At 72.9% G+C, this 57,671-nt stretch carries 38 protein-coding genes and 1 riboswitch (1 of these 39 running past the window's edge); of the genes, 28 read left to right on the top strand and 10 right to left on the bottom strand.

Annotated elements, in window-relative coordinates:
• Positions 1 to 2,034, bottom strand: the 5' portion of a protein-coding gene (cobN, locus tag ACZ4WZ_RS19595; RefSeq protein ID WP_467891922.1) for a cobaltochelatase subunit CobN. 1,587 nt of this gene lie to the left of the window's left edge; only the first 2,034 of its 3,621 coding nucleotides appear in the window; its start codon is at positions 2,032 to 2,034; the stop codon falls past the left edge of the window.
• 53 nt (positions 2,035 to 2,087) lie between these two features.
• Positions 2,088 to 2,187: riboswitch (cobalamin riboswitch) on the bottom strand.
• Positions 2,188 to 2,398: 211 nt separating this feature from the next.
• Between cobN and ACZ4WZ_RS19590 the strand changes: the two genes are divergently transcribed.
• Genes ACZ4WZ_RS19590 through ACZ4WZ_RS19580 form a run of 3 tightly spaced genes read left to right on the top strand, consistent with a single transcriptional unit; the run spans position 2,399 to position 5,932 of the window.
• Entirely contained in the window at positions 2,399 to 3,757 is a 1,359-nt protein-coding gene (locus ACZ4WZ_RS19590; RefSeq protein WP_467892093.1) for a cobalamin biosynthesis protein CobG, read from the top strand.
• Between the two features lie 4 nt (positions 3,758 to 3,761).
• Positions 3,762 to 4,409, top strand: coding sequence for a precorrin-8X methylmutase (locus tag ACZ4WZ_RS19585; RefSeq protein WP_467891919.1), 648 nt, complete (start codon positions 3,762 to 3,764; stop codon positions 4,407 to 4,409).
• Positions 4,406 to 5,932: a precorrin-2 C(20)-methyltransferase gene (locus tag ACZ4WZ_RS19580; RefSeq protein ID WP_467891917.1), complete on the top strand. Its 1,527-nt coding sequence runs from the start codon at positions 4,406 to 4,408 to the stop codon at positions 5,930 to 5,932. Before ACZ4WZ_RS19585 ends, ACZ4WZ_RS19580 begins: the two co-directional genes overlap by 4 nt.
• 110 nt (positions 5,933 to 6,042) lie before the next feature.
• Here the strand turns inward: ACZ4WZ_RS19580 and ACZ4WZ_RS19575 are convergent, their stop codons facing one another.
• Genes ACZ4WZ_RS19575 through ACZ4WZ_RS19560 form a run of 4 tightly spaced genes read right to left on the bottom strand, consistent with a single transcriptional unit; the run spans position 6,043 to position 10,172 of the window.
• Positions 6,043 to 6,801: a cobalt-precorrin-6A reductase gene (locus tag ACZ4WZ_RS19575; protein WP_467891915.1), complete on the bottom strand. Its 759-nt coding sequence runs from the start codon at positions 6,799 to 6,801 to the stop codon at positions 6,043 to 6,045.
• Positions 6,791 to 7,540, bottom strand: coding sequence for a precorrin-4 C(11)-methyltransferase (cobM, locus tag ACZ4WZ_RS19570; RefSeq protein WP_467891912.1), 750 nt, complete (start codon positions 7,538 to 7,540; stop codon positions 6,791 to 6,793). Before cobM ends, ACZ4WZ_RS19575 begins: the two co-directional genes overlap by 11 nt.
• The gene (gene cbiE / locus ACZ4WZ_RS19565) at positions 7,537 to 8,955 is read right to left on the bottom strand and encodes a precorrin-6y C5,15-methyltransferase (decarboxylating) subunit CbiE (RefSeq protein ID WP_467891910.1); all 1,419 of its coding nucleotides are present in this window, start codon (positions 8,953 to 8,955) and stop codon (positions 7,537 to 7,539) included. Before cbiE ends, cobM begins: the two co-directional genes overlap by 4 nt.
• On the bottom strand, positions 8,952 to 10,172 hold the full coding sequence (locus tag ACZ4WZ_RS19560) for an MFS transporter (RefSeq protein WP_467891908.1): 1,221 nt from the start codon (positions 10,170 to 10,172) through the stop codon (positions 8,952 to 8,954). The genes cbiE and ACZ4WZ_RS19560 overlap by 4 nt, the downstream gene beginning before the upstream one ends.
• Before the next feature lie 623 nt (positions 10,173 to 10,795).
• Here ACZ4WZ_RS19560 and ACZ4WZ_RS19555 point away from each other — a divergent pair.
• The 5 genes from ACZ4WZ_RS19555 to ACZ4WZ_RS19535 all read left to right on the top strand — a co-directional run bounded on the left by ACZ4WZ_RS19555 (position 10,796) and on the right by ACZ4WZ_RS19535 (position 16,559).
• Complete coding sequence (locus ACZ4WZ_RS19555; protein ID WP_467891905.1) at positions 10,796 to 11,590, top strand: hypothetical protein; 795 nt, start codon at positions 10,796 to 10,798, stop codon at positions 11,588 to 11,590.
• A gap of 199 nt (positions 11,591 to 11,789) precedes the next feature.
• Positions 11,790 to 12,599, top strand: coding sequence for an SMI1/KNR4 family protein (locus ACZ4WZ_RS19550; protein WP_467891903.1), 810 nt, complete (start codon positions 11,790 to 11,792; stop codon positions 12,597 to 12,599).
• A gap of 95 nt (positions 12,600 to 12,694) precedes the next feature.
• The gene (locus tag ACZ4WZ_RS19545; protein WP_467891901.1) at positions 12,695 to 13,819 is read left to right on the top strand and encodes a transcriptional regulator; all 1,125 of its coding nucleotides are present in this window, start codon (positions 12,695 to 12,697) and stop codon (positions 13,817 to 13,819) included.
• A 91-nt stretch (positions 13,820 to 13,910) separates the two neighbouring features.
• Positions 13,911 to 14,873, top strand: coding sequence for an oxidoreductase (locus ACZ4WZ_RS19540; RefSeq protein ID WP_467891899.1), 963 nt, complete (start codon positions 13,911 to 13,913; stop codon positions 14,871 to 14,873).
• A 276-nt stretch (positions 14,874 to 15,149) separates the two neighbouring features.
• Positions 15,150 to 16,559: an NAD(P)/FAD-dependent oxidoreductase gene (locus ACZ4WZ_RS19535; RefSeq protein ID WP_467891897.1), complete on the top strand. Its 1,410-nt coding sequence runs from the start codon at positions 15,150 to 15,152 to the stop codon at positions 16,557 to 16,559.
• On the opposite strand, the gene ACZ4WZ_RS19530 is transcribed toward ACZ4WZ_RS19535, so the two are convergent.
• The 3 genes from ACZ4WZ_RS19530 to ACZ4WZ_RS19520 form a co-directional block, all read right to left on the bottom strand.
• Positions 16,556 to 17,440 carry a trypsin-like serine peptidase gene (locus ACZ4WZ_RS19530; RefSeq protein ID WP_467891895.1) on the bottom strand — a complete coding sequence of 295 codons (885 nt, stop codon included), beginning with the start codon at positions 17,438 to 17,440 and terminating at the stop codon, positions 16,556 to 16,558. The genes ACZ4WZ_RS19535 and ACZ4WZ_RS19530 overlap by 4 nt on opposite strands.
• 725 nt (positions 17,441 to 18,165) lie before the next feature.
• On the bottom strand, positions 18,166 to 18,582 hold the full coding sequence (locus ACZ4WZ_RS19525) for a hypothetical protein (protein WP_467891893.1): 417 nt from the start codon (positions 18,580 to 18,582) through the stop codon (positions 18,166 to 18,168).
• 3 nt (positions 18,583 to 18,585) lie between these two features.
• Complete coding sequence (locus ACZ4WZ_RS19520; protein ID WP_467892092.1) at positions 18,586 to 25,944, bottom strand: polymorphic toxin-type HINT domain-containing protein; 7,359 nt, start codon at positions 25,942 to 25,944, stop codon at positions 18,586 to 18,588.
• Positions 25,945 to 26,613: 669 nt separating this feature from the next.
• On the opposite strand from ACZ4WZ_RS19520, the gene ACZ4WZ_RS19515 reads away from it, so the two are divergent.
• Entirely contained in the window at positions 26,614 to 29,742 is a 3,129-nt protein-coding gene (locus ACZ4WZ_RS19515; RefSeq protein ID WP_467891889.1) for a DNRLRE domain-containing protein, read from the top strand.
• A gap of 97 nt (positions 29,743 to 29,839) precedes the next feature.
• Here the strand turns inward: ACZ4WZ_RS19515 and ACZ4WZ_RS19510 are convergent, their stop codons facing one another.
• The gene (locus ACZ4WZ_RS19510) at positions 29,840 to 32,137 is read right to left on the bottom strand and encodes an immune inhibitor A domain-containing protein (protein ID WP_467891887.1); all 2,298 of its coding nucleotides are present in this window, start codon (positions 32,135 to 32,137) and stop codon (positions 29,840 to 29,842) included.
• A gap of 285 nt (positions 32,138 to 32,422) precedes the next feature.
• Here ACZ4WZ_RS19510 and ACZ4WZ_RS19505 point away from each other — a divergent pair, with 285 nt between their 5' ends.
• The gene (locus tag ACZ4WZ_RS19505; RefSeq protein WP_467891884.1) at positions 32,423 to 33,529 is read left to right on the top strand and encodes a class I adenylate-forming enzyme family protein; all 1,107 of its coding nucleotides are present in this window, start codon (positions 32,423 to 32,425) and stop codon (positions 33,527 to 33,529) included.
• 16 nt (positions 33,530 to 33,545) lie between these two features.
• Positions 33,546 to 34,214: an O-methyltransferase gene (locus ACZ4WZ_RS19500; protein WP_467891882.1), complete on the top strand. Its 669-nt coding sequence runs from the start codon at positions 33,546 to 33,548 to the stop codon at positions 34,212 to 34,214.
• A gap of 56 nt (positions 34,215 to 34,270) precedes the next feature.
• Here ACZ4WZ_RS19500 and ACZ4WZ_RS19495 read toward each other — a convergent pair whose 3' ends face one another.
• A complete protein-coding gene (locus ACZ4WZ_RS19495) occupies positions 34,271 to 34,795 on the bottom strand; it encodes a hypothetical protein (protein WP_467891880.1) in 525 nt (174 codons plus the stop codon).
• Between the two features lie 150 nt (positions 34,796 to 34,945).
• Between ACZ4WZ_RS19495 and ACZ4WZ_RS19490 the strand changes: the two genes are divergently transcribed.
• The 17 genes from ACZ4WZ_RS19490 to ACZ4WZ_RS19410 all read left to right on the top strand — a co-directional run.
• Entirely contained in the window at positions 34,946 to 36,190 is a 1,245-nt protein-coding gene (locus ACZ4WZ_RS19490) for a hypothetical protein (RefSeq protein WP_467891878.1), read from the top strand.
• Entirely contained in the window at positions 36,187 to 38,214 is a 2,028-nt protein-coding gene (locus ACZ4WZ_RS19485; RefSeq protein ID WP_467891876.1) for a VMAP-C domain-containing protein, read from the top strand. The genes ACZ4WZ_RS19490 and ACZ4WZ_RS19485 overlap by 4 nt, the downstream gene beginning before the upstream one ends.
• A gap of 79 nt (positions 38,215 to 38,293) precedes the next feature.
• A complete protein-coding gene (locus ACZ4WZ_RS19480; protein WP_467891874.1) occupies positions 38,294 to 39,358 on the top strand; it encodes an AAA family ATPase in 1,065 nt (354 codons plus the stop codon).
• Positions 39,355 to 43,308: an SAV_2336 N-terminal domain-related protein gene (locus tag ACZ4WZ_RS19475; protein WP_467891872.1), complete on the top strand. Its 3,954-nt coding sequence runs from the start codon at positions 39,355 to 39,357 to the stop codon at positions 43,306 to 43,308. Before ACZ4WZ_RS19480 ends, ACZ4WZ_RS19475 begins: the two co-directional genes overlap by 4 nt.
• A gap of 46 nt (positions 43,309 to 43,354) precedes the next feature.
• Positions 43,355 to 44,110 (top strand): tyrosine-protein phosphatase, encoded by a 756-nt coding sequence (locus ACZ4WZ_RS19470; RefSeq protein WP_467891870.1) that lies wholly within the window; start codon positions 43,355 to 43,357, stop codon positions 44,108 to 44,110.
• 357 nt (positions 44,111 to 44,467) lie between these two features.
• On the top strand, positions 44,468 to 46,525 hold the full coding sequence (fusA, locus tag ACZ4WZ_RS19465) for an elongation factor G (RefSeq protein WP_467891868.1): 2,058 nt from the start codon (positions 44,468 to 44,470) through the stop codon (positions 46,523 to 46,525).
• 165 nt (positions 46,526 to 46,690) lie between these two features.
• A complete protein-coding gene (locus ACZ4WZ_RS19460) occupies positions 46,691 to 48,139 on the top strand; it encodes an MFS transporter (protein ID WP_467891866.1) in 1,449 nt (482 codons plus the stop codon).
• A gap of 145 nt (positions 48,140 to 48,284) precedes the next feature.
• Positions 48,285 to 49,490 carry a trans-sulfuration enzyme family protein gene (locus tag ACZ4WZ_RS19455; RefSeq protein ID WP_467892089.1) on the top strand — a complete coding sequence of 402 codons (1,206 nt, stop codon included), beginning with the start codon at positions 48,285 to 48,287 and terminating at the stop codon, positions 49,488 to 49,490.
• Between the two features lie 64 nt (positions 49,491 to 49,554).
• Positions 49,555 to 50,061, top strand: a complete 507-nt coding sequence (locus ACZ4WZ_RS19450) for a MaoC family dehydratase (RefSeq protein ID WP_467891864.1) — start codon at positions 49,555 to 49,557, stop codon at positions 50,059 to 50,061.
• A gap of 39 nt (positions 50,062 to 50,100) precedes the next feature.
• The gene (locus ACZ4WZ_RS19445; protein ID WP_467891862.1) at positions 50,101 to 50,940 is read left to right on the top strand and encodes a class I SAM-dependent methyltransferase; all 840 of its coding nucleotides are present in this window, start codon (positions 50,101 to 50,103) and stop codon (positions 50,938 to 50,940) included.
• The gene (locus ACZ4WZ_RS19440) at positions 50,937 to 51,983 is read left to right on the top strand and encodes a methyltransferase domain-containing protein (protein ID WP_467891860.1); all 1,047 of its coding nucleotides are present in this window, start codon (positions 50,937 to 50,939) and stop codon (positions 51,981 to 51,983) included. The genes ACZ4WZ_RS19445 and ACZ4WZ_RS19440 overlap by 4 nt, the downstream gene beginning before the upstream one ends.
• A 70-nt stretch (positions 51,984 to 52,053) precedes the next feature.
• Positions 52,054 to 52,947, top strand: a complete 894-nt coding sequence (locus tag ACZ4WZ_RS19435) for a diiron oxygenase (RefSeq protein WP_388946376.1) — start codon at positions 52,054 to 52,056, stop codon at positions 52,945 to 52,947.
• 33 nt (positions 52,948 to 52,980) lie between these two features.
• On the top strand, positions 52,981 to 53,841 hold the full coding sequence (locus tag ACZ4WZ_RS19430; protein ID WP_467891857.1) for a class-II aminoacyl-tRNA synthetase family protein: 861 nt from the start codon (positions 52,981 to 52,983) through the stop codon (positions 53,839 to 53,841).
• A gap of 1 nt (position 53,842) precedes the next feature.
• Positions 53,843 to 54,613, top strand: a complete 771-nt coding sequence (acpS, locus tag ACZ4WZ_RS19425; RefSeq protein WP_467891855.1) for a holo-ACP synthase — start codon at positions 53,843 to 53,845, stop codon at positions 54,611 to 54,613.
• A complete protein-coding gene (gene metK / locus ACZ4WZ_RS19420; RefSeq protein WP_467891853.1) occupies positions 54,610 to 55,824 on the top strand; it encodes a methionine adenosyltransferase in 1,215 nt (404 codons plus the stop codon). Before acpS ends, metK begins: the two co-directional genes overlap by 4 nt.
• Position 55,825: 1 nt before the next feature.
• Entirely contained in the window at positions 55,826 to 56,809 is a 984-nt protein-coding gene (locus ACZ4WZ_RS19415; protein ID WP_467891851.1) for a carbohydrate kinase family protein, read from the top strand.
• A partial coding sequence (locus ACZ4WZ_RS19410) for a homocysteine S-methyltransferase family protein (RefSeq protein WP_467891849.1) occupies positions 56,806 to 57,671 on the top strand: 866 nt, incomplete at its 3' end. The genes ACZ4WZ_RS19415 and ACZ4WZ_RS19410, both read left to right, overlap by 4 nt.

Here is a 57,671-nt window from a genome sequence, read left to right as displayed (position 1 = left end):
GGCGCCGCCGAGGACGTGCAGGCCGTCGCGGATCTGGGCGTCCTTGACCTCGCACAGCCAGCCGTCGACGTGCAGCAGGAAGTCGTCGAAGCCGTCGTCGTCCGGGCGCTCGTCGAGGCCCAGGTCGTGGTCGAGCTTCGCGGCCTGGATCAGCGTCCAGATCTGGGCGCGGATCGCCGGGAGCTTGGACGGGTCCATGGAGCTGATCTGGGCGTACTCGTCCAGGTGCTGCTCCAGGCGCGCGATGTCGCCGTACGACTCCGCGCGGGCCATCGGCGGCACGAGGTGGTCGACCAGGGTGGCGTGCACGCGGCGCTTGGCCTGCGTGCCCTCGCCCGGGTCGTTCACCAGGAACGGGTAGACGAGCGGGAGGTCGCCGAGCGCCGCGTCCGGCGCGCAGGACGCGGAGAGGCCGGCGTTCTTGCCCGGCAGCCACTCCAGGTTGCCGTGCTTGCCCAGGTGGATCATCGCGTCGGCGCCGAAGCCGCCGTCCTCGGCGGCCGCCTGGATCCAGCGGTACGCCGCCAGATAGTGGTGCGAGGGCGGCAGGTCCGGGTCGTGGTAGATCGCGATCGGGTTCTCGCCGAAGCCGCGCGGCGGCTGGATGAGGATCAGCAGGTTCCCGCGGCGGAGCGCGGCGAGGACGATGTCGCCGTCCGGGTTCGAGGAGCGGTCCACGAACATGTTGCCGGGGGCCTCGCCCCAGTGCTCCTCGACGCTCTCGCGCAGCTCGGCCGGGAGTTCGGCGAACCAGCGCCGGTAGTCGGCCGCCGGGATGCGGACCGGGTTGCGGGCCAGCTGCTCCTCGGTCAGCCAGTCCTGGTCGTGGCCGCCGGCCTCGATCAGGGCCCGGATCAGCTCGTCGCCGTCGCCGGAGACCAGGCCGGGGATCTCCGCCTCGGGGCCGAAGTCGTAGCCGTGGGCGATCAGGGTGCGCAGGAGTTCGACGGCGCTGGCCGGGGTGTCCAGGCCGACCGCGTTGCCGATGCGGGAGTGCTTGGTGGGGTACGCGGACAGGACGAGCGCGATCCTCTTGTCCGCGGGCTCGATGTGGCGCAGCCGGGCGTGGCGGACGGCGATGCCGGCGACGCGGGCGGCCCGCTCCGGGTCGGCGACGTACGCGGGCAGGCCGTCCTCGTCGATCTCCTTGAAGGAGAACGGGACGGTGATCAGACGGCCGTCGAACTCGGGAACGGCGACCTGGGTGGCGGCGTCGAGCGGGGACAGGCCCTCGTCGTTCTCCTCCCAGGTGCCGCGCGAACCGGTCAGGCACAGCGCCTGGAGGATCGGCACACCGAGCCCGGCCAGCGCGCCCGCGTCCCAGGACTCGTCGTCCCCGCCGGCGGAGGCGGTGGCGGGGCGGGTGCCGCCGGCGGCGAGCACGGTGGTGATGATCGCGTCCGCCGGCTCCAGCGCCCGCAGCAGCTCCGGCTCCGGGGAGCGCAGGGAGGAGACGTAGAGGGGGACGGGCTGCCCGCCCTTGGCCTCGATGGCGTCGCAGAGGGCGTGCACGAAGGCGGTGTTGCCGCTCATCTGGTGGGCGCGGTAGTACAGCACCGCGACCCGCGGGCCGGTGGCCGTGCCGGCCGGCCGGTCCAGGGGACCCCAGGTGGGGGAGGCGGCGGCGGGCTCGAAACCGTGACCGGTGAGCAGCACCGTGTCGGAGAGGAAGCGCGCCAGCTGGCCGAGGTTGGCCGGGCCGCCGTGCGCGAGGTAGCGGTGCGCCTCGGCGGCGATGCCGATCGGGACCGTGGAGGCCTCCATCAGCTGGGCGTCGGGGGCCTGTTCGCCGGTCAGCACGACCACCGGGCGGGTCTGGCCGGGCGCGAGGAGCACGTCCAGGCCCTCCTGCCAGGCGCGCAGACCGCCGAGGAGGCGTACGACGACCAGCCCGACGCCGTCGAGCAGTCCGGGGAGATCGTCGAGGGGAAGGCGGGAGGGGTTCGCGAACCGGTACGGCACGGGGCCGCCGGCGACGTTCGCGGCGCGGGCGCTGAGCAGATCGGTGTCGGACGTCGACAGCAGCAGGATCATGCGGCGGCAGGCCTTCCTCGGGGTTTCCGCGCCCCGGGCAGTGAGGACAGCGGGAGTTCCTGACTCACCCGGCCGATCGCTCCGCGGGGTTCACAGTGGCGGGACCGCGCCGGAATCGCACCGGGCTTCCTCCCATGTCGCCGTCCTCGGCGATGACGGGCCGAGCGGCCCGTCGGAAGGTCATCTTAGGCGGCCTTTCCCCTGGCCGGGAGTGGGGGTGGGATCGGGGCCGTCCCGTCGCCGCGGCCCCGCCCCCGGCCCCGCGCCCCGGACGCGGGCGGCGCCGCGTCCCGGCCCGGCGCGGCGGGTGGCGGCCCGGGCCGGGGTGGCGACGGACACAGGCCGGGGGTGCGCAATCGTGGGTATGCTCGCGGCCATGCCCCAGCCCCCCTCCGCCGCGTCGCGGGACGAACCCGTCATACGCGACCGCGGCGACGCCTGCCCCGGCGCGCTGCGGCTGCACGCCGCCGACGACGGCCACCTGGCGCGCGTCCGGATCCCCGGGGGACTGCTCACCGCCGCCCAGGCGTTCGTTCTCGGGGCCGCCGCCGACCGGTTCGGGGACGGGCACCTGGAGCTCACCTCGCGCGGCAACGTCCAGCTGCGCGGCCTCACCGACGACTGCGGCGCCGGGCTCGCGCGGCTGCTGGACGGTGCCGGGCTGCTGCCCGCGCCGAGCCACGAGCGGGTGCGCAACATCGTGGCCTCCCCGATGGGCGGCCCCCGCGTCGCGCACCGGGTCCGGGAACTGGACGGGCTGCTCTGCGCGAGCACCCGGGCGACGGCCCTGTCCGGGCGGTTCCTCTTCGCCGTTGACGACGGGCGCGGGGACGTCGCCGCCCTCGACCCCGATGTCACGGTGCTGGGCGGCGGCGGTGGTTACGGCGGTGACGGCGGCAGCGGTGACGGCGGTGAGCGTGACAGCGGTGACGGCGGTAGCGGTGACGGCGCCGGCGGCCGCCGGGTGCTGGTGCGGCTCGGAGCCGCCGCCGACGCCGTCGGGGTGGCCCCGGCCGACGCGCCCCGGGCGGCGCTGCTGGCCGCCGAGTACTTCCTCGACGCCGCCGACGCCGCCGGCACCCGGGCCTGGCGGGTCGCCGAGCTGCCCGACGGACATGCCCTGGACGGCGGGGAGTTCGCCCTGCGACTGGCCGCCGCCGGAATCGACGCGGCCCGCGTCCCCGAGGTGGCGTGGCCCTACGCCGAACCGCCCCGGCCGCGGGGGCCCGGGGGCGCGCTGTGCGTCCTGCCCCCGCTCGGCCGGCTGAGCTCCGCCCAGTGGCGGATCCTCGCCGAGGTCGCCGAAGCCGGCGGCGGGGAGCTGCGCGTCACCCCGTGGCGCAGTGTCGTCCTGCCGGACGACGCGGGCACCCCCGTCCCCGCCGACGGCTGCGCACGGCTCGAGGCGGCCGGCCTGGTGACCGGCCCCGACAGCCCCTGGCAGTCCGTCACCGCCTGTACCGGAAAGCCCGGGTGCGCCAAGTCCCTGGCGGACGTACGCGCCGACGCGCGTGCCGTCGTAAAGGAAACGGAACCGGCGCCCGCGCTGCCCGTGCACTGGTCCGGCTGCGCCCGCCGGTGCGGCCACCCCCGCGGCACCGCCTGGGTGGACCTGGTCGCCACCCCCGACGGCTACGCGCTCGACGGGCGGCCCACCCCGTACGCACACCTGGCGGCCGCCCTCACGGCCGCACGCACCACCACAACACCCGCATCGCAGTGAAGAAATGAGCGAGTACACCGTGTTTGAGTACGAGAGGGACGGCGCCGCGATCTACCGCCAGTCCTTTGCCACGATCCGCGCCGAGGCGGACCTCTCCGGGCTGCCCGCCTCGGTCGCCCAGGTCGCGGTGCGCATGATTCACGCCTGCGGCATGACCGACCTCCCCCAGGACCTCGGCTACACCGCCGACGTCGTCCTGCGCGCCCGCGCCGCGCTGCACGCCGGCGCGCCGGTCCTGTGCGACGTACAGATGGTCGCCAGCGGAGTCACCCGCAAGCGTCTGCCCGCCGACAACGAGGTCATCTGCACCCTCTCCGACCCGGCCGTGCCCGCGCTCGCCGCGAAGATGGGCACCACGCGCAGCGCCGCCGCGCTCGAGGTCTGGCGGGACCGGGGCCTGTTGGAGAACTCCGTCATCGCCGTCGGCAACGCGCCGACCGCACTCTTCCGGCTGCTCGAGATGATCGAGGAAGGCGCCCCCCGCCCGGCCGCCGTCATCGGCGTGCCGGTCGGTTTCATCGGCGCCGCCGAGTCCAAGGACGCCCTCGCCGCCCACCCCTCGGCCCTCGACCACCTCATCGTGCGCGGCCGGCGCGGCGGCAGCGCCATCGCGGCCGCCGCGGTCAACGCGATCGCGAGCGAGGAAGAATGAGCGACCGTCAGAGCGCGGGGAACGGCGGCGCGGACGTGGCGAAGGGCAAGCTGTACGGTGTCGGCCTCGGCCCCGGCGACCCCTCCCTGATGACGCTGCGGGCCGTCGAGGTCATCGCGGAGGCTGACGTCGTCGCCTACCACAGCGCCCGCCACGGCCGTTCCATCGCCCGTTCCATCGCCGCGAAGCACCTGCGCTCCGACCACGTCGAGGAACCGCTGGTCTACCCGGTCACCACCGAGACCACCGACCACCCCGGCGGCTACCAGGGCGCCATGGAGGAGTTCTACGAGGCCTCCGCCGCCCGCCTCGCCGCGCACCTGGACGCGGGCCGCACCGTCGCCGTGCTCGCGGAGGGCGACCCCCTCTTCTACGGCTCGTACATGCACATGCACAAGCGCCTCGCGGACCGGTACGAGGCCGAGGTGATCCCCGGGGTCACCTCCGTCAGCGCCGCCGCCGCCCGCCTCGGCACCCCGCTCGTGGAGGGCGAGGAGGTGCTGACGATCCTGCCCGGCACCCTGCCCGAGGAGGAGCTCACCGCGCGCCTCGCCGCCACCGACTCGGCGGTCGTGATGAAGCTCGGCCGTACCTTCCCCGCCGTCCGGCGGGCGATGGAGGCCAGCGGCCGGCTCGCCGAGGCCCGTTACGTCGAGCGCGCGACGATGGAGGGGGAGCGGGTCGGGGTCCTGGCGGACACCGACCCGGACAGCGTCCCGTACTTCGCCGTCGCCGTCGTGCCCAGCCGGATCGGGAACCCGGGCAGTGTCCCCGGGGGCCCCGGCGAGGTCACGGTCGTCGGCACCGGCCCCGCCGGGCCGCTGTGGCTGACCCCGCAGACCAGGCGGGCGCTGGCCGACGCGGAGGTGCTCGTCGGGTACACGACCTACCTGGACCGGGTGCCGGTCAGGCCGGGCCAGATCCGGCACGGCTCCGACAACAAGGTGGAGTCCGAGCGGGCCGAGTTCGCCCTCGACCTCGCCCGGCGCGGCAAGCGCGTCGCCGTCGTCTCCGGCGGCGACCCCGGGGTCTTCGCCATGGCCACCGCCGTCCTGGAGGTGGCCGGGCAGGCCGAGTACGCGGACGTGCCCGTACGGGTGCTGCCGGGGGTGACCGCCGCCAACGCGGCCGCCGCCGCGGCCGGCGCCCCCCTCGGCCACGACTACGCGACCATCTCGCTCTCCGACCGGCTCAAGCCGTGGGAGGTCATCGCGGAGCGGCTGCGCGCGGCGGCCGCCGCCGACCTGGTCCTCGCGCTGTACAACCCGGGCTCGCGCAGCCGGACGTGGCAGGTGGCCCAGGCCCGCGAACTGCTGCTGGAGCTGCGCGCGCCGCAGACCCCGGTGGTGGTCGCGCGGGACGTGGGCGGACCGGAGCAGTCGGTGCGGGTCCTGACGCTGGCCGAACTGGAGCCGTCCGAGGTGGACATGCGCACGATCCTGCTGATCGGGTCCTCGCAGACGCAGGTCACGCAGCGGCCCGACGGCTCCCGGGTGACGTGGACGCCGCGCCGCTACCCGTGATCCGGTAGTAGCCGGGCCGCCCGCCGGTGCTTCGGCACCGGCGGCCGGGTCCGGCCCCGGCGGTGGCTCCGGCCTCACGGGCGGGTCCGGCCCCGGCGGCGGGTCCGGCTTCAGCCCTGGCGGAGCCAGTCCATGACCGCCTCCACCGAACCGGCCTGCTCCACGTGCTCCGGGACCGCCGGCCGGCGCACGACCAGCACCGGGATCCCCGCCTCGCGGGCGGCGGTGAGCTTGGGGGACGTCGCGTCGCCGCCGCTGTCCTTGGTGACCAGCAGGTCGATCCGGTGCCGGGCCAGCAGCTCACGCTCATCGGCCAGCCCGAACGGACCCCGCGCCAGCAGTACTTCCAGGCGCGGCGGCACCGGGGCGGCCGGGGGGTCCACCGAACGCACCAGGAACCAGGTGTCGGTGAGGTGCGCGAAGGCGTGCAGCCCCATCCGGCCCGTGGTCAGGAACACCCGCGCACCGAGCGGGGGCAGCACGGCGGCCGCGTCGGCGAGGGAGTCCGCGAACGTCCAGTCGTCCCCCGGCCCCGGCGTCCAGCCCGGACGGCGCAGCGCCAGCAGCGGGACACCCGTGAGCGCCTGCGCCTCGGACGCGTGGAAGCTCATCCGCTCCGCGAACGGGTGCGTCGCGTCGACGACGTGCGTGACGCCGTGCCCGGCGATCCAGCCGGCCAGCCCCGCGACCCCGCCGAAGCCGCCGATCCGGGTCTCGCCCGGCGGCAGCACCGGCGAGGAGACCCGGCCCGCGAGCGAGGTCGTCACCCGGTACGAGGTCTCGCGCGCCAGCGCCTCCGCCAGACGGCGGGCCTCCGTCGTACCGCCCAGGATCAGGACGTGCCGCGCCGGCGCCCGCTCAGCAGACATGCCGGTCGCGCTCGGGCGAGTACAGGTGGCTGTCGCGGAACTGCTCGGCGCCCAGCGTCCGGCCCACCACGATGACGGCGGTGCGCACCAGCCCCGCCGCCTTCACCTGTGCCGCGATGTCGGACAGGGTGCCGCGCAGGATCAGTTCGTCGGGGCGGCTGGCCATCGCCACCACCGCCACCGGGCACTCGGTCCCGTAGTGCGGCAGCAGTTCGTCCACGACCCGGTCCACGTACCGGGTGGCCAGGTGCAGTACCAGCAGCGCACCGCTGCGGCCGAGCGTCGCCAGGTCCTCGCCGGGCGGCATCGGCGTGGCCTGCTGGGCGATCCGGGTCAGGATCACGGTCTGGCCGACGGTGGGGACGGTCAGCTCCCGCTTCAGGGCGGCCGCCGCCGCGGCGAAGGCCGGCACGCCCGGGACGACCTCGTACGGGATGCCGGCCGCGTCGAGGCGCCGCATCTGTTCGGCGACCGCGCTGAAGATGGACGGGTCGCCCGAGTGCAGGCGCGCCACGTCGAGGCCGGCGGCGTGGGCCCGTACGCACTCGGCGATGATCTCGTCCAGGTTCAGCTGGGAGGTGTCGACCAGCCGGGCGTCCGGCGGGCATTCGGCGAGCAGTTCGCGCGGGACCAGGCTGCCCGCGTAGAGGCAGACGGGCGCGGCGGCCAGGGTCCGGGCACCGCGCACCGTGATCAGGTCGGCGGCGCCGGGGCCCGCGCCGATGAAGTACACGGTCATTGCGGATCTCCTTGTGTCTTCGCGGCGGACGGGGCCGTCGTCGAGGGCGCCTTCGGGGCAGGGGTCGCGGGCGGGGCGGTCGTGGGCGGGGCGGTCGTGGGCGGGGGCGTCGCGGGCGGGGGCGTCCCGGGACGGGGCGTCCCGGGCGTCTTCGGGGCGGAGGACGCCCGCTCGCCCGCGGCCGGCTTGGTGACCGACCACTGGGTGACCGGCATCGCCTGCCGCCAGCCCGTGAAACCGCCGACCGGCACGGCGTGCGACACGGCCAGCTTCACCAGCTCGCCGCCGTGGCGCCGGTGGCGTTCGGCGAGGACCGCCTCCGACTCCAGGGTGACCGTGTTGACCACCAGCCGGCCGCCGGGCGCCAGCGCCGCCCAGGCCGCGTCCAGCAGGCCCGGCGCGGTCAGCCCGCCGCCGATGAACACCGCGTCGGGCTCCGGGAGTCCGTCCAGGGCCGCCGGGGCCGCGCCGACGACCACGCGCAGGGCGGGGACGCCGAGCGCGGCGGCGTTGCGGGCGATGCGCCCGGCCCGCTCCGGCACGCGCTCGACCGCCACCGCGCGGCAGGACGGGTGCGTACGCATCCACTCGATGCCGATCGACCCGGAGCCGCCGCCGATGTCCCACAGCAGCTCGCCGGGGGCGGGGGCCAGGGCGCACAGGGTCGCGGCGCGCACGTGGCGCTTGGTCAGCTGGCCGTCGTGCTCGTACGCGGCGTCGGGCAGCCCGGGGGTCGCGCCGAGCCGGGGCACCCGGGCGCCGGGGTCCCGGCGGCAGTCCACGGCGACCACGTTCAGGGGGTCGCCGGGCGCGTGGTCCCAGCCGTCCGCGGTGCCCTCGTACGCGTCCTCGTGCTCGGAGCCGAGCTGTTCGAGGACCCGCATCCGGCTCGGGCCGAAGCCCCGCTCTCGGAGCAGAGCGGCGATCTCGTCCGGGGTCGCCGCTCCGGCGCTGAGCACCAGTACCCGCCGGCCCTCGTGCAGCGCGGCCGCCAGCCGGGCCACCGGGCGGCCGACGACGGTCACCACCTCGGTGTCCTCCACCGGCCAGCCCAGGCGGGCGCAGGCGTACGACACGGACGAGGGGTGCGGGTGGACGCGCAGGGCGTCCGGGCCCAGCTCCTCGGACAGTGCGCGGCCGATCCCGTAGAACATCGGGTCCCCGCTGGCCAGTACGGCGATGCGGTGCCCCGCGTGCTCGGCCATCAGCTTCGGCACGGCCGGCCGCAGCGGGCTCGGCCAGGGGACCCGCAGCCCGGCGCAGTCCGCCCGCGGCAGCAGGTCCAGCTGCCGGGGCCCGCCGATCAGCACCTCGGCCGAGGCCAGCGCGGACCGTGCGCCGGCGGTGAGCCCGGCCCAGCCGTCGGCGCCGAGGCCGACGACCGTCACCGGTACGGGGGGTGCTGCGGAGCTCACTGCGCGGTACCTCGGGGAACGGGAGAAGGGGAATGCGGCGGACGGACCCGCAGCTTAGCGGGGCGCAGGCCCGGCTCCAGTGCCAGGGTGACCGCGACGGACGCGGCCGCCAGCACGGTGATGGCGACCGCCGGCGAGGTGTACTGGGCGACCGCCCCGGCGAGCGCCGCGCATACCCCCTGCATCGTGAGCATCCCCGCCGAGTGCAGCCCGAGGGCCTGCCCCTGGGTCCCTTCGGGCAGCAGCGGCACGAGGCGCTCCTGCATCAGCAGCCCGGCCGCGTAACCGGTGGAGGCCAGGGTCACGGCGGCCGTCGCCACGAGGGGACCGGGCTCCAGGACGAAGACCAGGTACGGGAGCGCGAGCAGCAGGCGCAGCGGCGCCGCCAGCCGGATCCGCAGCCGCTCCGGCAGCCACCGGCCCGCGACGGTGTCGCCGAGGAGCATCCCGGCGGCGGCGCAGCCGAAGAGCAGCCCGGCGTGCGCGGGGTCGTACGGGACGAAGAGCGACTCGCATCCCACGATGAGCCCGTTGGGCACCCAGAGGGCGAGGTACAGCGTCCGGCGGGCCGGATCGGACAGCAACAGCCTGTTGACCCGCCGGGTTTCGGCGGGGGACGGCCTGCCCCCGGCCCGGGGCGCGCGCCGGCGCAGCCCGAAGCGGACCGTGAGCGCGGCGGCCAGCCCGAGCGCCGCCGACACCAGCAGCACCCCGCGCGGGGACAGCGCGCCGAGCAGCACCCCGCCGGCGGCGAAGCCGACGACCTGCGTGACACCGGCGGCGACGGCGAGGAGGGAACGGCCGAGGAGGTAATCGCCGGGCGGCAGGATCTCGGTGAGCAGCCCGTAGCGGACCCCGCCCGCGAGGGAGTCGGCGAGCCCCTGCCCCAGCAGCACCGCGAACACCGCCCACAGCGGCAGGCCGGGAGCGGCGAGCAGCCCGGTCCCGGCGGCGGCGAGGGCGGCGAGCCCCGCGAGCGCGGCCCGCGGGGGCAGCCGGTCGGCGGCGGCCATGAGCAGGGTCGCGCCGAGCACCTGGGCGAGGGAGGGCCCGAACATGGCGAGGGCGGAGAGCAGCGGGCTGCGGGTCCGGCCGTAGACCAGCACCCCGAGGGCGAGCCCGCCGGTGGTGGAGGCCCCGACGCGCAGGGCGGCGGCGAGGAAGAAGGGGATGAACTCGGGCGTACGCACGACGAGGGAGCGGTAGCTGCGTGGCATGCGGGCAGTCTCCGACCGGAACCCGGGATCACCCAGAGTTTCGCCCCGGCGCGAAAGCCCGCCGCGGTGGTCGCGGGTGTTGCCGCTGCCGTTGCTGCTGCCCGGGCGTCGGGCGGTCCGGGCAGGAGCTGGCCGTGCTTGCCGGGTACACCGTGGCGCGGAGCGGTCCCCACCCGCCCTTCCACCGTTTCCGCCTCGATCACCGGCGCGGCTCCGAAGAACCCGGGCCGCCCTCCGGTTCCGCGCTCACGGGCAGCGGGGCCGGCCTTTCCGCTCTCGCCGGCGATGAAGGCACCGTGCCGTGCCGTGGTGGCTGGGGCGTCAGCGGATCAGGTACTGCACGACCGCCTTTGTCAGGTCGTGCCGCCACTGCTGAACGCGGGAATTCCGGCGGGCGTTGACCTCGCCCTCGAAGGTCGAGCCGTTGCGCGGCGTGACGGTGACGTGCAGCCGGGATCGACCATCCGTCGAGGCTGTTCGGAGGGGGCTCGCGGCGCGCGTGTTCGCCGGCCCGTGGTGCGTCGCGCGCCGACCGCCCGGGTGGACTTGGGGCGTGCACGGGAGGCGCGATCGGGGACCGGGTAGCCAGCACTGTCGTCGTCCCCGAACAAGAGGAGCATCAGATGCGGTACACCCGGATCGCGGCCCTGGCAGCAGTCGGCATCGTTCTCTCCCTCGCCGTGCCCACCGCGTCGGCAGGGAACGCCGACGCGCCCGCGGCACCCGGAGTCGCCCGGGCGGAAGGCCCGTCCGTGACCCTCGCGGCGGGCGAGGCGCGTGACCTGCCGAGGGTGCTCTGTCCAAGCGGTCAGAGGTCCACCGGCGGCGGAGTCCGGCTCGCCCCCGACAACGGGGTGTTCATCCGCGAGTCGAGCCCCGGCGGGCCCGGCTGGGACCTCAGCGTCCACAACCTGAGCGACGGACCGCGCACGGTGACGCCCGTGGTGATGTGCACGCCGGACCAGACCGTCACCCACCACGTCGGGGACTTCGTCAGCGGCGACACGGCGGTCACCAACGCGGGCTGTCCGCAGGGGAAGGTGACGGCCGGCGGCGGCGCCACCGCCGAGCACCGCAACTTCCTCAGCCTGGGTGACCCGTCCGTCGCCTTCTGGAGCGCGCGAGCCAAGAACACGGGCTTCATCCGGTCCGGGGTGATCTCATTCATCCGGTGCTCCAACCGACCGCACTCCATCGCGGGAAGCACCCGCCTCACCACCTTGCCCGCCAGCCAGACCGGATCGGCGCATGCCGAGTGCCCGGCCGGCCAGGTGCCGACCGCAGGAGGGGGGATCGGGCACCCGAACGTCCTCCACAACGCGTCCTTCCCCACCGCGACCGGCTGGACGATCCGTGCCACGAACACCGACAACGTCCAGCGTTCACTGGGCGCCACGGTGGTGTGCACCAGCCCCTGACACTGCGCCGGGTGGCGGGTGGCCTGGCCGGCCAAGGACTCTTCGCCGGCTGGCCGCAGCCTTTGGAAGGCGCCCCGGGAGGGGACGGCGCCGGCTTCGTCGGTCACCGTGCCGACGCCAGCGTCGGAAGAAGGCGTGAGCGCGTCAGATACGTCTGCGCGCAGGCCGGCTGTCCGAGCGGTGCGCTTCACTTTCCGCCATGGACCTCACGCAATCGACGCTGAACGACCTGCTGGCCCGGTTCGCCGCCCCGGGCGGGTCTTTGCACCTGCCTCTGGACATCGACCCGCACAGACTGGTCGAGTTGATGGCCGATCGTCACGGAGCCCCGCGCACCCTCGTCCTGGACGGCTTCACGGACCCGACCGTGGACGAGTCCTGCGGTGGGGCTCTCCTCGCCCTGCTCGAAGGCCAGGGCGTGACGATACGGGCATGGGCGTACGGGGACCAGTGGATCGGCGCCGGGACCGCGCGGGACGCGGAAGGCGTCGTCCGGCCGGTGCTGGCGACGGCGCCGCGGCAGACGCGGGCGCCGCGCGCAAAGGCGCCTGCGGGGGCGCTCGACCAGGGCGAGGACTGGGTCGAGCGGCTCATCGGCATCACCGGCTGGACACTGCCCCCGCGACGGCCGGACATTGACTGGGCGCAGGCCGAGGCGCGCCTGGGCACGCGCCTTCCCGGGGACTACAAGCGCATGGTGGAGACGTTCGGGGAGGGCGCCTTCGACGCCTACCTGAACCTGAACCAGGAGCCGTGGTCCGACCTCAGGGAGGACGGCCTGCTCATCTGGGCGGGTACCGAGCACGAGGACCTGTACTGCTGGCGGGCCGACGACGGCGACCCCGACCGCTGGCCCGTCGCGGTCCAGACATTCGACGGCCAGGTCGTCCCCTTCGACTGTTCGGCCGCGGAGTTCGTCAGTCGCATCCTCCTCGACCCGCACCACCCGTTCACGATGGCCCGCTACTTCGACACCCACTGGTTCATGACCTACCGGGAGAGCGAGTAGCCGAACCCCGCCGCCAACGGCATCCGCAGCCCACTCGGCCGCGCCTGCCGGGGGCAAGGCGGCAACCCGATCCGGCACCGGACACGATGTCCCACGTGACGAACCGCCCGGCCTTCACCCCCACCCCCGGCCAGGGGTACGGCATGATCAGCCCAGCGCCGCCGGACGGACCCGCGGCCCGGGCGGGCGAGAGGGGGCGGGGCGGCGTGGGGTGGTGGCGGATCGACGCCGACGCGCTCGCCCGCAGCCGGTTCCTGGTGTCCCCCCTCGCCGAGACCACCGCCGCCCTCATGGCCCTGGAGCGCCGCACCCCCGCCCACCCCGCCGAGCGGGCCTGGCTCGCGGACCGGCTCCCGCACTACCGGGCCCACCTGGCCGCCGAGCCCCTCACCGCCGCCCTGGTGCGCGCCGCCCTCGGCCGGCTGTGGATCGCCGGGTACCTGACCCCGCCGGCCCACCAGGACGGCCGTGCCTTCGCCGAGGAGCTCGCTCCCGTCCGCGCCGCCCCGGACGCGGTCGTCCGTACCGACCTGCGCGCCGCCACCGGCCGGCTCCCCGAGGGCCTCGACCGGGCGCGCGGCCTCGGCCCCAGGACGGCCGAACTGCTGGAGTGGGTCTGGGAGGAGGCCGTACGCCCCGACTGGGAGCGGCGCCGCCGGATCGCGGAGGCGGACATCCTGGTGCGCACCGCCCAGCTCGGCCAGGGCGGCTGGGCGGCCGCCCTGTCGGGGATGCGGCCGGGCATGGCCTGGCTGGGCGGGGGGCGGCTGCGCGTCAACCTCCAGCAGCGGCGGCCGCGCGAGCTGTCGGGGGAGGCCGGGCTGGTCTTCGTACCGGTGACCCATGCCCACGGGTGGGTCGCCTGGACCGGTACGCACCGGCACGCGCTCGTGTACCCCTGCGCGGGCCAGCTCACCCAGCCGGGTCCCGGGCCCGCCGCGCCGCAGGCCCTCGTACGGCTGCTGGGCCCGGTACGGGCGCGGGTGCTGGTGCTGCTGGAGAGCCCGAAGTCCACGACGCAGCTGGTGGCGCTGACCGGGCTCAGCCTTGGCGCGGTGGCCGGGCAGCTGAAGGTGCTGCTGGCCGCGGGGCTGATCCTGCGCCGGCGCACGGGCCGCACGGTGCTCTACAGCCGGGTCGCGGCCGGGGACGTCCTCGTGTCGGCGGCGACGGGCCCGGCGGGCCCGGGCCCCGACCGGGGCGCCGGTCCGCTCCGCTGAGGGGGAAGGGGCGGGGGCGCCCACGGCGCGTGCCGCGGGCCTGAGTAGGGTGGCAGGGAAGGGGCGTGCGGGAACCGTCGAGGGAGTCGTCGTGACCGGCTGGGACGCTACGCGCATACCCGATCAGAGCGGCCGGAAAGCCGTCGTGACCGGGGCGAACAGCGGGATCGGGTACGTCACCGCCCGCGAACTCGCACGGCGCGGGGCGGTCGTGGTGCTGGCCTGCCGCAGTGCCGCGCGCGGACGCGGAGCGGCGGCCCGGATCCGCGCGGAGGTCCCGGGCGCCGAGGTCGAGCCGGCGGACCTGGACCTCGCGGACCTGGGCTCGGTGAAGGAGTTCGCGCGCGAGTACGCCCGGCGCCACGGCACCCTCGACCTCCTGGTCAACAACGCCGGGGTGATGGCCCTGCCGTACGGGCGCACCGCCGACGGCTTCGAGACGCAGTTCGGCGTCAACCACCTGGGGCACTTCGCCCTGACCGGCCTGCTGCTGCCGAGGCTGCGGGCGGCCGCGCCCGGAGCCCGCATCGTCAACGTCTCCAGCGGCTTCCACGCCCTGGCCGACATCGACCTCGACGACCTCGACGACCTCGGCGGTCCCGGCGGTCCCGGGGGAGAGGCCTCCTACCGCCGCTGGACCGCCTACGGCCGCTCCAAGACCGCCAACCTGCTGTTCACCCACGAACTGGCCCGCCGCTTCACCGCCGCCGGCGCGACGGTCACCGCGGTCGCCGCGCACCCCGGCTACGCCTCCACGAACCTCCACGCCGGAGCCTCCCGCCCCGCAGGCCGCCGCACCTTCGCCTCAAGCGTCATGGCCCTCGGCAACGCGGTCCTCGCGCAGCCCGCCTCCTCCGGAGCGCTGCCCACCCTCTACGCGGCCACCGAGCCCGGGGTGGAACAGGACGGGTTCTACGGTCCGAGGCTCGGCTGGCGCGGGGCGCCCGTACGCTCCTGGCGGGCCAAGTGGACCCTCGACGACGCCTCCGGCGAACGGCTGTGGGCGGTCTCCGAGAAGCTCACGGGGGTCTCGTACGCGTCCCTCCCGCGCTGACGACACGCCGTGCGCGCCGTGCGTGCCGCGCCCCGGGCGTAACCGGCGGCGCCCGCGCGGAGCCGTAGGCCGCAGCGTGCGCCCGTCCCCCTGACCCCCCGTACTCCCGCCGAAAGCCGTCCCGCCCCCGCGACGGGGTGACGTACGTACCGACCCGGACGCGCTCCGGGCGCGCCCCCGGCCGCCCCGTCCGCGCCCCCGCCACGCCCCGGTACGCAACCGTCCGCCCCGGCCCGGGCCTGACCCCCGCCGCCCCGGCGGTCGGACACTCGTCCCATGGACGACACTCCGGACAACCACTCAGAAGCCCCCGGGGACCATGCCGTGGTCCTCGGGGCCGGCCTGGCAGGGCTGCTGACGGCACGGGTCCTGGCGGGGCGGTTCGCCCGCGTCACCGTCGTCGAGCGGGACGAACCGTCGCCGCACGGGCCGGAGTTCCGCCCCGGCCTGCCGCAGTCCCGGCACGCGCACGTGCTGTGGGCGCGCGGCGTCGAGCTGATGGAGCAACTGCTGCCCGGCACCACCGCCGAGCTGATGGGGGCCGGCGCCGCGCTGCTGGAGTCGCCGCGCGACTTCCTGTGGCTGAGCCCCGCCGACTGGTTCCAGCCCGTGCCCGGGGCGGGGATGCTGATCGGCAGCCGCGAACTCCTCGACTGGACCCTGCGCCGCGCCGTGCTGCGCGACGGCCGGATCCGGATGCTGGGCGGCCGGCTCGCCACCGGACTGGTCGGCGGGGCGGACGGCCGCTCCGTGACCGGCGTGACCCTGCGCGACGGCGGCCGCCTCACCGCCGCGCTCGTGGTCGACGCCACCGGCCGCACCTCCAAGGCCCCCGCCTGGCTGGCCGCCCTCGGCTACCCCGCCCCGGCGGTCACCCGCTACGACTCCCACCTCGGCTACTCCAGCCGCCCGTACGCCATCCCGAAGGCCGCCCGGGACAGTCCGGAGCGCCGCTGGCACGGGATGTACGTACAGGGCCGCCCGGACAGCCCGCGCGGGGGAGTGCTGGTGCCGCTGGAAGGGGACCGCTGGCTGGTCACCCTGATCGGCAACGGCGAGCACGCCCCGCCCACGAAGGACCCCGAGTTCCTCGGCTTCGCCCGCAGCCTGCGCAGCCCCGCCCTCTACGACGCCATCCGCGACGCCGAGCCGCTGGGCCCGCCCGCGGGCTTCCGGGCCACCGCCAACGAATGGCGCCACTACGAGCGCATGGACCGCTGGCCCGACGGCCTCCTGGTCGTCGGCGACGCGGCCTGCCGCTTCAACCCGGTCTACGGGCACGGCATGACGGTCGCCGCCATCACCGCCCAGGCCCTGGGCGACGCCGTCAAGGGCCTCAGCGCCGCGCAGATCCGGGCGCAGGCCCGGCGCGTCCAGCGGCACACCGTCACCGCCGCCAACGTCGCCTGGCAGATCGCCACCAGCGAGGACCTGCGCTACCCCGGCACCGAGGGCCCGCCGTCCGACCGGGCGACCCGCGTCCTCCAGGCGTACATGTCCCGCGTCATGGCCGGCGCGAACACCGACCCGGCGATCTCGGCGCCCTTCTTCGGCGTACTCTCGCTCTCCGCCCCGCCGAACACCCTCCTCGCCCCGGGCACGATGCTCCGCGTCCTGTCGAAGTGGCGCCTGCCCACCTCACCCCGCACCACGGCGGACTACCCGCCGCACCACACGGAGGGCTAACCCCGCGCGGCCCGCTCGTACAGTTCCCGCACACCGTCCCCGAAGTAACTGCTGTACGAAGTCACCTCGTCCCCGCCTCCGTCGCGACCGCCGATCACCCCGATCAGGGTGTCCGCTCCGGTCAGGACGGGGCCGCCACTGGTGCCGTTGGGCACGTCCGCGCAGTCCAGCCGCAGCTGCGCGGACCCGGCGGCCACGGCCGTGTTGGCGCACCCCAGCGGCTGCTCGGCGTCATTGGGGTAGCCCACCAGCCGGGCGGGGGCGGGCAGCTGCTGCCCGAAGCGGACGGCGTGCGCCCCCGTGACGTCCTCCAGCCGCTGCCCGGGATGCCCGGGCCGGCGCACCCGGATGAACGCCACGTCGTAATCGGGGTCCGCGGACCGCACCCACCGCGGATCGACGTCGATCCGCGTCGGCACCCACACCCCGAACGGCGCCTTCCCCTCCGCGTACCCGGGCACGAAAGCCAGGTTGGTCCGGAACCCGCCGGCGTACACGCAGTGCGCGGCGGTGACGACGAGGTCCCCGCCGGGCGAGTGGACGACGCTCCCCGAACAGTGGTGCTCGTCGTCCCAGTCCAGGCCGGGGGAGAAGAGCGCCCCGATCGCCGGCTCCGGCTCGGCGGTCCGCGCCCGCAGCGGCTCGGAGACCCGCCACACGGCCTCGGCCGGCGCCCGCCGCTCCCCGCCGCCCTCGACGAGCGTCTCCAGCACCTTCGCGGCGGCCTCGTCCGCCTGCCGCCGGTCCTGCGCGTAACTCCCGCGGTCGGCGTCCCCGTCGGCGACGGTCCCGAACCGGCCGACCCCGAAGGCCACCCCGGCGGCGACCAGCGCACAGCAGACCCCGGCCAGCACACAGACCCGCACGACCCTGCCCGTCATACCCCGCTCCCGACCCTCGCCACCACCACCCCACCCCCAACGCCCTCCCCACGCCCCGGGTTCCCCTGGGCGACGTGTCCGTCCTCACAGGGCCCCCGCCGGTTGGCCGCGCTCCGGTCCTTCACCCAATTCCCCAATATGCGTCGCGATAGGGGAACACGAACTCACCTGTGCCGAACAACTCGACGTACGACATCGCCGCCTTACCCCCCCACGCCGAACTGACCGACCGATCCCAGCTCCCCTGGATCATCTTCGGACGCGCCCGCCGTACCCCCGCCCACCCACGCCCTCACCAACTTCATCCGCGCCCGCTTTGATCAGGAAGCCATCTGATGACCACGCCTCGCCACCCCCTTCCTTCCCGCCGCGTCCGTGCCAACGGAGACTGGACCGTCTGCCAGCGCAAGGACGGCTGCTTGGAATCCGCAGGTTACGTCCTCGCCGCGCCCCACCGTTGTCGTGATCAAGGAACTCCTCGGCCACGCCCACATCGGCGTCACCGCCGGCGTCTACGCCCATGTCCGACTCCGGCTCCAACGCCAAGCCATCAACGCCCTGGGGGATGCACTACAGGGGAAGCGCCTCGACCATCCGCCCCACACAGCAACAGATGACTGATCCACTCTACGAACGTCGGTGCCCCCCACGAGACCTCGTGGGGGGCACCGACGTCCGGCCCTGTTGCCGTCAGCGTTGCCGTCACACGCCGATGCAGGTCCTTTCTACGCGTCTCCGCCTGCATCAGAAATCGGCAGGTTGAAGAACTGATATACGACTACTCGCTGGGCTTCCACAGAAGTCACCTGCGATGGTTCAGCCGCAGCGAAGATGTCGACAATCTCTTTCTCTTCGGCAGATCGGGAGAGGACTGCGGCAAAGCGGCCATTATCCATCTGCTGTTGCATTCCGGAGGGAAAGACGTCCGGTCGCGCCCCTTGGCAGCAAAGCAGAAGATCTTCCTTCTCCAAGTCGGTTCGGGCACTCAGGAGACACTTGAACAGATTCGACTCAGTGAAGGACTGCCAGTCTCGACCTGAGAACTTCATTCTCAAGCCCGCCCCTTCGCTATCAAGGATCTCGAATGAGACTGGAACGACTGAGGATCCTCGCCCTACAGCCAGCAGTTCAAGCGATTCCATGCCTCACTCCCGATAGTTCGGATTTGGGATCCACTCTCCTGTTGTTTCATGCCAGCACCCACGTATGTGACACGAATCAATGGTACGCGGAACAGCTATTTCTGCCTCGTTTGCGTGAACATTTCCGGGGATCCTCTTGTTCACGTCAATCCCTCCAGATGCACCTCTGGAGTCGATTACGTAAGTGTGGCCCTTCCGGCTCAACGCGTGAGACTTCGAGGTGGTCGTCGACACGAATCCAGAGTCGGGGGTATAGACCCCGGAGACACCCGCTACGTGCTCTTCTAGATTCATATTGTCTCCCTTGGGCGCGAATCCTCCATCGAAGATTTCGCTGGGATCCCGGGTGTCGCTGCGATACACGTCCCCACAGTTGTGAACGAGTACCGGTGTCGCCCCCGCCAGCACATAGTACGTGTGGAGGTCGGCGACGGTCAGGTTGTGAACCGCGGCCTGGGCCGTCCGGCGCTTGATGGCCTGGACCTGGACGTGGGTGCCGGAGCTCGTGCGGAGCCACTGGCCCGGCTGGAGGTCGGTGGCGTCCACCCACTTCGCCAGCTCGACCGCCCAGAAGGGGTGCTTGTCGGTGGCCGTGATGATGTCTGAGGCCGAGCCGGTGTCGCCGTCGGTGTCGACGGTGATTTCGACGAGGTTCTTGGTGCCTTCGCCGAGGATGGTGGCCGTTACGTCCTTCGCCGCCGTTTCACCCGTTTGCGGGTCGGTGGCGAGGACCTTGTCGCCCGGCTTCAGGTCATCGATCGGCTTGGACGAGCCGTCGGCCATGACGACCAGGGTGCCGGCAGCGAAGCTGTTGCCGGTGGCGCACGACCGGCCCTTGGAACCGAGCGTGGAGCCGATCTTGGAAATGACCTGGCCCACGCCCTTGCCGATGGCCTTGCCCGCCGCTGCGATGACCGGGCCGGCTGCTACGCCGAGGACCCCGCCTGCGGCGCCCGCGATGGCTCCCCCCGCTATGTCCTTGAGAGTACCCAGGATGCTGTGGTCGGCATTTGGGTCCATATAGTTGGCGACTGCCGCCCCGGCGGCGCCGGCGATCGCCCCACAGCCGGCCGCCGCTGCGAAGCCGATTCCGCCCGTGGCAACACCTGCCGCTCCGGCGGCGGCGACGCAAGCGACCCCGACCACTACCTCGGTGGCGATGGAGACGATCGCTATCTTGTTCTCTTGCCAGAACTTCTTGCCTGTGTCGACAGCCTTGCGCACGGAGCACATGGAGATCAGGCCGCAGCTTGCGGCCTTCTTGGTCTTCGAGGCCTTCGAGGTCGAAGGACCCGTGCCCGCCCTGGAGCCGTAGTACGGCTTGGCGACCTTGTCCTGCTGCGTGTACGCACTGTTGTAGTCGCCGCGGATGGGAGTGGGACGGTTGGGGTGGCCCACCGGGAGGTCGTCGTCGCGGGGGTTGTAGTGGCCGCCGCAGTGGCCGTTCTTGCAGTCGGTTTCGATCAGGCCCGTGGGGTCGCTGAGGTTGACGGGGTTGGCGCTCGCGTAGGAGTACCCGTTCATCTGGGTCGGATTGGTGATGTCGATGATCGGGTCGACGGAGATGAAGCGGCCGGTGGTCGCTTCGTATTCACGGGCTCCTATGTGCGTCAGGTCCGTGTTGGTGTCGTCGACGCCGGTGCCGAGGAAGGAGCGGTTGCCGGGCCAGTTGCCGGGCTGGGCGCCGCGTGGGTTGCCGTAGGGATCGGACTTGCGGCGGGTGATCGCCTGACCTACACCCTGCTCGACCGAGGTGGTGGCGGTGCCGTGGTGGTCGGAGAGCAGGGTGGTGAGCTGGTGGCTCTCGGCCTTGCCGTTGGTGCGGCGGACGGTGGTGGCACCGGGGCCGCTGTAGTAGCGGACGGCGTCGAGGGCCTGGCCGGCCTTGTTGACGGTGATCTCGGCTTCGCCGAGGTAGAGGGTGCGGGAGCTGCCGGTTTCCTCGATGAGGCGGTTGCCGCCGGCGTCGTAGAGGTAGGTGGTCGTGTTGTCGAAGGTGAACTGCTGCGGTGCGGTGGCGTTGCAGGACCACAGCTGGAGATCGGTGCCGTCGGCGGCGTTGTTCGGGACGTCGACGCACTGGTTGGTGGCCGGGTTGTTCAGCGACTTGTCGCCGGCGCGGTAGACGAACTTCTGCTTGTCGCTGCCGTCACAGGTGGCCAGGGCCAGCTTGCTGCCGTTGGTGGTGAGGCACTTGTCCGAGGCCTGGACCGTGTCGCCGGTCAGGCGCCATTGCTGGGCTTTCGTTTCGTTGCAGGGGTAGATCTGGACGGGGGTGCCGTCGGCGGTGCCACCGCTTTCCACGTCGAGGCACTTGCCGGAGGCTCCGATGACGGAGACGGCTCCGATACCGGGGCTGCCGGCCGAGGTGAGCTTGTTACGGCGGTCCCAGTTAAGGGTCTGGGTGTCGCCGTCGATGCGTCGGCTCTTGGTGTTGCCGGAGGCGTCGTATTCGTAGGTGGAAAGGGAAGTGACGGTGGAACCCGGGTTGCGGGTGGTCTTTTCCGCCCTGGTCAGTGCGTGCGGCTGGGTCTTCAGCGGCGGCTGGGCGCCGTTGGTGGCGATCGTGACGCCGTAGGTGTAGGTGGTCTCGTCGTCCAGCGCGCTGTTGGTGAGGTCCCGGTTGATCAGCTTGGTCCGGTTGCCGATCGCGTCGAACTGGTATTCCTGCCAGAATCCGTCACCGTCAGGGCCGGTCGTCACGTCGGCCAGACTGGGGCCGGCACACGACGCGCTCTTGCCGGTCCAGGCCTTGGTGAGCTGGCCCATCGGGTCGTACGCGTAGCACTGGCGGTCCTCCCGGCCGCCGGGCTGGGAATCCGTGATGGAGGTGATGCTCCCGGACGGGTCGTACGTGTAGGAGACGTCGCTGATCCGGTTCGGGCCGGTCTCGCGGTCGGTGATCTGGTTGGTGACCTGTCCGGTGTTCTGGTTGTAGAGCGTCGTCGTCCACACCCGGTTCGGGGCGCTGCCGGTAGCGGTGCGCAGTACGTTCCCGAACGGGCTGTACTTGACGTCGGCGGTGTACCAGTTCAGGCCTGAGAGGCTCTGTGGCATGCCCTCCGCGTTGTATCGGGTGACCAGCTTTTCCGCCGCCAGTCCGCCTGGGGTAGCCGGGAGGGTGGTCGTCTGGACCTTGCCCGTCGGCGTGTAGGTGGTGCTGTAGGCGTAGGTACCGGCCAGGCCCTTGGTCGCGGGGAGATCCGGAATCGTGATCTTCGAGCCGGTAGGCCGGTACTCGGCGTCGTAGCCGGTGACTTCGCTGGTGTACGCCGCTCCGCCCTCGTAGCGCGTGGAGGCGACGGGCTGGCCCTTGGCACCCGGCAGGGTGTCGAAGGTGAAGGACGCGACGAGCGGGCCGTTGGCGGCGTTGTCACGCAGTTCGGTCGTGCGGCCGAGGACGTCGTACGTCGTGTACTGGGTGCGCCCGCTTGAATCCTTGGCCCAGAGCTGCTGGTCGAGGTTGTCGTATCCGAACTCCGACCGTCCCGTGTCCGGATCCTCCGACCAGGTCTTGCGGCCGCGGACGTCATAGCCGTACGTCCACTTGTTGCCGGCCGCGTCAGTGACCCGGGACAGCTTGTTGCGGACGTCGTAGGCGTACGAGGTCTTCGTCCAGGTGGTGAGGTCGGTCGAAGTGGCGTATTCGATGGCCGACGTACGGCCCAAGGGGTCGGTCCAGGTCTTCGTGGCGCGGCTGCCCTTGAGGGGGCTGTTGCCGTCCGTGGACATGGCCGAGCGGGTGAGAGTGAAGTCGCCCGCGTACTGCGCGATGTCGGAGTACTGCGGAATTCCCGCGTGCAGCGTCGTCGTGCGGACCGTCCGCCCGAGACCGTCGTACGCCGTCTCGGTCGAGTTCGGGACCTGGAAGACGCTCTCCGGAACGAAGATCTTGTTCGCCGGAGCGCCTTCGGCGTAGTAGCCGTTGTTGGTCTGGCGGACCGTCCCGTTCGCGCTGTAGAACGTGTCCATGATGAGCCGGCCGCCGCCCACGGCTTCACCCTGGCTCTGGCGAGGGCGCAGGAGACCGTCGTAGATGGTGATGGCCGTGTTGTAGGTGCCGTCGTCCTGCAGGGTGTTGCTGGTGACGACCGGGGGCTCGTGCTCCGCGATCTGGTACGAGAAGGTAAAGGCGGCCTTGTCGATCCCGGGCTTCTGCGAGGGCGTCCATACGGCGGTGGAGCGCCCCAGATTGTCGTACGTCGTGGTGACCTTGCGGCCGTTGCCGTCGGAGTCCTCCAGGGGAAGGCCGCGACCCGGGTCGCTCTTGGTGGTGGTCGTGTGCCCGAGCGCGTTGGTGCCGGTCACGGCGAATGCCGTTCCCGTGGACGGGCTGTACGTGGTGTTGACTGCGTTGCCCGCCGCATCCAGCACCTTGACCGAGCGGCCGAGGGCGTCGTACTCGGTACGGCCGGTCGTGATCCAGCCCGTTCCGGTCGCGTCGTTGGTGTCGACCTGGTAAACGAGGCCCTTCGCAGGGGCGGAGCCGAACGCGTTCAGGGCGTCGTAGGACGTGCGGGTGTCGGAGAGCAGCGTGCCACTGCCGGCCTGCGAGCAATCACCCGCGGTGGTGCGGATCCTCTGAGGCAGACCGATGAGGTGCTTGTCGGTGTTGTGGACGTAGGTCGTGGTGGCACAGGTCTGGTCGGTCGTCTTCCACCCACCGGTGCCGTCGGGGCTGATCGCCTCGTTCTGGACCGTCTGGGTGAGACCGTAGGTCGGCTCGAAGACGGTACGGCTGCGGAGTGTCCTCGTGGCACCCCCGCTCACCGTGTGGATGCTGTCGGACCGCGAGGTACCCGAACGGTAGGCGTCCAGCGGTACGGTGCCGTCCCTGGGGCGGGAGGCGGTTTTCTGACTCCAAGGCCACGTGAGGGAACGTGAGACGACGCCGCCGCCGGCCTTGGAGAACGTGATGGTCTCGGCGGTGCTGCCCTGGTACTGAGGGAGGTCCTCGCCGAGGTCCTCCGTGTTGGTGGAGTCCTTGACCATGACCTTGGCCCGGCCGGCGTCGCCGGACATGCCGCGGAAGTAGCGGGTACGGGTCTGGGATTCTTCGGTCGCGTCGGACTTGCCCGCGTTGGCGGTGACGCCCGTGTTCACGACGACGCTCGCGTAGCCCCGCCACTGGCTGTAGGTGCGCAGCTCGGGCTTGGAGAACTCGTCGCTGTCCTTCGCCCAGGCGGCATCGCCCTCATACGTGTAGCGGGTGGTGACGTCGGGCTGGCGAGAAACCCGGTCCTTTTCGGTTACCTTCTCGACGACGTATTTGTTGAACCATTCCAGAGGCGGTTTCTCCACTTCGTTGTCCGGGGACCAGTGCACCGGGTAACAGCGGGTGGTGTTCTCCTCCGGCTTGGGGTGCGTCCCGCCGGTGGGGCAGGGGGCGGAGTAGCCGATCGAGATCTCACCACCCGTTTCGGTGCGGATGGTTTCCACGCGCAGGCGGTCGAAGTCGGGGGTCGCGTCCGTGGCGCTCTTCGCGACGCGGTTGGGCATGTCGCGGACGTTGGGCAGGAAGGAGACGGCCGGCAGTGAGGTGCTGTCCTGTGCGCCACCAGCCTTCGGGACGCCGTACCCGGTGCGGGTGATGGACTCGAGCCACAGAGGCGGGTGGGTGTCCGTGCGCTGGCGGGGGAATGACTGGGCGAGGTCCCAGCGGTCCACGAGGGACAGTTCCGTGGAGCCCTCCACGCGCTGGGCCTTGGTGGTGACGGAGGTCAGGCGCTTACGGGTCCAGAAGGTGGGGGCGCCGGTGTAGCAGTCCTTGGCGGTCGCCTTGCAGTTCAGCGTGGACGGTGTGTCCCACCAGGGCTGCTTGTCACCGTAGTTGTTTCCTTCGAACTCGCTGTCCGAGCACTGGGTGGTCCCTTCCTTGATGCAGCGCTCGGCCACGGTGAACTCGACCTTGGCCGCCGGGGGACCGGACAGGTTGTCGCTGCGCAGGCCGTAGCTGATCTGCGTCGGGTAGCCGGCGCGGACGTAGGAGACGGGCTGCTTGAACTTTTCGTTCTTCGCGTAGCGGTTGGTTTCCTTGACCCAGTCGATGATCATCGCGTTGCCGTGAACGTCCTCGACGTAGTCGAGGTTCCAGCGCCAGCCCTGATCGCACGACGAAGCGGCGAAGGAGGTCTGGTAGCAGGGTTCACCGGGGTGGTTGCCGAAGACCGGCACGCTGAGGACCGAGTTGGTGACCGGGCGGCTACCCGCACCGTCGATGTCGTGACGGCCGAAGAAGTAGCGCGTCCCCTCACGCGTGGTGATGATCCAGTTCTCGCCGTCCTTCGCCCCGTTGGGGATGGCGGCATCCGTCTTGTGCTCGACCCGGGAGCCGTCGTCCGTCGCCGGGATCCACTTGCCGGTCGTGGCGTCGTGGACGAGCTCCGTCGTGGATCCCCCCAGGGTCATGACGACGTTGTCGCCGGCCCAGCAGAGGTCGCTCTTCTTCTTGTCCGTGGCGTTGTCGTTGTTCGGCTTGGCCGGGTTGGCCTTGAGGTCGTCCGAACAGGAGCGGTAGCGGCGCTCGATGTAGCCCGGCTCGTAGCCCCAACCGTCACCGATCCAGGAGGCCTGGCCGTTGGCGACGGACGTCTTGCCGTCGACGGCCTGAGAGGAGTAGCCGAAGCCGACCTTCGGAGCCGGCCCGGCGGGCGGGGCGGGCAAGGTCAGCGGGTACGACCAGGAGAATCCGCCGCCGCTGCCGCCCGCTGTCCAGGAGCCGGACGGGGAAAGGGACGTGGCCTTGTACGTGCCGCCGGCGCCCGAGGCGCCGTCGGTGGCTGCCAGGACCATTGGTCCGCTGCCGGCGCCGGTCATGGTGCGCAGAACCGGGCCGGGTGCGGTGGCCGGATCGACGGTTGCGCGGACGGTGCCGGTGGCGGGGTCGTTGGTGCTCGGGACGTCTTTCGCGACGGCGCACTCCGGGACATCGGGCGTATCCAGGAAGCACCCAGGGAGCTGCTTGAGCTCCAGGCGGGTGGCCCACTCGGTGCCGTAGAGGTCCTTGAACTTCTTGTAGTCGAGCTGGACGTCCACGGGTGTCGGGGTGTCGACGGGCGGGGTGACCTTGATGAGCGCGCCGTCGACGTTCGCGGCCTCCGTGACGGGCCGGGTTTCGACGGCCACGGACCAGGTGCCGGAGGGCGTCGGCGGAGCCGGGTTCTCCGGAGTCGGGGACGCCTTGCCGATACTCACCGGGAGGGTGCCCGCCTGGACCAGCTGCTCACCGGTCAGGGTGACGGGTTCCGTACCGCCGGCCGGTGGTGTGACCTTCGACGGTTCGTACTCAGGCGGCGGCTGGACGGGCGCTCCGGCCCACCCTTCGAGTCTGGCGGCCGCGACCTTGTCGAGCTTCGCCTTCATGTCCTGCTGGAGCCCCGGCAACTGGACACCGCTGCGGTCTCCCGGCGGTGCGGCCCAGGCGTCGATGGGCAGCAGCGTCACCGCCAGAACGAACGACAGAGTGATGCCGGCGCTTCCGGCCAGGCGCGTCCGCGTGGCGCGCGCCTTTCTGTTTCCGGGCAGGCGGAAATTGTTCGCCGAAAACGGCGACATGTGGACCCCCCCACGATCTGCCGTCCAGTGCGATGGAACGCGGACAGCAGGCAGCTGATAAATAGCCAGATGATTTTGCAGCGACCCGACAAAGAAAGTCCATTGCGTGTGGCCTTTGTCACTTTACTCGATGCATAGCTCGGGTCAATTGATGCAAATCGGTCGCAAACGGTGCGCTGGGCGCTTGAATCAAGGGGTGACGGTGTCGGCGTAATGGTCCATGCTCTGGTCGCGTGGCTATTGCGTGAGGGTGAGTGGGGAGCGAGCCGTCGCGCTTTTAGCGTCAATGGCTGGAAATCATTAAGCGTGCCGAGGGTGGCTGAATTCATTCGCGCCCGAGGGGGGAGAAGAGTACCCGTGGATGTCCGTGAATCCCTGGATGAGAGTCCTCCGACCACCACTTCGAAGAGCGGGGCTGCCCAGTCCAGACCCGGCTGGTTTCGACGCCGCCGGGCTGTCGGAGCCCTGGCTGTTCTGATGGCCGTCGCCGTCGCAGTGCCGATCGTGCGCTGGACCGGCGAAGACGCGCCGCGACCGCAGGCCGGGCCGACTCCGGACGCGAACCCGTCCATCACCGCGCCCGAGGCGCGTCGGTTGGCGAAGGAGAGCGGCAAGGAGGTCGAGGTCACGGCGGAGCGCACCGCGCACACCAGCACGTTCGCGCAGCCTGGTGGGACGTTCAAGCTGCGGGTGTCGAGTGCGGCGACGCGGGCCAAGGTGGGCAGTGAGTGGAAGCCGGTCGACACCACGCTCGAGCGGGTGGAGGGCGGGTTCGCGCCGAAGGCCGTGAACGGGCGTGTCGTCTTCAGTGCCGGCAGCAAGGCGGTGCCGGCGGGTGACGACGGGCGGGCCTCGCGTGGTGTTTCCCGAGTTGCTCTCGTGCGGCCTGCCGTGGCGAAGGCCGATACGCCGGCTCCGGCGTGGACGGATCTGGTGCGGCTGACCACCGACGGCCACGACCTCGTGGTCGGCTGGCCGGGCCCGCTGCCCGAGCCCGTGGTCTCGGGGCCGCGTGCACTGTACGAGAACGTCCGCCCGGGCATCGACCTCGTGATCACGGCTCAGGATGCCGGTTACACGCACGTACTGGTCGTGAAGGACAAGCAGGCGGCCGCCGACCCGCTGCTGGGCCAGCTGAACTATCGCCTCTCCTCCCCGGACCTGACCTTCCACCTTGACGAGGCGTCGCGGTCGGTGAGCGCGAAGGACTCCAAGGGCGTGGAGATCGCCGGGTCGCCGACCCCGTACATGTGGGACTCTGCGGGCAAGGTGGCCGTCACCGAGGGCGAGCCGCAGCCGACGCCGGCTCCGGAGGCGAAGGACCACCCGACGCTCGCCCTGCCCGGACTCAACGGTGCGGAAGGCAACCACGCGAAGGTCGCTTCCGCGACCCTGTCGGCTGAGAACATCCTGACGGTGACGCCCAGCAGGCAGCTGCTGGAGGACGCCGACACGGTCTATCCGGTTTTCATCGACCCCTCGTTCAAGGGTCACAAACAGAACTGGACCGCGTTCTACAAGACCGAGGGCGGCTCCAGCTTTTGGAACGGGCAGAACTACAACAGCGGATCCGGTACCCCTGAGGCGCGTGTCGGCTATGAGACGACGACCTACGGCACCTCGCGGGCGGCGTTCATCTTCGACTTCGGGAGCCAGATCCACGGGAGCCAGATCCGTTCGGCGAACCTGCGGATGCTGCAGACCTATTCCTGGGGCTGTGATGCCAGGGCCTTCGACGTCTACCACACCCCGCTGATCACCAGCTCCAGCACCTGGAACAACACCAACAACGGCACCTTCTGGGGCAACCGCATCGCCGGCGCGTCCACCGGTCACGGTTACAACAGTTCCTGCCCTGACGCCTGGGTCGGCATCGACATCAAGGCGAAGGTCGAGGAAGGCGCCCGCGGCGCCTGGCAGAACCTCACCCTGGGCCTGCGTTCGCCGAACGAGAGTGACGCCGGCTACTGGAAGAAGTTCCTCGCCAACGGCGAGAGTGCCCCGTACATCGAGGTCGAGTACACCAAGGTCCCCGACACCCCGGTCCTTGCGAACATGAGCACCTCCCCGGGTGGTGCGTGCGTCACTGGCCAGCCGTTCACCAAGATCGGCAAGACGGATGTCGACTTCCGTACCAAGGCCTTCGACGGCGACGGCAACCTGCGCCGGCTGAACTTCAGGATCTGGGCCTCCGACGGCTCCCAGCCCGTCGCCGACGAACTCCGCGACACCAACGGCGACGGCGCCGCGAACGTGACGATCCCCTGGGAGAAGTTCACCCCCGGCAAGACGTACTACTGGCTCGCCCAGGCCATCGACTGGGACGGACAGTGGTCCGGCAGCGGCCCCATGGACTCCGGCGGTGGCGGCTGGTGCAGCTTCACCGTCGACCACACCCAGCCCACACCGCCCACCATCCGCTCCGAGGACTTCCCCGCTCCCGGCCCCGACGGCGCCGAGTGGAGCAAGAACACCCTCGGCCCCGGCAAGATCACCGTCATCGCGGGCGGAACCAACCCCGCGGACATCACCGAGTTCCAGTGGTCCCTCAACCACCCCGTCTACGACAAGAAGGCAGTCCCCGCCGCCGGGTCAGACACCGTCACCGTCGACGTCAACCCGGACAACGCCGGACCCAACCTCTTCTACGTCCGCGTCGTCAACAAAGCCGGCAACCCCTCCAACCCCGTCACCTACACCTTCTACGTCCGCCCCCGCCCCGGCCTCGACGGCCCCGGCGACACCACCGGCGACGGCAAAGCCGACCTCCTCGCCATCGACGGCAAGGGTGACCTGCGCGTCTACCCCGCCGACCAGATCGGCGACCTCGACGCCTGGATGCCGGCAGCCACCGACAGCGGCAAGCCCGTACCGGCCGGCTACTGGAAGGACGCCGGCGGCAAGAGCGCGCTGATCGCGCACTCCCACGACTGGTATCCCGGCGACGGCATCACCGACCTCATCGCCCGCATGCCCGACGGCAAGCTCTACGTCTACCAGGGCGACGGCAACGGCCGCTTCGACATCAGCCGCCGCACCGAAATCCTCCTGCCCGCAGGCGCACCCGACCCCGCCACCCTCTCCCAGATCGTCGTCGTCCCCGACATCAACGGCGACAAGATGGAGGACATCTTCGCCACCGCCGGCGACACCTTCTGGATCCTCACCGGCTACAGCGGCGCCACCATCACCGAAGCCCGCCAGCTCTCCGCCACCAGCTGGAGCAGGCGCGACATCATCGACATCCGCGACATCACCGGCGACAACATCCCCGACCTCCTCTTCCGCGACGACACCACCCCCGACCGCGGCCTCGCCCTCCGACGGGGCAAGCCCGGCCCGGGCGGCGGCGCCGACATCAACTCCCTCGCCCTCGCCGTCAACTCCGCCGACGGCAAAGACCTCACCTACGCCACCACCGGATGGGACAGCACCACCTGGCCCCTCCTGCGAGGCACCCCCGACGTCAACAACGACAACATCCCCGACTTCTACGCCACCCGCAACGACGGCACCCTCCACCTCATCCACGGAGGCAGGACCACCGCCACCACCAGCTGGCGCGTAGAAGAAGACGACTGGGGCACCGCCCGCGCCATCGGATAGCGAGTACTCCGCAGACACAGCACGCCCGGTCGGTTTTCCGACCGGGCGTGCTGTGCGTTCGCTCCCCCGCTGCTTGCCGATGCGGGGGCGGGCAGGGTCAGGGGGACGAGGGGGTGAGTTGGAGGGTGGTGCGGGTGGGGGTTTCCTTGGTGACCTCGATGCGGGTGCCCGTGTCGGGGACCTTGACGCCGAGTTGGGGGAGGTCCGGGGTCCAGTAGGTGTCGTGGCGGTCGTCGAAGGTGCGGACGCCCGGACGGGAGGGGAGGGTCAGGGGGGTGCCCGCCTTGTGGAGGGTGATGCGGTCGGTCGGGCGGGTCGAGAAGGGGGCGTCGAAGGTCTGGGCGCGGGCGTTGAGGAGGGTGCCGTCCTGGAAGCGGAGGGGGGCCGGGCGGGCGTCCACCGGGAGGAGGAGGCCGTTGCCCGGGTGTGCCTTGGTGGTGTTGTCGCTGTAGGCCGTGTCCCAGAGCCAGATCAGCACGCCCTGCTGGTACGGGTAGAACTCCACCTTGTCGCCCGTGAAGCCGAAGTTGTAGGGCCCCGACTTCAGGAGGGAGCCGTAGCCCGTGTGGCGGCGGTTCTCCGCGAAGTAGGCGCGGGGGTGGTCGGTGGTGCCGGTGCGGCCCTCCGTACGGGACCACTTGACCGGGGTCCAGCCGTTGTCGCCCTGTTCCGCGCCGTCCCGCAGGAGGGCGTCGCCGCCGTCGGCCCGGGTGACGCGGATGTCGTCCAGGGTGACGCCGCGGCCGTGGGTGTTGCTGTCCGAGGTGGTGCGGAGGCGGAGGTGGACGTGCCGTCCGGCGAACCGGTCCAGGGGGACCGAGAGCTCCGTCCAGCCGGGTGAGGTGCCCGAGACGCCCTTCGGCGGGACGGGGGTGCCGTCGACCGTGCCCGGCAGGGCGGTCCAGGTCCTGCCGCCATCGGTGGAGGCTTCCGCCGTGAGGAAGTCGAAGTCCTGTTCCAGGTCGTACCAGAGGCGGGCCGTGAGGGTGGCCGGGCCCGAGGTGAGGTCCAGCGGGCGGGTCAGGGTGTTGTCCATGAAGTCACCCGTGCCGCTCCACCACTGGCGGGTGCCCTCGTAGGGGTCAGTGAGGTCGGTTCGGGTGGTGGAGGGCGGCAGGTGCACCAGGAGGGCCTGCGGGTCCTCGGTCCGGTAGCCCGAGACGCCCAGCGTGGCGCGGGTCCTGCGGCCGGCGTCCGCCTCCGTGTAGTCGAGCCAGCCCAGCTGGAGCTTGCTCCACGGGTCCAGGTCCCCGGGGAACAGGCCGGTGGTGTTGGGGCCTTTGCCCAGGTAGGAGGCCGAGGACATCAGCGACCAGAAGTTGACGCTGTTGTCCCCGTCCGAGCTGTAGAGGTCCGGCAGGCCGAGGTCGTGGCCGAACTCGTGGGAGAAGAGGCCGGCGCCGCTGTTCTCGCCGCCCGTGAGGTAGTCACCGGCCCAGATGCCGGTGTCCCCGACCGGTGTGCCGCCGGCCTTGTTGCCCTCCGGGCCCGCGCTGCCGGCCTGGTTCCAGTACGCGAACCAGCGGTGCGCCCAGATCGCGTCCTTGCCCTGGGCGCCGCCGCCCCAGGTCTGGTCCTTGCCGGCGTGGACGACGACCAGGTGGTCGAGGTAGCCGTCCGGTTCGTCGAAGTTCCCGTCGTGGTCGGCGTCGTAGCGGTCCCACACGTCGTACGGGGCGAGCTCGGCCTTGATGTCGTCCGGTGTACGGCCCTTCGCGCGCTCGGCGTCGTACCAGGCGGCCGTGGAATCGCGCACCAGGTCCCAGTTGGTACGGCACTGGCCCGGCTCGGTGCAGTTGTCCGTGCCGTAACGGGCTTCGTTGTAAGGGAGCTTGACCCAGTCCGTGACCGTGCCGTCGATGTCGTAGCGGCCGGAGGACTGGAGGTTGTAGTAGGCGCGCATCGACGCCGAGCCGGGCTGGGAGGAGAAGAACTGCCGCTGGTAGAAGGCCCGGTCGAAGTCCTTGCGCCAGAGGGTGTGGTTGTCGTCCGCGGCCGGCTTGCCGATGGTGTTGTGCAGGGGGCCGGGAGTGCCGCCGAAGCGGGGGTCGGTCCGGTCTCCGAACTCGGCCAGGATGACGAAGACCTTGTCCTGGCGCTGCCGGGCCAGTTCGACGTACTGGTCGCCGATCTTCACCGTGCGGGGGAGGGGGCCGGCCGTACGGGCGGCGGCGCCGCCGGCGCCACCGGCCGCGATGCTCTCCAGGGCCTGCCGGCGCAGGGCCTGGCGCTGGAGTTCCAGCGGGGCGAGGGGCGGGGAGGCGGCCTGTTCGCCGCCGTGGGCGGCGTGCGGCGGGGCGGGAGGGGGTGCGGTGGCCGCCAGGGCGGCGGGGACGGGCAGGAGGGCGAGGGCGGCGAGGGATATCGCCGCTCCCGCCGAGGCGAGTCTGCGCAACGGAGGGGCCCTTTCGGGGGGTTGGGTGCGTGGGATGCGGCCCTTGGGGTGCCGGGGGCCGAAGCGGAGGTAATATTTCACATGTCACAGGTGATGGATAGTGGCCCGTCCGTGACGACTCCGGGCGGCGCCGCCGCGAAAGGTGCCCCTCCCGCCCGTGTCCGCAAGGCGGCCCCGTCGTTGTGCCCCTGAGGGCTCCCCGTGTGCCGGCGGGCCCCCGGGCCGCGGCCGCCCCGCACCGCCCGCACCGTCCCGGCACCCGAACGCACAGGGGGAGACGCGCGCATGTCCCTCGAACCGCCGTACCCCGCCCTGCCCCTCGACGCCCCATGGGAGCGCCCCGGCATCGGTGCCGACGCCGACGACGGTCCGCCCGGGCCGTGGCACCTGCCCTGGGACCGGCTGGCCCCCGCCGAAGCCGCCCGTGCCCGCGAGCGGCTCACCGGCCGCGACTACGCGTTCCTGGCGTCCGACGAAGCCACCGGCGACCCCGTGCGGCGGATCTTCTCCGGGGCCCGGCTGCGCGCCGACGCCGAGCGGACCGCCCGCCTGCTGGCCCCGTACGCGCCCGGGGCGATCGTCAGCTCCGCCCCGCCCCGGCACGCCTACGGGGCCTGTGCCACCGTGCTGCTGCCCGCCGTCACCGGACTGCCCGTGTGGTTCTGGCCCTCCGCCGACTGTCCGCCGCCGGCCGTCACGGCCCGGCGGATCGCCGTCGTCGCCATCCCCGCCACCTTCCGGAGCCTGGCCCGCTACCCCCGCTGGACCGCCGCCTTCGAGCAGCTCACCTTCCTCCACAGCTCCGCCGAACTCCCCCCGGAGGCCGACCGGTTCCGCGCCGACCCCCGCGCCGTCCTGATCGAGCTGCTCGGCTCCACCGAGACCGGCTCCGTCGCCCACCGCACCGGCTGGGACCCGGCCGGGCCCTGGACCCTGCTCGACGACGTCGCCTTCGCCGCACCCCGCACAGGCGAGGAAGGCCCGCTCACCGTGACCGGCCCGCGCCTGTCCGCCCTGCCCGACGGCAGCCGGCCCGGCCGGCACCAGATGGACGACCTCGTCCGCCGCCTCGGCGACCGGATGTTCCTGCGCCTCGGCCGCCGCGCCCAGCTCGTGCGGATCAACGGCATCCGGTACGACCTCGGCGCCATCGCCGCCCGGCTGCGCGCGGCCCTCCCCGGGGCCGACGTGGCCTGCGTACGCGTCGCCGGCCCGCCGCACGAGGAGGCGTACGACCTGCTCGTCGCAGGGGGCGGCCCCCTGACGGCCGACGGCGTACGGGCCACCGCGCGCGGCCTCGGCGCCGAACCCCGCCTGGTACGCCTCGTGGACCGCATCCCGCGCGGCCCGCTCGGCAAACCCCTCCCCGCCCAGATCGCCCCGCCCCCGTGACGAGAGGACGTACGCCATGAACAGGCAGCCCGACGACGTGAAGACGGTCCCCCTCACCCCCGAGGTGTACGCCTACCTGCTCGCCCAGGCGGAGCCCCAGAGCGAGGTCCAGCGGCGGCTGGTCGAGCGCACGCGCGCCCTCGGCGACCGGGCCGTGATGCAGATCCCGCACGAGCAGGGCGTCCTGCTCACCCTCCTCGCCAAGCTCGCCGGAGCCCGCCGGATCGTCGAGGTCGGCACCTTCACCGGCTACTCCACCCTCGCGCTCGCCGCCGGACTGGCCCCCGGCGGGCAGGTCCTCACCTGCGACGTCTCACCGGAGTGGACCGCGATCGCGCAGGAGGCCTGGAAGGAGGCCGGGCTCGCCGACCGGATCGAGCTGAGGCTCGCGCCCGCCCTGGACACCCTGCGCGCCCTGCCGGCCGAACCGGTGATCGACCTCGTCTTCCTGGACGCCGACAAGGGCGGATACCGGGACTACTGGGAGGAACTGGTCCCCCGGGTACGGCCGGGCGGGCTGCTCCTCGCCGACAACGCGCTCTTCGGCGGTGACGCGGCGGACCCCGCGGCCCAGGGCAACGGCCTGGCCGTCCGCGAGTTCAACGCCCACGTCCGCGCCGACGACCGGGTGGAATCCGTCCTGCTCCCCGTCGCGGACGGGCTGCTCTTCGCGCGCAAACTCTGAGACGAGCCCGCCCCCCGGGGGAAACGAGGCCGCCGGCACCCGGGGGGACGGCGGCCTCACCCGTCCACCGACACGCCGAGGTCGCGGCGCATGGCGGTCCGCATCGTCCGCAGCAGGTCCCAGATCTCGTACTGGGCGCGGCCCGCCGCCTCCAGGGTCTCGCCCGCCTCCGGGGCGCCCCGTTCGAGGCGCTTGACCTGGCCGTAGACCGTGGTCAGGGCCCGGTTGACGGCGGCCGCCGTCGCGAGGACGTCATCCGGGGCGATCATCTGGGCTTCCGAGTAGCGGTCGCGGTGCGCGTCCTTCGCCTCGTCGAGCGCCTCCCGGTCGGCGTCCTGCGCGCCGCGTTCGCCCAAGACGTGCAGATGGCGGTTGAGCGCGGTGGTGAACTGCCGTGCGTCCCGGTTGAGTTCCGCGTAGCAGGTGCGCCGCAGCGAACGGCTGTCGCGGATCTCCTCCTGGGCGCGGACGAGTTCTATCTCCCGGCGCCTGGCCCGTTCGGAGCCCCGTTGGGTGAGCAGGGCGCCCCCCAGGGTTCCGGCGACGCCCGCCACCGCGATGACCACCGAGTTGAGATCCATCCACGCGCTCCGTGAGATCGTTCGGCCCCGTGCCCGACGCACACGGCCCGGAATCCCCCAGTGTGCCGAACCGGCCGTTCCGCGGGCCGGCACGGCCGCTCGGCGCTATCGTGCCCGGCGGGGGAGTGCGACGAGGGGGCGGTGCGGGTCATGCGGTTTCTGTTCGTTCACGGTACGGGGGTGCGGCGGGAGCGGCACGACGCGCTGTTCGGGCTGGTGCGGGAGCGGCTCGCCGACCGGTTCCCCGGGGCGGAGGCCGAATCCTGCTTCTGGGGCGAGCGGTTCGGCGCCGGGCCGGGAGCCGGTGCCCGGTCCGTGCCCGGGGCGGCCGTCGAGGCGGACGGGGGCGGCGAGACCGCCGAGTGGGGGCTGCTGCTGGCCGACCCGCTGTGCGAGCTGCGGGTCCTGGCCGAGGCCGGCTGGGGCGAGGAGGAAGGGGCCGAGGAGGCAGGGGGCGACCCCTTCGCGATGCCCGGCTTACGGCCCGCCGGAGAGCGGGTACTGGAGCCCCTGCACCGGCTCGCCGAAGCCGTGCCGGACCCCGGAGCCCCCGACGAACTGCGGTCCCTGCTCGACGGTACCGGCCTCGCCGCCGTGTTCCGTCCCGCGCTGGAGGCCACCGCCGACTCCGCCGAAGCGGCCCGCGCCGCGGCCCGCACCACCACCGAACCGCAGGCCCGCGAGCTGGCCACCGCCCTCGCCCGGGCCGTCACCGCCACCGCCCTCGCCGCCGCCGGGGCCGACGCCGACTGCACCGCCGCCGAACGGGACCGGCTCGTCGAGCTCCTCACCACCCGCCTCGGCGGCGGCGCCCGCGTCCCCGGCGCCCGGGCCGCCGCCGTCCTCGGCCGGCTCGCGATGCGGGTCACCACCCAGCCGCTGCTCAACGCCTGGCGCGGCTCCCTCACCGCGGGCGCCACCCCCGCGCTCGGCGACATCCTGCGCTACCAGGCCCGGGGCGCCGGGCTGCGTGAGTACCTGCACGAGCGGATCACCGCCCGGCCCGGCCCGACCGTACTGATCGGCCACAGCCTCGGCGGCATCGCCCTGGTGGACCTGCTCGCGCTGGCCGCCGCCGACGGCGAACCCGTGGCCGGCGCCGAACTGCTGGTCACCGTCGGCTCGCAGGCCCCGTACCTCTACGAACTCGGCGCGCTCACCGCCCTCGCCCCCGGCAGCGGGCTCCCGTACGGCTTCCCGCGCTGGCTCAACGTCTACGACCGCCAGGACGTGCTGTCCTACCTCGCCGGCCCCGTCTTCCCCGGCGACCCCCGCGTCAGCGACCACGAGATCAGCAGCCGCCAGCCCTTCCCGGCCAGCCACAGCGCGTACTGGAAACAGACATCCCTCTACGAGCGCATCGAACGGGCGGTGGCCGAGGCGGGGATCGGGTGAGGGCGGACCCCGGCCCGCTGCCCCCGGCCCTGGCACCCCGGCGCACCTTCGCGCTGGTCGCGGGAATCGAGCGGTACGAGATCAGCCACCACTGGAACCTGCGCGGCCCCGCCCGCGACGCCCTGCGCTTCGCCCGGTGGCTGACCGGGCCCGGTGAGGTGCCCGCCGAGAACGTACGGCTGCTGCTGTCCCCGCTCGACGACCCCGACACCCTCGACTGGTCCTCGTCGGAGGGTCTGGCCGCGCTGAGGAGCGCGTACCGGCCCGCTACCGAGGCGAACGCCCGGACGGTCCTGCTCGACGAACTCCCCGCCTGCGACGGCGACCTGCTGTGGATCTTCTGGGCCGGGCACGGCTACCTCGGGCGCGACCGGGAGTTGATGCTGCCCTGCGCCGACGCCCGCCCCGGTCACATCCGCCACCTCAACCTCGACTCCGCGCTGCGCTGGTGGCGCACCGACCTGGTCACGCACCGCCGGTTCCCGCTCCAGGCCGCGCTGGTCGACGCCTGCCGGGTCGACGCGCCCCGCGACAGCCGCTGGAACTTCGGCAGCGCCGACTACGGCGGCGGCCGCACCGTCCCCGGACGGCGGCAGTTCCGGCTGTACGCCTCACGCGAGGGCGAGGCCGCGCAGAACGACGCCGAACGGGGCGCGGGCCGCTTCACCGAGGCCCTGCTCGGCGAGCTCGGGGACCGGTCCGTGCGGGAGGGCGCCGCCGCCCTGCCGGACGCCGCCCGGAGCATCCACCGCGCCTTCCGGGAACTGCGCGAACGCGGCGAGGGCTGGCAGCTGCCGCAGTTCCTCGTCGACCGGGACTGGGACGCCAACTCCTTCCTCGACGACGGCCCGCCCGGGCCGTCCCTGCCCGGCGCCCCCCGCCTCGACCAGACGGGATGGGACGGGCTCGGCGAGCTGTTCGAGGGCCGCGACCTGCCGCGCTGCGCGTACGAGGCCTACGCCTGGGCCTTCAGGGCGGCCGGCTGCACCACCCCCGTGGACGGCGGGCTGCCCGCCGACACCCTCCTCGACGTGGTGGCCGACCTCGACGAGCGGCAGGGGGGCCGGACCGGCATGCCGCTGGCGGTGCCCTTCGTGCACTTCCTCGCCGACCGGGCCGCCCGCCCCGGCGGCGGCCCCGGCGGCGGGCCCGGAGACCCCGCGTGGGCGGCGGCCCTCGCGCGCTGGGTCCGCGCCACCCGCGAGCGGCTCGCCCTGCCCGCCCTGCGCCCGCCGCCGGCCCCCGCCCGCCGGACCACCCTGCACGTGCGCCTGGAGTCCCCGCCCGGCGGCGGGGACGGCCTGCTGGCCCGGATGTGGCTGCGCGGCGAACGCACCCGCCACGTCTGGGAGTCGGAGGGCAGCCCCGTCACGCTGGCCGCGGTCCGCGCCGAACTGGTACGCCGTCTCGCCGAGGGCGACGGCGGGCCCGGGCAGCCGTACGGGGACATCGGGCGCGTCGAGTTCCACGTGCCGTACGAACTGCTGGAGACGGACTTCGACCAGTGGCCCGTCCCGCGCGGCCCAGGCGGCCGGACCCGCCCGCTCGGCATGGTCCACGAGGTGGTGGTGCGCTGCCCGCAGGAGCGTGAGGACACCCGCGCCGAATGGCGGGCCGCATGGCGCTGGCTCCACGTCCACGACGGCCGCCACCCCGACTCCGTACGGCTGGTCGAGGACCCGGACGTCACCGACGCGCTCGGGCTGCGCCTGGGGGCGCGGCCGGCGCCCGCCTGCGTCCTCGGGCACGTCACGGGCAGCCGGACGGCGGCGCTGCTGGAGGCCGTGCTCGAGGGCGGGGTGCCCGTCGCGGTGTGGCGGCGCGGCGGCGGAGCACCGGCCGGCGGGCTGCCCGCGCTGCTGGCCCCGGAGGCGGGCCCCGGGGCGCCCGCGGTGTTCGGTCTGCCCGCCCGGGTGCGGGAGGTGCGCCGGGCGGCCGCCGGACAGGACCCTGAAGGGGAAGACCAGTTGGTCTTGTTGTGGGACGATCCCGACGACACCGTCGACCTCCGCTCCCTGACCTGACCCCGCCGCCCACGACCCCGCCCCGAAGGCCGGCCCGCGATCCGGCCCCGACCCCGAACGCACGACCGGCGAAGAGACGATGGAGGCACAGGCAGTGGCGAAGGACTGGTGGCTGTACCAGGGCGCGGGCTCCGGAGAGGAGCGCCGCGCCCGGCTGGAGGCGGGAACGCCGCCGCCCTGGCGGGACTTCACGGGCGTCCCCGACGGGTCCTACGGGCCGCCCGGCTGCTCCGGGGAGGCCTGGGAGCGCACCCGGCGGCGCGGCGAGGGCTACGTCCCCGACGAACCGGAGAAGGACGTGGTCAACACCGCCCTGCACCTGCGCCGGCCCCTGCTGATCACCGGCAAGCCCGGTGTCGGCAAGTCCACCCTCGCCTACAGCATCGCCGCCGACCTGGCCCTGGGCCCCGTACTGCACTGGCCGATCACCAGCCGCACCGTGCTGCGCGACGGCCTCTACCTCTACGACGCCATCGGCCGGCTCCAGGAGGCCGGACTGGCACAGGTCCGCGTCCCCGGCTCCCGTTTCCCCCAGGCCCAGGAGACCCCCTCCATCGCCCGCTACCTGCGCCTGGGCCCGCTCGGTACCGCCCTCCTGCCGCAGGGCCGGCCGCGCGTCCTGCTCATCGACGAGATCGACAAGAGCGACATCGACCTGCCCGGTGACCTCCTCACCGTCTTCGAGGACGGCGGCTTCGTCATTCCCGAACTGGCCCGGCTCGCCAAGGAGGAACCCACCGTCGCCATCGGCACGGACGACGACCCCGACGCCGGCGTGGCCGTCACCCAGGGCCGCGTGCAGTGCAGCTACTTCCCCGTCGTCATCCTCACCAGCAACGGCGAACGCGACTTCCCGCCCGCCTTCCTGCGCCGCTGCGTCCGCCTCCACCTTGAGGCACCCGGACCGGAGAAACTCGCCCGCATCGTGCGCGGGCGGCTCGGCGTCGACATCACCGGCGCGGACGCGGCCGAGTACCAGGACCTCGTACGGAGCTTCCTCGAACGCGCCGAAGACGGCGACCTCGCCACCGACCAGCTCCTCAACGCCATCCAGCTGCGCCTGGCCGGGGCCTGGTCGGCGCCCGCCGACCGCGACCGCTTCCTCGACACCGTCATGCAGCACCTCACCGGGCCCACCGCGTGATCGAGAGGCTGCTCGCCGCCTTCTCCGAGGGCGCCGAGGACGGCGCCGCGCCGCCCACCGGCACGGGCCCCGAGGAGATCGCCGACATCCTCTGGCTGGCCGCCCGCGTCGACCCGGCCGCCGCCGCGTCCCGGGAGCCGGGCGCGCGCCGGTCCGGCCCGCCGGAACCGGACGCGGCCCCGCGGGCGCCCCGGCGTTCCGAGCCGGCGTCCGGCCCCGGCCGGGCCGGCCCCCCCGCCGCCGGGGCCGTCCAGCTCTTCCCCGCCGCCCGCGTCCCGGCGGAGCCGCCCGGCGCGCCCGGCGCCGCCGCGCCGGGTGAGGCCCCGCCGGGTGCGGGCGGGGGCGCGCGGCGCGGCGTACCGCTGCGGCTGCCCCGTACCGCCTCCCTCGACGACCCGCTCGCCCTGATGCGCTCGCTGCGCCCCGTCGGACGCCGCTCCATCGGCGGGCCGGGAGAGGAGCTGGACGAGCAGCTCACCGTGGAGCGCAGCATCGAGGCGATGGTCCCGACTCCGGTGCTGCGCCCCGCGGAGAGCCGCTGGCTCGACCTGGCCCTCGTCGTCGACACCCACCCCTCGATGCTGCTCTGGGCCGACCTCGTGGCCGAGCTGCGCGGGGTCCTCACCCGCAGCGGGGTCTTCCGCGACGTCCGCACCTGGCAGCTCAACGGCACCGGCCCCGGCGGCACCCCGATGCTCGCCCGGGGCCGCGGCGGCCCGCCCCGCAACCCGCTGGAACTGGCCGACCCGGCCGGCCGCCGGCTGATCCTCCTCGTCTCCGACACCGTCGCCGGAGGCTGGCAGGAGGCCCCGCTGATGCGCGTCCTGCGGCACTGGAGCACCCACAACGCCGTGGCCGTGCTGAACGTGCTGCCCGAACGGCTGTGGACCCGGGGCGCGGTGCGGCCCGTGCCCTTCGCCGTCCGCTCCGACCGGCCCGCCGCCGCCACCCGCTCGTGGCAGCGGGCCCCCGCCGCCCGGCGGGCGCGCGGCGGCGGGCCCATGGTCCCCGTGGTCGGAGCGGCCTCCGCCAGTCTGGCCCGGCTCGCGCGGACGGTGTCCGGCGACGGGCGCTGGCGCCGCCTGGCCTGCCTGCGCCTGGACGCCGCCCCCGGGCCCGCCGCGGTCCCGGAGCGCCGGGACACCACCGCGCTGGAGGCGGTGGAGCGGTTCCGGGCGAGCGCCTCCCCGACCGCCCAGCAGCTCGCCGCCCACCTGGCCGCCGTACCGCTGACGCTGCCCGTGATGACCCTCGTACGGCGCTCCCTGCTGCGGGACTCCGAACACGGGCACCTGGCGGAGGTGGCCCTCGGGGGGCTCTTCGCCCCCTGGGAGGGGCAGCAGCGGCCGGAGGAGGCCGAGTTCGACTTCCTGCCGGGGGTACGGGAGGTGCTGCTCGGCTCCCAGCTGCGCGGGGAGGTCGCCGCCGTACGGGAGCTCGTGCGCCGCCGGGTCTGGGAGTTCATGTACCGCCACCGGGGCACGGGCCCCGACTTCTCCGCGATCCGGGTCACCACGGGCGCGGAGGGGCGCCGCCGGGTCCCGGAGGGGGCGCTGCCGTTCGCGGAACGGCCCGTGGCCGGCGAGGGGGTGACCGAGGGAGTGGTGCGCGTCCGCTTCGAGCCCCTGAGCGAGCCGCGCGAGGTGGGCACCCTGCTGTCCCCCCGGCTGGTGCTCACCGCCGGGGACGTGGCGCGGCCCCGGGAGACCGTCGCCTGGGTCTCCCTGCCGGACGGCCGGGAGACCGCCTGCCGCCCCGTGTGGTGGGACGACGCGAGCCCGCGCGTGCTGGTGCTGGAGAGCGGGGAGGACCTGGCGGACCCCGGGCTCTTCACGGCGCCGGCCTGGGAGGCGTCGCCCGCGCCGGAGGAACCGTCGGCCGTGGTCCACGGGTTCGCGGACGGCCGGGACTGGCTCACGGCCGCGGGCGACACACGGGTGCAGGCCGGTGCGTACAACGGTGAGATCGTCGGGATCTCACCGGAGGTGGAGGACTGGGCCCACTTCAGGGGCGCCCCGGTGTTCTCGGTGCCCGGTGGGCTGCGCGGTGTCGTGCACACGGTCCGGCCCGACCGGATGGTGTTCCTCACGGCCGGGGCCCTGCTCGCCGAGGACGGCTTCCGGGCCGTGCTGGGCGAGCAGGCGCCCGGGGAGGGGGTGACCCTGGCCGTGCGTGCGGCCGCGAGCGTCCACGGGCCCGGTCGCTCCGCGCGCCGGGAGCTGACCGGCCTCCTGGTACGGGCGATGGACGACGCCGGAGTCGCCGGGCGGGTGGAGAGCGCGTCGATGGGCGTGAGCACCTCCCTGTCCGGGCCGGACGCCTTCGCCCGGGCCGGGCTGTTGCTGCTCGCTCTGTACCGGGCCGTGGGCCGGAGCCCCGCTTCGGGTCCTCCGCTCGCCGTGGCCCTGGCGGTACACGGTCCCGGGGGCGACGCCGAGACCATGGACCGGCTCCTCGACAACGACGTGATCAACGCGTGGCTGAGGACCAGCGGCCCGGACGACACCCTGCGCCTCGTCCTCACCCTCTCCCGGTCCCTGTACGAGGAACTGCTCGACCTGTTCGGCCCGTTGGCCCTGCGCCCCCTCACACCCCTGGTGGGCGAGACGCGGGGATGGTTCCTCGTCGGGGATCCCGGCCGGGTGGCGGAGCTGCTGGCGGACGCGGAGACGTACCGGCTGGAGGAGTCCGTGTGGCCCCGGTGCGGCTCCGGCGCCTCCGAGGACGGCCCGTCGGGGTGCATCGGCATCCGGCTGCCGGGCCACCGCACCTGCCTGGCCCACCTCGCGCGCGCCGAGCAGGACGCCTACCTGGGGAGCCTGGGGCCCGGTTCCTCCGTCGACTTCCGCGGTACCACCTTCGCGGACGGCCTGCTGGGGCGGGTGCTCGACGCGGTGCGGGACCCGGGGACGGGGCGGGTCCGGCTGGGCTCGGCGGCCTTCGTACGGGCGTGTTTCAAGGACGGGTGGGAGGAGCCGGCCCCCACCTTCACCGGCGACGCCGACTTCCGCCGCGCCGTGTTCGAGGAGGCGGCGGCCTTCGCCGCGGGCACCTTCCGCGGGCGGGCGTCCTTCGGCCGGGCCGTCTTCGAGCAGGCGGCCGTCTTCGGGCACGCCGGCTTCGGGGGAGAGGCCGTCTTCGACCGCGCCGTGTTCCTCAGGGCCGCCCGGTTCGCGGGCACCAACTGGCTCGGCGGCGTCTCGTTCCGGCGTGCCGTGCTGGAGGAGGAGGCGGTGCTGGAGGGGATGACGGTGCGGGGGCGGGCGGATTTCGACCGGGTGGTCTTCAAGGGCCGGCTGTCCCTCGGGCAGTCCGTCTTCCGGGAACCGGCCTCCTTCACGCGCGTGGTGTGCGAGGGGCCGCTGTCCGTGCTCGGCACCCGTTTCGCGGGGGAGTCGGACTTCGAGTCCCTGGTCTGCGAGGGCGAGGCGGTCTTCCGTGACGCCCGCTTCGACGGTGCGGCCGCCTTCGGCGGTGCCCGTTTCGAGGGCCTGGCGGTCTTCGACGCGGCCCGGTTCGGGGACCGGGCGGGCTTCGGGGACGCCCGCTTCCGGGGCTCGGCCCTGTTCGAGAACACCGTGTGCGCGGCAGGAGTGGCCTTCGACGACGCCGTCTTCGAGGGGATGTTCCGGTGGGCGGATTCGAGGGCGGAGACGGCGGCGGCCGGTTTCGCAGGCGCCCGCTTCCGGGGGTCCGCCCGTTTCCAGCGCGCCGAGTTCGAGGGCGGCACCGTCTTCGACGGGTCCGTGTTCGACGGCTCCGTCGCCTTCGAGGGCTGCGACTTCCGGGCCGCCGTCTCCTTGGCCGGTACCACCTTCCACGGGCCGGTCTCCCTCACGGACGTCACCCTCGCCGAGCCCCTGGACCTCCCCGGCGGCTGGGCCGCGGCCGAGACGGACGGGGTGTGGGAGATCACCTCCCCCGCCCCTGAGGAACCCGGTGATCACTGAGGCATCCTGGCCGCACCCGTCCCACCGACCCGCCCAGGAGCCCCCGTTGACCCGCGAGCCCACCCGCGAGGAACGCCGCCACGTCCCCTTCGAACGCCTCCACAACTTCCGCGACATGGGCGGCTACCGCTCGGCCGACGGCCGGGCCGTCGCCTGGGGCCGCCTCTACCGGGCCGACTCCCTCGGCAAGCTCCACGGCGCCGACTGGGACCGGTTCCTCGGGCTCGGCGTCCGGACCGTCATCGACCTGCGCTACCCCTGGGAGATCGAGGCCAAGGGCCGGATACCGGAGCCGGAGCGCTTCACGTACGCCAACCTCAGCATCGAGCACCGCCCGTACGACCAGGCCGAGATCGACCCCGCCCTCGACCCCTGGCGCTACCTCGCCGACCGCTTCGCGGAGGTGGCCGAGGACGGCGTGGACGAGATCGGCCGCGCCATCGGGCTCATCGCCGACGGCCCCGGCCCCGCCGTCTTCCACTGCACCTCCGGCAAGGACCGCACCGGCCTGATCGCCGCCCTGGTCCTGACCCTCCTCGACGTGCCCGAGGAACAGATCCTGGCCGATTTCGCCCTCACCGAGCTCGCCACCGAGCGCCTCACCGCCGACTGGCACGCCGCCAACCCGGGACGCACCATGCGCTGGCCCTCGTACGGCAGGGCCCCCGCCACCGTCATGTCCCTGGTCCTCGCCGACCTCACCGCCCGGTACGGCTCCCCGTCCGCGTACCTCACCGACGCCGTCGGGATCACCCCGGACACCACGGCGCGGCTGCGCGCCCGCCTCCTGACCGGGGCCTGACAGCCGCCGGGAAAACCAGGTGCCCCGGCCGGTGCGCGCCGCCTACAGTCGCGGTGCGCGCCGCCGCCGGGGCGGTGTCCGCCGATGCCGAGCGAAGAGAAGGGGAACCGGGCCATGCGTACGTACCGCACCGCCGCCGTCGTTCCCCCCTGCCGGTACGACGTGATCCCGGTGTCCCGCAGCGCGCGGTAACAGCCGCGCGGCTGTCACCGTACGCCCGTCGACGCACCCCCGATCCCCAGCACGGCCCCGCCCTCCCGGGCCCGGCCGTGCTCCGCGGCTCCGCCGCGCGGCGGACCGGCGTCCGGGAATCGCGCTGCCCTCTTCCCACCCCAGGCATTCGAAAGGCCCCGGGTCATGCGCACCAACCGTCACACCAGCACCAGCAACACCACTGCCGCCGCTGCCGTACGCAACCTCGGCATCCTCGCCCACGTCGACGCCGGCAAGACCACCGTCACCGAGCGGATCCTCTTCGCCACCGGCACCATCCACAAGCGGGGCGAGGTCCACGACGGGACCACCGTCACCGACTACGACCCCCAGGAACGCGACCGGGGCATCACGATCTTCGCCGCGGCCGTCAGCTGCGCCTGGGACGGGCACCGCGTCAACCTGATCGACACACCCGGACACGTGGACTTCTCCGACGAGGTCGAGCGCTCCCTGCGCGTCCTCGACGGGGCGGTCGCGGTGTTCGACGCCGTCGCCGGTGTCGAACCGCAGAGCGAGTCCGTGTGGCGGCAGGCGGACCGGCACGGCGTACCGAGGATCGCGTTCGTCAACAAGCTGGACCGGGCGGGCGCCGACCTCGACACGGCCGTCGCCTCGATCCGGGAGCGGCTCGGCGCCGTGCCGCTGGTCGTGCAGCTGCCGGTCGGGCGCGAGGACGGTTTCACGGGGGTCGTCGACCTGCTGCGGATGCGCGCGCTGCTCTGGCGCGCCGGCGACGGCGGCCCGTACGAGACGGTGCCCGTGCCGGGACCGCTGCTGGAGGAGGCCCGGCTCAGGCGCCGCCTCCTGGAGGAGACGGTGGCCGGACTCCACCCGGACGCCCTGGAGGAGTTCTGCGCCCGCTCCGCGCTGAGCGAGGGGACGCTGGTGCGCGCCCTTCGGGAACTGACGCTCGCCGGGGACGGCGTGGTCGTGCTGTGCGGCTCGGCGTACCGCAACCGGGGCATCGAACCGCTGCTCGACGCCGTCGTGGCGTACCTGCCCGCGCCGGGGGACATGCCGCCGGTGCGGGAGCGGGCCGCCGACCCGGCGGAGCCCCTCGCCGCGCTCGCCTTCAAGGTGACGGCGACGTCGACGGGGCGGCTGACGTACCTGCGGGTCTACGCGGGCACCTTGCGCAAGGGTGACTCCGTACTGGACCCGGCCACGGGCAGGACGGAACGCGTCGGGCGGATCCTGCGGGTGCAGGCCGACCGGCACGAGGAACGGGAGGAGGCGGTGGCCGGCGACATCGTCGCCGTCGTCGGGCTGAAGTCGGCACGGGCCGGAACCAGCCTGTGCGCGCCGCAGGCGCCCCTGCTCCTCGAACCGCCCACGGTGGCCGACCCGGTGGTGTCGGTCGCGGTCGAGGCCCGCGGCAGCGCCCAGACCGGGCGGCTCGCCTCCGCCCTGGCCCGGCTCGCCGAGGAGGACCCCTCCCTGGTGGTGCGGACCGACGCGGAGACCGGACAGACCGTGTTGTCGGGGCTGGGCGAGCTGCATCTGGAGGTCGCGGTGGAGAAGGTCCGCCGCTTCCACGGGGTGGAGGTCGTCGTCGGACGGCCGCAGGTCTCCTACCGGGAGACCGTCGTGCGCGGAGTGTCCGGCTTCGTGTACCGGCACGTCAAACAGGACGGCGGCGCCGGGCAGTTCGCGCACGTCGTGCTGGACGTCGAGCCGCTGGAGGAGCCCGGTTTCGAGTTCCGTACGGCGGTCGTGGGCGGCCGGGTGCCCCAGGAGTACGCGCGGGCCGTGGAGGCCGGCTGCCGGGACGCCCTCGCCGAGGGTCCCCTCGGCGGGCATCCCGTGACGGGCCTGCGGGTGGTCCTCACGGACGGGGCGACCCACTCCAAGGACTCCTCGGAGATGGCGTTCCGCGCGGCGGGCCGGTTCGCGCTGCGGGACGCCCTGCGCGCCTGCGCGCTGGAGCTGCTGGAGCCGGTCGCGGAGGTCACGGTGACCGTTCCGGACGACGGCGTCGGCGCGGTCCTCGGGGACCTCGCCGCGCGCCGGGGCCGGGTCACGGGCTCCGCCGGGCAGTCCGGGACCTCGGTGATCACGGCTACGGTGCCGCTGGCCGAGCTGTTCGGGTACGCGTCCCGGCTGCGCGGCCGCACCCAGGGCCGGGGCAGCTTCACCAGCCGTCCGGCGGGCCTGGCCGCCGTCCCGGCCTCGGTGGCCGCAGTTCTGACGGCACGTTAGGTGTCGCGCGTGCCCCGTCCCGGCTTCGGCCGGGGCGGGGCACGCGTGTGTCCGGGCGGGGATCCGTACGCGTTTCTCACACCTCTCTTACATACCCCCCATGGGTATGCTACGTTGCTTCGCGAAGGTACCCCCCAGGGGTATATGACAGAGAAAGGTCAGGGCATGTCAACCGTCAATCCCCGGCGCTGGTGGGCACTTGGCGTGCTCGCCGCCGCTCAGTTCATGGTCATCATGGACACCTCGATCATCGGGGTCGCGCTCCCCGAGATGCAGAAGGACCTGGGCTTCTCGCAGGGCGAGCTGCAGTGGGTCTTCAACGCCTACGTCATCGTCTTCGGCGGACTACTGCTGCTCGGCGGGCGGCTCTCCGACCTGTTCGGGGCGCGCAAGATCTTCGCCACCGGCTGGGTCGTCATGATCGTGGGGTCGGTGCTCGCCGCCGCCGCGCAGAGCGCCTCGGTCGAGATCGCCGGCCGGGCCGTCCAGGGGGTCGGCGGCGCGCTGATCGCGCCCTCGGCCATGACCCTGCTGATGATGCTCTTCGGGCACAACCCCAAGGAGCTCGGCAAGGCGATGGCCCTCTACGGCGCGGCGGCCCCCGCCGGCGGTACGGCCGGCGTGTTCCTCGGCGGTGTGTTCACCGAATGGGTGAGCTGGCCGTGGGTCTTCATCATCTACGTCCCGATCGGCGTCGCCACCCTCGCCGCGACCAAGCTGCTGCCCGCCGTCCAGTCCCGCCGCGGTTCCGTCGACGTCCTCGGCGCCGTCGCCGTCACCGCCGGGCTCGCGCTCGCCGTGTTCGCCGTCGTCCGGGCCCCCGAGGTCGGCTGGGGCGCCACCGCCACCGTGCTGGAGCTGATCGGCGCGGCCGTCCTGCTCGTGCTCTTCCTCGTGATCCAGAAGACCGTCCGCGAGCCGCTCATGCCGCTCAGCGTGTGGCGGATCCCGCGCCTCGGCTCCGCCAACCTCGCGATGACGCTGCTCGGCGCCGCCTGGATCCCGATGTGGTACTTCCTCAACCTGTACCTCCAGCAGGTGCTGAACTACGGCGCCTTCGCCTCCGGTGCGGCACTGCTCCCCATGACGGTCCTGCTGATGATCTTCATGACGGCCATCACCGCCCGCCTCATGGGCCGCTTCGGGGCGAAGCCGCTGATCGTGACCGGTCTGCTCGCCCTCGCCGCCGGGCTGGTCTGGCTGTCCGCCGTCGAGCCGACCGGCACCTTCCTGGTCGACGTCCTGCCCGCCTCGCTCGTCGCCGCGCTCGGCATGGCGCTCGCCTACATCCCGGCGATGATCGCCGCGATGTCCGGCGCCCCGCAGGAACAGGCCGGCCTCGCCTCCGGCATCGTCAACACCACCTACAACGTGGGCTCCGCCCTCGGCCTGGCCGCCCTGACCGCGCTCGCCACCACCCAGGGCGCCGGTGAGCTGGGCAACCTGCCCGCCCTCACCGACGGGTTCAGCGCAGCCTTCATCGGCGCCGCCGGCATCGCCGCCGCGGGTGCGGTGATCACCCTGCTCGTGATGAAGGGCGACAAATCCGCCGCCCAGGCCGCCGCTCCCGCCGCCGACGCCCCCGCGTCGCGCAGCGAGACGGCGGGGGTGTGACGTACGGGGTCGCCCCCGCTCACCCAAGGGGTCGCCCGACGTCCTTCCCGGACGTCGGGCGACCCCTTTTTCCGTACCCGGACGAAAGGGAGACCCCTCAATGAAGGACACCTCGATGAAGGACACCTCGATGAAAGACGCCTCGATGAAGGATCCCTCGATGCGGGACATCCGCACCCGGGCCGTGCACGTGGCCCACGAGCTCGAAGTCCCGGGCAGCCGGCCGCTGTCCGTGCCGCTCGTCCAGTCCTCGGCCTTCGCCTTCGACTCGGCCGACGAACTGGCGCGGGCCATGGCCGGACCCGACGGGGCGTACGTCTACAGCCGCCGCGGCAACCCCACCGTGCGCGCCCTCGAACGCACCCTCGCCGGCCTGGAGGGCGGCGCCTCGGCCATCGCCTTCGCCTCCGGGATGGGCGCGATCAGCGGGGTCCTGCTCGCCCTGCTGCGCCCCGGCGACCAGGTGATCGCGCAGCGCTGCCTGTACGGGGGGACGTACGCGGCGCTGAACGACCTGGCGGAGCGCTACGGGGTGCGGGTCGACCACATCAGCGGTGACCACGTGGGGGAGTTCGAGGCGCTCGCCGGGCCCCGTACCCGGCTGCTCGTCCTGGAGACCATCGCCAACCCCACCGGGCAGGTCCCGGACCTGCCCGGTCTCCTGGCGGCGGCCCGCAGGCTCGGCGTGCTCAGCGCCGTGGACAACTCCCTGGCCTCGCCGGTCCTGTGCCGTCCCGTCGAGCACGGTGCGGACATCGTGTTCCACTCCACCACCAAGTACCTCGCCGGGCACTCCGACGTCCTGGGCGGCGCGGCCGTCTTCGCGGACGACGCGCTGCGCCGGGAGGTCTGGCCGCGCACGGTCGAACTGGGCGCCACGCCGGACCCGTTCGCCGTCTGGCTGACCCTGCGCGGGATCGCCACACTTCCGCTGCGGATGCGCGAGCACTGCGCCAACGCGGGCCTGCTCGCGGAGCGGCTGGCGGCCCATCCCGCCGTGGCGGCCGTCCACTGGCCCTGGCTGGGAACGCACCCTTCGTACGCGAGGGCCCGCGAAGTGCTCTCCGGCGGGGGCGGGCTGCTCTCCTTCGAGCTGCACGGCGGCCGTGACGCGGGGCGCGCCTTCGTCGAGGGGGTGCGGCTGGCGCGGCTCGCGCTGTCGCTGGGCGGGGTGGAGACGCTGGTCACCCACCCCGCCAGCACCTCCCACCGGGAGCTGGACGAAGGGGCGTTGGCGCGCGCCGGCATCGGTCCGGGCCTCGTCCGGATGTCGGTCGGCATCGAGGATCCGGAGGACCTCTGGCAGGACAGCGAACAGGCACTGCGGTCTTCTTTTGGGTTGACAAAATAATCGGCTGATTCGTAGATTGGTTCACGCCAGAGAAACCACTCCTCTCCGTCAAGGGGGTTGCGTGATGCGCTACTTCGAGGACTTCCGGACCGGTGACGTCCACGAACTGGGCACCGTCACCGTCACGACGGAGGAGGTGCTGGAGTTCGGCCGGCGCTTCGACCCCCAGCCCTTCCACACCGACCCCGAGCTCGCCGAACGGTCCCCGTTCGGGGGCCTGATCGCCAGCGGCTGGCACAGCGCCTCGATGTTCATGCGCCGTTACGTGGACGGGCTGCTCGCCTACAGCGCCTGTACCGGTTCCCCCGGCGTCGACGAGATCCGCTACCTGCGGCCCGTCCGCCCCGGGGACGTGCTCACGGCGCGCGTCGAGATCCTGGGCTCGCGCCCCTCGCCGTTCAACCCGCGCACCGGCGTCGTCCAGCCCAAGTGCACGCTGGCCGACGCCGACGGGAACGTCGTGTTCAGCATGATCCTGCACAGCATCTTCGAGCGGCGGCCCGCCGAGTGCGACGCGCCGCACCCCGCCGCCGCCGAGGACCCCGTCGTCCGCGCGGGCTCCCCGGCCTGACCTCCGCCCCCCTGCCCGACGAAGCGAAGGGAGCCTCCCGTGGAGGCCGTATCCCGCACCGCCCAGTGGACCGCCGCCGCGCGGGCCCTGGAAACCGAGCGCGAGGACCGGCTGTTCGCCGATCCGTACGCGCGCACCGTCGCCGACACCATCGGCTTCGACCTGCTCGAGCGCTACGCCGGCGCCGGCACCGTGCCGTTCCTCGCCATCCGCACCACCTACCTGGACCGGGCCATCGTCCGCGCCGTCCAGGAGCACGGCATCCGCCAGGTCGTGTTCCTCGCCGCCGGCATGGACACCCGCTTCTACCGCCTCCCGTGGCCCGACGGCGTCACCGTCTACGAACTCGACCGCCCCGCGCTCCTGGAGGCGAAGGCCGAGATGCTCGCGGGGGAGCCGGCCCCGGCCGGGCGCACCCGCGTCACCGTCCCCGTCGACCTCACCCAGGACTGGACGGGCCCGCTGGAGGAAGCCGGCTGGCGCGCCGACCAGCCCGTGCTGTGGGTCGTCGAGGGCCTCCTCTTCTTCCTCCCCGAGCAGGCCGTGCGGGGACTGATCTCCACCCTCGCCGGGCACTCCGCTCCCGGCTCCGTCCTGCTCGGCGACGTCATCAGCAAGGCGGCCCTGCAGAACCCGCTGTCGCGGCCCTTCCTCAACTGCCTGGAAGAGGACGGCAACCCGTGGCTCTTCGGCACGGAGAACCCCGAGGAACTGCTCGCCGAATGCGGCTGGGACGTACGCGAGGTGCGCCAGCCCGGCGAGGACGGCGCCGACTTCGGACGCTGGCCCTACCCGGTGCCCGCCCGCAGCGTCCCGCGCGTCCCGCGCTCCTTCCTGTTCACCTGTGACCTCCCCACCGCCGAGGTGAAAGCAGCATGACCGCCGTCGAGGACTTCCACCAGCGCGTCATCAGCGACGCCGGCGCCGCCGTACGCGGCCTGACCGTCGCCCTCGGCGAGCGGCTCGGCCTCTACCGCGCCCTCGCCGAGGCCGGCCCGCTCACCCCCGCCGCCCTCGCCGAGCGCACCGGGATCAACGCCCGCTACGCGGAGGAGTGGCTGCACGCCCAGCTGAGCGCCGGGTACGTCGAGCGCCACCCGAGCGCCGGCACGTACGCCCTGCCCGCCGACCACGCCCCGGTGCTGGCCGACCCGAGCGCGGTCACCTTCGCCGCCGGGTTCTTCACCGCCCTCAAGGCCCTCTACGGCACCGAGGACCTGCTCGTGGACGCGTACCGCACCGGTGACGGCGTCGGCTGGGCGGAGCACGATCCCGCCCTCGACACCGGCATGGGCAGCTTCTTCCAGCCCACCTACGAGCACCGCCTCGTCGCCGACTGGCTGCCCTCCCTCACCGGCGTCACCGGCAAGCTGGCCGCCGGCGGCACCGTCGCCGACGTCGGCTGCGGCGTCGGCCACACCACCCTGCTGATCGCGAAGGCCTTCCCGCAGGCCACCGTCCACGGCTTCGACTACTCCGAAGAGGCCATCTCGATCGCCCGCCAGCTGGCCGAGGAGGCGGGCCTCTCGGACCGCGTCGTCTTCGAGGTCGCCTCCGCCGACGACTACCCCGGCACCGGCTACGACCTGGTCACCTTCTTCAACGCCCTGCACGACATGGGCGACCCGGTCTCCGCCGCCCAGCACGTGCACAAGTCCCTGGACGCGGACGGCACCTGGATGCTGGTCGAGTCGAACGTCTCGCCCGACGACATCGACACCCAGACCCCGGCCGCCCGCATGTTCATGGCCCTCTCCGCCGTGATGTGCCTGCCCGTGGCCGTCGCCCAGCGCGGCCCCCACGCGCTCGGCAACCACTCCGGCGAGAAGGCCTTCCGCGCCATCGCCGAGGAGGCCGGCTTCACCCGCTGGCGCCGCGCGACCGAGACCCCGGTCAACGCCGTCTACGAAGTCCGGCCGTAGCCGGCCGCCGCACCGGCCGCGCCGCCCGGGCCGCGGCCCAGGGCCACACCACACCACCCGAGGAGTCCCCATGGGCGTCAGCGCCCCCCTGCCGGTCAGCGACCGGTTCCTTGAAGTCCTCGAGCGGCTCAGCCACCGCTCCATCGAGGAGTACTACAACCCGTACCAGCAGTTCGACTGGCCCGAGAAGCTCGACGAGGGCCGCATGTGGATGACCCCCGAGCTGCTCACCGTCTACGGCACCCCCTTCTACGAGGAGCTCGGCGAGGAGACCCTCCAGCGCCTCTCCAAGTGGGAGAGCATCAACTTCTACAGCCTCAACGTGCACGGCATCCGCGAACTGCTCATCGAGGTCGTCGGCCGCATCCACATGCCCGGCTTCGAGGTGCCCTCGGACTTCTTCCACCACTTCATCGGTGAGGAGAACGAGCACATGTGGTTCTTCGCCGAGTTCTGCCGCCGCTACGGCGACAAGATCTACGGCTCCACCGCCCTGCGCGCCGACTCCGCCTGGGAGCCGGAGGTGGAGAACTTCCTCGTCTTCGCCCGCATCCTGTTCTTCGAGGAGCTCGTCGACCACTACAACACGCGGATGGCACGGGACGAGGACCTCTGCCACACCATCCGCGAGGTCAACCGCATCCACCACCAGGACGAGTCCCGCCACATCGCCTTCGGCCGCGAGCTGGTCTCCCTGCTCTTCGACCGGATGCGCCAGGCCGTCCCCGCCGCCCGGGTCGCCGAGGTCGAGGCGTACCTCAAGCGGTACGTGGTCTACAGCCTCAACTCCCTCTACAACCCGCACGTCTACCGCGACGCCGGCATCGCCGACCCGGTGGGACTGCGGAACGCACTGGTCGCCGACGAGCGCCGCCGGCCCTTCGAGCGCAAGACCATCCGCAAACCGCTCGGCTTCTTCCTGAAGACCGGGATCTTCACGGACGACGTCCTGCCCGTCGTCTGAGAGGCCCCACCGCCGCCCGAGAGGTGACTCCCCATGACCGCCATGACCACCGACAGCGCCAGAGACACCCGGGGCCTGCCGTCGCTCGGCCCCGAGGGCACCGCCCTGCTGCGGCTGCTCGACGACACCTTCGAGAGCTGGGGCGTCCAGGCGGGCGCCCGCTCGATGACCATGCCCCCGCTGCTGCCGGCCGCCGACCTGGCCCGGCTCGACTACTACGACAACTTCCCCCACCAGGCCGTCGTCGCCGCGCCGCTGAACCTGGACGTCCGGGAGACCAGCGAGTTCTGTACCGACACCGGCTGCTTCCCCTGTGACGCGCTGGAGCCGGCCGCCCTCGGCCTGCCCTCCGCGTCCTGCTACGCCGTCTACATCGACCACCAGGGCCGCCCGGCCGCCGACGACGAGCTCTTCACCGTGGTCGGCTGGTGCTTCCGCAAGGAGGCCCACTACGAGGGACTGCGCCGGCAGCTCGGTTTCCGCATGCGGGAGATCGTCGCCATCGGCACCCGCGAGCACGCCGAACAGCACCTCGCGGCCTTCACCCGGCGGATCAACGCCTTCGCCGAGGCCCTGGACCTGCCGCTGAGCCGCGAGGCCGCCTGCGACCCGTTCTTCGACAAGGGCAGCTCCAAGGCCGTGCTCCAGCGCCTGACCCCGGTCAAGCACGAGTTCCTGTACGAGGACCTCGCGATCGCCTCCGTCAACACCCACCGCAACTTCTTCGGCGACCGGTGCGAGATCCCCCTCGCCTCCGGCGGCGGCCCCGCCTTCACCAGCTGTGTCGCCTTCGGGCTCGAGCGCTGGCTGTCCGCGCTCACCCGCCGCCACGGCAGCTGGGGTGCCGCGACCGCCGCCGTCCTGCGGGCGAACGCGGCCGGGCCGGCGATCTGAGGTGCCGACCCGACCCGTCGCCGCCCCGCCGGCGGGTGGCCTGGGCTGGGCGAACCTCGGCATGGACATCGTGTCCGTCACCCGTGTCCGCCGGCTGCTCGCCCTCTACGGCGAGGACTTCTTCCAGCGCATGCTCACCCCCCGCGAACTCGCCGACTGCCGTACCTCCGCCAGGCTCGACGTCCTGAGCCTGTGCGGGCGGATCGCCGCCAAGGAGGCGGCGTTCAAGACCCTGCGCGTCCGCACCGTGTTCCTGCCCTGGCGGGACATCATCGTGCGGCGTTCCGAGGGCGGCTGGCCGCTCGTGGAACTCCACCGGTCCGCCGCCGAGATGGCGACGCGGTCCGGTATCGCCGGGATCACCGTGACCATCAGCCACGACGTGGACTACGCGGTGGCGGTCGCCGCCCCCGTACTGGATCCCCTCGCCGTCCCCGAGCCGCTGCCGGTCCCGGAGACCGCGCCCGCCGTGCCCGCACTTCCCCCCACCCCACCCGTACACAGCACTCCAAGGAGAAACACCATGTCCGAAGGCCTGCAGCTCGTGAAGAACTGGCTCCTCGCCCGCCACGAGGAGCTCGACGACATCGCCGGCGACCTCGACCTCATCGAGAACCGCCTGATCGACTCGCTGTCCTTCGTCGAGTTCGTGTTCCTGCTGGAGCAGCACAGCGGCCGCGCCATCCAGCTGGAGACCCTGGAGGTCGATGAGATCCGCACCCTCGACGCCATCCGCACCCACTTCTTCAGCGCCGAGGCGGTCCAGGCATGAGCAAGCGCCTGTTCACCTCGGAATCCGTGACCGAGGGCCACCCCGACAAGATCGCCGACCGGATCAGCGACACGATCCTCGACGCGCTCCTGCGCGAGGACCCGGCGTCCCGCGTCGCGGTCGAGACGCTGATCACCACCGGCCAGGTCCACATCGCCGGAGAGGTCACGACCACGGCGTACGCGCCGATCGCCGAACTGGTGCGCGGTGCCATCCTCGACATCGGCTACGACTCCTCCAAGAAGGGCTTCGACGGGGCCTCCTGCGGCGTCTCGGTGTCCATCGGCGCGCAGTCCCCGGACATCGCCCAGGGCGTGGACACGGCCTACGAGCAGCGCGTCGACGGCGAGGGCGAGGGCGACGGGCTCGACCAGCAGGGCGCGGGCGACCAGGGCCTGATGTTCGGCTACGCCACGGACGAGACGCCCGAGCTGATGCCGCTGCCGATCCACATCGCGCACCGCCTCTCGCGCCGGCTGACTCAGGTCCGCAAGGAAGGGATCGTGCCCTACCTGCGCCCGGACGGAAAGACCCAGGTCACCATCGAGTACGACGGTGACAAGGCCGTCCGCCTGGACACGGTCGTCGTGTCCTCGCAGCACGCCGCCGACATCGACCTGGACGCGCTGCTGACCCCGGACATCCGGGAGTTCGTGGTCGAGCACGTGCTGGCGCGATTGGCCGAGGACGGCATCAAGCTGGACACCGAGGGCTACCGGCTGCTGGTGAACCCGACGGGCCGTTTCGAGATCGGCGGTCCGATGGGTGACGCCGGCCTGACCGGCCGCAAGATCATCATCGACACCTACGGCGGCATGGCCCGTCACGGCGGCGGCGCGTTCTCCGGCAAGGACCCCTCGAAGGTCGACCGTTCCGCCGCGTACGCGATGCGCTGGGTCGCCAAGAACGTGGTCGCCGCCGGTCTGGCCGCCCGCTGCGAGGTCCAGGTCGCGTACGCCATCGGCAAGGCCGAGCCCGTCGGCCTCTTCGTCGAGACCTTCGGCACCGGCACCCTGCCCGACGAGCGCATCCAGGAAGCCGTCTCCGAGGTCTTCGACCTCCGCCCCGCCGCGATCGTCCGCGACCTCGACCTGCTGCGCCCGATCTACGCCCAGACCGCCGCCTACGGTCACTTCGGCCGCGAGCTCCCCGACTTCACCTGGGAACGCACCGACCGCGTCGACGCGCTGCGCACCGCCGCCGGGGTCTGACATGCGCATCGCTGTCACCGGATCCATCGCGACCGATCATCTGATGACCTTCCCCGGCCGGTTCGCGGAGCAGCTGCTGGCGGACCGGCTGGACCGGGTCTCCCTGTCGTTCCTCGCCGACGACCTGGAAGTGCGGCGGGGCGGAGTGGCGGCGAACATCGCATTCGGCCTGGGCGTGCTGGGACTGCGCCCGCTGCTGGTGGGCGCGGTGGGCGGGGACTTCGAGCCGTACCGGGTGTGGCTCAAGGAGCACGGAGTGGACACCGACCCCGTACGCGTGAGCGGCACCCGCCACACCGCGCGTTTCGTCTGCACCACCGACCGGGAGCAGAACCAGATCGCGACCTTCTACGCCGGCGCCATGGCCGAAGCCCGCGAGATCGACCTGCGGGAGGTCGTCGCCCGCTGCGGCAGGCCCGACCTGGTCCTGGTCTCCCCGGACGACCCCGAGGCCATGCTCCGCCACACCCGGGGCTGCCGCGAGCTCGGCATCCCCTTCGCCTCCGACCCCTCGCAGCAACTGGCCCGGCTCGGCCGGGACGAGGTGCGGGAACTGGTCGACGGCGCACACCGGCTGTTCACCAACGAGTACGAGGCCGCCCTGCTGTGCGAGCGGTCCGGGCTCACCGAGGAACAGATCCTCCGGCGGGTCGGCTCCTGGGTCACCACGCGGGGCGAGGCCGGCGTACAGATCCGCCGCGACGGCCGCGAGCCGCTGACCGTGCCCGCCCTGCGGGTCGCGGAGGTCGTGGACCCGACGGGCGTCGGCGACGCCTTCCGGGCCGGCTTCCTCGCCGGAACGGCCTGGGGCGTCCCCGAACGGTACGCGGCCCAGCTGGGCTGCGCGGTCGCGGCGACCGTACTCGACCACGCGGGCACCCAGGAGTACCGCCTGGAGCGGGAGCCCCTGCTGGCCCGGCTCCACGCCGCGTACGGCCCGGCCGCCCTGACGGAACTGTCCACACACCTGGGAGCCCTGGAATGACACGGACACTGCGGGAGGAACTCGCGACCCGCGTGGTGGTCGCGGACGGCGCCATGGGCACGATGCTCCAGGCCGCCGACCCCACACTGGACGACTTCCTGGGGATGGAAGGCTGCAACGAGGTCCTCAACCTCACCCGCCCCGACATCGTCCGCTCCGTCCACGACGAGTACTTCGCGGTCGGCGTCGACTGCGTCGAGACCAACACCTTCGGCAGCAACCTGTCCGCCCTCGCCGAGTACGGCATCGAGGACAAGGTCTACGAACTGTCCGAGGCCGGAGCCCGCATCGCCCGCGAGTCGGCGGACGCGCACACCGCGAGGGACGGCCGGCCCCGCTGGGTACTGGGCTCCATGGGCCCGGGCACCAAGCTGCCCACCCTCGGACACGTGGGGTACGAGCCCCTGCGCGCGGCCTACCAGGAGAGCGCCGAGGGCCTCGTCCGCGGCGGCGCGGACGCGCTGCTCATCGAGACCACCCAGGACCTCCTGCAGACCAGGGCCGCCGTCATCGGCGCGCGGCGGGCGCTGGAGTGGTGCGGCACGGAGGACCTCCCGCTGATCGTCCAGGTCACCGTCGAGGCGACCGGCACGATGCTGCTGGGTTCGGAGATCGGTGCGGCGTTGACGGCGTTGGAGCCGTTGGGGATCGACATGATCGGTCTGAACTGTGCGACGGGTCCGGCGGAGATGAGTGAGCACCTGCGGTATCTGGCCCGTAATGCGCGGATTCCGTTGTCGTGCATGCCGAACGCGGGTCTGCCGGTGCTGACGAAGGGCGGGGCGCATTATCCGCTGTCGGCGGCCGAGCTGGCGGATGCGCAGGAGACGTTCGTGCGTGAGTACGGGCTGTCGCTGGTGGG

The organism is Streptomyces sp. NPDC029122 (assembly GCF_055569445.1).
This window is presented reverse-complemented; position numbering and strand designations above follow the sequence as displayed.

What these genes read in the sequence shown, in the direction of transcription:
- ACZ4WZ_RS19415 (WP_467891851.1), top strand. Translation starts at nt 55,826, where the DNA reads ATGCGCATCGCTGTCACCGGATCCATCGCGACCGATCATCTGATGACC.
- ACZ4WZ_RS19520 (WP_467892092.1), bottom strand. Translation starts at nt 25,944, where the DNA reads ATGAAGGCGAAGCTCGACAAGGTCGCGGCCGCCAGACTCGAAGGGTGG.
- ACZ4WZ_RS19455 (WP_467892089.1), top strand. Translation starts at nt 48,285, where the DNA reads ATGAAGGATCCCTCGATGCGGGACATCCGCACCCGGGCCGTGCACGTG.
- ACZ4WZ_RS19505 (WP_467891884.1), top strand. Translation starts at nt 32,423, where the DNA reads ATGTCCCTCGAACCGCCGTACCCCGCCCTGCCCCTCGACGCCCCATGG.
- ACZ4WZ_RS19530 (WP_467891895.1), bottom strand. Translation starts at nt 17,440, where the DNA reads ATGACGGGCAGGGTCGTGCGGGTCTGTGTGCTGGCCGGGGTCTGCTGT.
- ACZ4WZ_RS19585 (WP_467891919.1), top strand. Translation starts at nt 3,762, where the DNA reads ATGAGCGAGTACACCGTGTTTGAGTACGAGAGGGACGGCGCCGCGATC.
- ACZ4WZ_RS19535 (WP_467891897.1), top strand. Translation starts at nt 15,150, where the DNA reads ATGGACGACACTCCGGACAACCACTCAGAAGCCCCCGGGGACCATGCC.
- ACZ4WZ_RS19430 (WP_467891857.1), top strand. Translation starts at nt 52,981, where the DNA reads ATGACCGCCATGACCACCGACAGCGCCAGAGACACCCGGGGCCTGCCG.
- ACZ4WZ_RS19480 (WP_467891874.1), top strand. Translation starts at nt 38,294, where the DNA reads ATGGAGGCACAGGCAGTGGCGAAGGACTGGTGGCTGTACCAGGGCGCG.
- ACZ4WZ_RS19460 (WP_467891866.1), top strand. Translation starts at nt 46,691, where the DNA reads ATGTCAACCGTCAATCCCCGGCGCTGGTGGGCACTTGGCGTGCTCGCC.
- ACZ4WZ_RS19515 (WP_467891889.1), top strand. Translation starts at nt 26,614, where the DNA reads ATGGCCGTCGCCGTCGCAGTGCCGATCGTGCGCTGGACCGGCGAAGAC.
- ACZ4WZ_RS19575 (WP_467891915.1), bottom strand. Translation starts at nt 6,801, where the DNA reads ATGTCTGCTGAGCGGGCGCCGGCGCGGCACGTCCTGATCCTGGGCGGT.
- ACZ4WZ_RS19500 (WP_467891882.1), top strand. Translation starts at nt 33,546, where the DNA reads ATGAACAGGCAGCCCGACGACGTGAAGACGGTCCCCCTCACCCCCGAG.
- ACZ4WZ_RS19580 (WP_467891917.1), top strand. Translation starts at nt 4,406, where the DNA reads ATGAGCGACCGTCAGAGCGCGGGGAACGGCGGCGCGGACGTGGCGAAG.
- ACZ4WZ_RS19560 (WP_467891908.1), bottom strand. Translation starts at nt 10,172, where the DNA reads ATGCCACGCAGCTACCGCTCCCTCGTCGTGCGTACGCCCGAGTTCATC.
- ACZ4WZ_RS19590 (WP_467892093.1), top strand. Translation starts at nt 2,399, where the DNA reads ATGCTCGCGGCCATGCCCCAGCCCCCCTCCGCCGCGTCGCGGGACGAA.
- ACZ4WZ_RS19555 (WP_467891905.1), top strand. Translation starts at nt 10,796, where the DNA reads ATGCGGTACACCCGGATCGCGGCCCTGGCAGCAGTCGGCATCGTTCTC.
- ACZ4WZ_RS19490 (WP_467891878.1), top strand. Translation starts at nt 34,946, where the DNA reads ATGCGGTTTCTGTTCGTTCACGGTACGGGGGTGCGGCGGGAGCGGCAC.
- metK (WP_467891853.1), top strand. Translation starts at nt 54,610, where the DNA reads ATGAGCAAGCGCCTGTTCACCTCGGAATCCGTGACCGAGGGCCACCCC.
- ACZ4WZ_RS19525 (WP_467891893.1), bottom strand. Translation starts at nt 18,582, where the DNA reads ATGGAATCGCTTGAACTGCTGGCTGTAGGGCGAGGATCCTCAGTCGTT.
- fusA (WP_467891868.1), top strand. Translation starts at nt 44,468, where the DNA reads ATGCGCACCAACCGTCACACCAGCACCAGCAACACCACTGCCGCCGCT.
- ACZ4WZ_RS19435 (WP_388946376.1), top strand. Translation starts at nt 52,054, where the DNA reads ATGGGCGTCAGCGCCCCCCTGCCGGTCAGCGACCGGTTCCTTGAAGTC.
- ACZ4WZ_RS19495 (WP_467891880.1), bottom strand. Translation starts at nt 34,795, where the DNA reads ATGGATCTCAACTCGGTGGTCATCGCGGTGGCGGGCGTCGCCGGAACC.
- ACZ4WZ_RS19550 (WP_467891903.1), top strand. Translation starts at nt 11,790, where the DNA reads ATGGACCTCACGCAATCGACGCTGAACGACCTGCTGGCCCGGTTCGCC.
- ACZ4WZ_RS19440 (WP_467891860.1), top strand. Translation starts at nt 50,937, where the DNA reads ATGACCGCCGTCGAGGACTTCCACCAGCGCGTCATCAGCGACGCCGGC.
- cobM (WP_467891912.1), bottom strand. Translation starts at nt 7,540, where the DNA reads ATGACCGTGTACTTCATCGGCGCGGGCCCCGGCGCCGCCGACCTGATC.
- ACZ4WZ_RS19450 (WP_467891864.1), top strand. Translation starts at nt 49,555, where the DNA reads ATGCGCTACTTCGAGGACTTCCGGACCGGTGACGTCCACGAACTGGGC.